The following is a 57671-nucleotide window of genomic DNA, read 5'->3' on the forward strand; positions in this document are numbered from 1 at the left end:
TTAGCATCGGCTAAACGCTTCAAAGCTTCGTAACGATCACGTGCATTTACTAAGTAAAATTCGTGAGAAACTGTTGCAGAACCTGAGTTCTTAGCTCCAACAGTAATTTCAACTGGTTCGCTCATGAATTGTTTTGCAATTCTTGCAACCTCTTGTGGCATAGTTGCAGAGAACAACCATGTACTTTTTTGATCTGGAGTATCTGATAAAATAGATACGATGTCTTCATAGAATCCCATGTTCAACATCTCATCAGCTTCATCAAGAATACAGTAATCTATATTTTTAATGTTAACTAAACCTCTGTTGATCATGTCTTGCATTCTCCCCGGAGTTGCCACAATAATTTGTGCACCTCTTTTAATTTCTCTGGCTTGCTCTGTAATACTAGCCCCGCCGTAAACTGCTACCACATTAATACCTTTTTCGTATTTTGAGTAGTTTTTAAGTTCGTTGGTAATCTGTAAACAAAGTTCTCGTGTTGGCGATAAAACTAATGCTTGTGTGTTTCTATTGTCAGCATCAATTTTTTGAATTAGCGGAAAACCGAAAGCTGCCGTTTTCCCTGTCCCTGTCTGAGCCAACGCAACCATATCTGTGTCTTTTTCCAATAATAGGGGAATCGCCTTTTCCTGTACCTCTGACGGATTTTCAAATCCTAGATCTAAAATCGCCTTCAGTAACGATTCATTCAATCCTAATTGTTCAAATTTATTCATATGTGTTTTTAAAATAGGGTGCAAAATTACTGTTAATTATTCAGATAAACTAATGCTATTTTAAGAATTATGTATTTGTTATGATTTGATTATCAAAAAGTTATGTTTAATGTAAAATGATTTTTACAAGATATTGGAGAAATTTCCAAAAAAAAACGTCGTGAAATATAAAATTCCGACTCTAAAATGTTGTATTTTAAACAATTATTTTGTTGAGTTCAGAAAATCAATCAGTTGCTGAGTTGCTTTTCCACGATGACCAATTTTATTTTTGATTTCTAAAGGCAATTCGGCAAAAGTTTCAGTGTAATTTTCCGGTTGAAAAATTGGATCATACCCAAAACCTTGATTTCCTGTTTTTTCCAAAGTAATATTTCCTTTAACAATTCCGGTAAATAAATGTTGTTCTCCTTTTATATTTAATGTAATAACGGTCTTGAACTGTGCGCTGCGATCTGATTTGTCTTTCAAAGCATCCAAAAGTTTGTTCATATTATCATCGGCATTGCGTTGTTTGCCGGCATATCTGGCCGAATATACGCCTGGTTCTCCATTCAAAGCTGTAACTTCCAAACCTGAATCATCAGCAAAACAATCGTAACCATATTTTTCAGTTACATAATTGGCTTTCAAAATCGCATTTCCTTCAATAGTATCAGCAGTTTCTTCTATTTCTTCAAAACAGCCAATATCTTCAAGACTTAATAACTGTATAGATCCGTTTAGAATACTTTGAATTTCTTTAATTTTATTTTGATTGTTTGATGCAAAAACGAGTTTCATAATATTGAATTTAAAGGTACGACAATTTTTGAAACACAAATTTAGAATTCTTATATTTGATAGTTGCCCAAAAAATAAAAATAAATGGAGATATCCGCACTATATAAAAAAATTACGCCTTTCGTCAGACCCTATCGAAAAATGGTAATTGCAACGCTGCTGCTAACTTTTTTGGGCTCATTTGCAGCACAGGTAAATGCATTGATATTAAAATATACCGTTGATACGATTAGTAATTTAATGGTGGCGCATGAACCATTATCTAAAGGATTTCATTTATTAGGTATAATAAGTATTGTTTTGCTTTCTAAAGAATTGATTTATTCAGTAGTACAATTTGGACAGAAATTCTATGGAGAAAAACTACGAATCTTTATAACCCGAGATATTTCGCAAACCATTGTAGAGAAAATTCTAAGCTATAGAATGGAATTTTATACGTCAGGCGAAAATGAAAGCGGAAAACTTCAAACCCGAATTGATTTAGGAATCAGTAGTTTGACAAAATTGGTTCAGAATTTCTTCATTGATATTATGCCATTGTTTGCCAATGCGTTTGTGGCTTTGATCTTGATGTTTTATGCCAATTTTTATGTCGGTTTGGTGAGTTTATTTATTATCCCAATTTATTTTTATGTTAGCCAATTACAAGCCAGTAAATTAAGTGGCTTTAGAAGAAGAATGCGTAATTATCGCGAAACAAAGAATAACGGAATCATTAGTTTAATTGAATCCATAACGGTAATTAAATCCTTTGTGCGAGAACCAATGGAAGCAGATCGCCATCAGAAAATTCAATTTGAGATGACCGAAAATCAATTGGCGACAAGAAAAACCAGTTTTATTTTTGAAAGCATTAAAGGTTTTATTGAACAAATAGGCGTTGTAATTATCATCATACTTACTGCTTATTTTGTTTTGAATAATAAAATGACAATTGGCGCGATCATGTTTCATATTATGCTGTTTAATAATGTTTCGTCACCAATCAGGCAATTGCATCGTATTTATGATGAAGTAAATGACGCCTTGATTTATTCAGAAGGTTTCTTCGATATTTTAGAATCAGAAAATGAAAAAGAAACCAGCGGAACTTATATTCCTGAAAAAATTATTGGATTGATCGAAGTCAAAAATGTTGATTTTGCTTATCCAAATGGAACCAAAGCACTTTCGGATATTAATTTCACTATAAAACCCAATGAAACAACCGCTTTGGTTGGTTTAAGCGGCGCCGGAAAAAGTACCGTTATTAATTTATTGGATAAGTTTTATTTGCCGTCTTCAGGGAAAATTTATTTAGATGGAGTTGACTTAAACGATTATGATACTGATTTTCTGCGAAAAAATATTGGATTAGTTTTGCAGAAAAATCACATTTTTAAAGGCACAGTAGCAGAAAATATTCTCTACGGAAATCCTGAAGCCACAGAAACTGAGATTATAGACGCGGCAAAACAAGCTTACATTCATGAACAAGTAATGCAGTTGCCAAAAGGTTATGATTCTGATGCGCATTTGCTTTCCGGCGGACAACAACAACGAATCGCGATTGCAAGATTGTTTCTAAAGAATCCGCCAATTATTTTTTTAGATGAGCCTACAGCAAGTTTAGATGCAATTGCAACAGAGCAAATTAAGAAATCATTAGACGCAATAAAAAAAGACAGAACGGTAATTATTATTTCGCATAGTATTTCTCAAATTATCGATGCTTCACATATTATAGTTCTAGAAAAAGGAAAATGTATCGAACAAGGTGCGCATGATGAACTTTACGATAACAAATCTGTGTATTATGACATCTTTACTGCAATGGCAAATAGTTTGAATATTGATAAAATAACGCAGACACTTGATTAATTTGTCTTATGGTAATTGTAATCGCCAATCTTTGTCATTCTGAGGAACGAAGAATCTCCGTAAGTAGCTCGACAAAGATTGGTCTTTGCGAGGAACGAAGCAATCTCACTTGCTTAATCTCTCAATAACTCTTCTTAGTGTGGTTGCTTCGTTCCTCGCAATGACAAGATTGTTGATTATGATTGCGAGGTTTGCGCTAAACCCGACAGGTTTTTAAAACCTGTCAGATTTACAAGAGCGTAAAGAGTTTGATAAAGTTAATGCTTTATAAAGCTTTGTATTTTAAAACAATTCTTTCAATACTAGAAACAACAACAATTCCAAACGTATAAGCCAGAATATCACTCCACAGAAAGCCTTGTCCAAGAACATATCTTCCAAAAAGGGTTTTTCTAAGTCCTATCATCCAGTTTCCTTGATAGAGTTGTAGAAACTCGATGCTGTAACATATTAATAAAGGAGTAATTATAATGTATAAGATTTTCTTCTCCGGAAATAGGATTCTTATTAAGAAGTAAATCATAACAGCATATAGAAAATCGCCAATAATTAAAGGTACTTGAGGAATTTTTCTTGACATGATTCCAAGAAAAATCGTCATTAGAAATAAAATGGAATAATAGATTCTGGATTTTTTCAAGTTTCAGTTTTAGTTGGTATCGTTTGTACTTTTTTGGGTAAACAAAAATACAAAGATTCGGATTGGTTCGACTTATTTTATAAATTTATCAATTCTATAAACTACTATCAAAAAATAACCACATGAATACAAGATTTACAGCGCTGATTTTGACTTTATTTCTTTTGGGAAATATAAGTTATTCTCAAAAAGATAATTCCTTTAATATTAAAAAGCAGTTTGAATATTGCGCAACTCAGGCTTCTGAGACTTTAAAAGTGATTCCGAATGATGGAACTTCTCCCAGAAGTATTCCAACAGGAAGCAAAGAATGGAAATTTGTTGATTATAAAGATTGGACGAGTGGTTTTTGGCCGGGAGAATTGTGGTATTTATATGAAGCAACTGGAGATAAAAAATGGGAAAAAGAAGCCGATAAATTCAGTGAGTTTTTAAAACCATTGTCTGTAAGCAAAGCAAATGATCATGATTTGGGTTTTCAGATTTTTAATAGTTTTGGAAATGGATATCGTTTGACTAAAAATCCCGCTTATAAAGATGTTATCCTAAAAACTGCCGATACTTTGGCAACACTTTTTAATCCAAAAGTTGGAACTATTTTATCATGGCCGCATAATAAATATGGTGGACATAATACGATTATAGACAATATGATGAATTTAGAATTGCTTTTTTGGGCTTCTAAAAACGGAGGAAATAAAGAGTTGTATGATATTGCTGTCAAACACGCCGAAACTACCATGAATAACCATTTTAGACCTGATAATTCGGCGTATCATGTATTGATTTATGACTATGAAACCGGTAAGAAAATAAAAGGAATTACAGCCCAGGGTTACAGCGACGATAGTATGTGGGCGAGAGGTCAGGCGTGGGCGATTTATGGCTTTACGATGGTTTACAGAGAGACAAAAGATCCTAAATTTTTAGATTTTGCTCATAAATTAGCACGCGTATATCTGGATAGATTGAAAACGGATGATTTAATTCCGTATTGGGATTTTAATGCACCGGGAATTCCAAATGAGCCAAGAGATGCTTCGGCGGCGGCTATTGTATCTTCGGCACTTATTGAATTGAGTTCTTATACAAAAGATAAAACTTTGAAAAGTGAATATTTAACGAAGTCTAAAAAAATGATTATTTCACTTTCAGATCATTATCAAAGTCATGATGTAAACTCAGCTTTTTTGCTTCATTCGACAGGACATAAACCAGCCGGAAGTGAAATTGATTGTTCTATAAATTATGCAGATTATTATTATCTTGAAGCACTTTTAAGACTTCAGAAACTAAAATAAAATATTATGATTAGAAAAATAAGCCAAATCTCGTTTGCTATTATGGTGGTTTTGATGCTGATTAGCTGCAAGAACACAAAACAAAAACTTCAGGAATATGTTGTTTCTTATAATGCTGCTGCCAAAAGTTTTAAGGCTGATCATGTGACGCTTACAACTGCGAGAGGATATATAAATGACAATAAAATTGAATTGCGTTTTGAAACTGATTTAAAACAAGAAGAACCTAATAAAATAGCGTCGAATATTGTGTTTCCTAAATTGTTAAGTGATATGATAAAGAAGGATCAGATTCCTAAAGAATTAATTGAGGAAGGAGTGCAATTTGATGTGTATTTTTTGGCCGATGATAATACAGTTTTGGCAAAAAAGATAATTAATAAGGAAGAATTGGCTGAATTAATGAAATAACAAGTCGATTTATGTTTATTAAAAAGTCTCTTTAATTTTTTAAAGGGACTTTTTTTTGTTTTTAATACTACTTTTGAATTTTGGTTCTAATTAAGTTGTAGTCAAATAATTATATTTTTTATTTTTTATAACGAATGTTGTTTTTGTGTTATAAGTTTGTTATGTTTGAGTTAAAAAATAACCTAAAAACCAAAAAATTATGAAAAAAATTACCCAAATCGCATTTCTTTTTGCATTTGTATTGTTGCTTGTAAGTTGTAAAAACACGAAGCAAAAAATTCAGGAACATGTGAGCAATTATAATACTACATCTTCTATAAAAGGTGGAAATGTAGTTAGTACAAGTGCCAAAGCATTTTTGAATGACAATAAGATTGAAATAAGAATTGAAACTAATTTAGAAGGTACACCTGCAAACAAACTGGCTTATCAGGAGACTTTTCCGGGTTTGCTGAAAGAAATGATTAAAAATGATCAGATTTCTCCGGAATTAATCGAAGAAGGAGTAAAGTTTGATGTGTACTTTTTATCTTATAATAATATTATCCTTGCACAGCAATTGGTAGATAAAGAAGAATTGGCTGTTTTAGAAGGTAAAGCTGCTGCAACAACTGGTAAAGAAACGGCGAAACTTTAATTTGAAATAAAGTTGTAATACATAATTCTAAACAAAAAAGCCTCTTTGTTAAATTTCAAAGAGGCTTTTTTTATGTTTAATGTTTCGTAACATTTGTTAGAATATCAGGAAAATAAAGGTCTGATAGATGCGCAAATTCGTCTCCACGCATGAAAATACTAGGGTCAACATCTGAGAAGCTCTTTTTGCCGGCTGCAGCCAAAAGTTCGTTTGCAGAATGTAGTGTGTTTTTATGAAAATGATAAACACGATCTGATTTATCGGTGACAACCAAACCTTTCATCAGCATTTTATTTTGAGTGGCAACTCCCGTTGGACATTCATTATTGTGACAACGTAATGCCTGAATACAGCCTAGCGAAAACATAAAACCACGTGCACTATTACACATATCTGCTCCTAAAGCGATTGCATGCAAAATAGAATAACCCGAAATGATTTTTCCACTACCAATAATGCGTATTTTATCACGGATATTTAAGCGAATCAGAGTTTTGTTTACAAATATTAAAGCAGGCTCAAAAGGCATTCCAACACCATCTGCAAATTCTAGCGGAGCAGCTCCGGTTCCTCCTTCGGCACCATCAATAGTTATGAAATCAGGGAAGATATCTTCGGCAATCATTTCGTGGCAAATCGCTTCAAATTCGACTGTGTTTCCAATACAAAGTTTGAATCCAATTGGTTTTCCATTTGATAATTCACGCAATTGAGCAATAAAACGAATAAGTCCTTTTATGTCTGAAAAAGCATGATGACCTGGAGGCGAAAGAATCATGGTGTGAGGTTCAACGCCTCTTATTTTTGCAATTTGTTCTGTATTTTTAGCTGCCGGAAGTACACCACCGTGACCAGGTTTTGCACCTTGCGAAAGCTTAATTTCAATCATTTTAACATTAGGAAGATTGGCTTTTTCTGAAAAATTTTCAGGACTAAAATTTCCTTGAGCATCACGACAACCAAAATATCCTGTACCAATTTGCCAGGTAATATCGCCACCGCCGGCAAGATGAAATTCGGTTAAACCACCTTCTCCTGTATTTTGATAGAAGTTTCCTTTTTTAGCACCAATATTAATGGCACGAACTGCATTTTCGCTAAGCGAACCAAAACTCATCGCTGATACATTAAATAAAGAAGCCAAATATGGTTGTTTACAATCTTTTCCTCCAACTAATACACGAGGTAATTCTTCGTTTACTTTTGCCGGAAAAATAGAATGTTTTATACCTTCATAACTGTCATGATTTAGATTTTGCTGTGTTCCAAATGGCGTACTTGAATCTATATTTTTGGCTCTTTGATATACTAAAGAACGTTGATTTCTGGAGAAAGGTTTTCCGTCAGTAGATCTTTCGATAAAATATTGCTGAATTTCTGGTGCAATCATTTCAAACAAATATCTGAAATATCCTAAAACAGGAAAATTTCTTAAAATGGCATGCTTTTTCTGAAGTGCATTATAAACACCAATAACCAAAAGTATTGGTATGATAATAACCAGTAAAAAACCGCGATCAGTATAATAATACGTTGCTGCAACAATTAGAAACAATAAGAATCCGTAGATAAAGAATTTTTTTCTCATGTTTTCAAAATTTTAATAGGTAATAATATTAGTAATTAATTGAATCGTAATCTAACGTAAACATGTTTAATGCCTTTCTTATCAGATTCTCTTTCGTCGATTTCAAGAATATCGGTCAACGATTTTAGCATTGGCGTAAGCTTAGAAAAACCATAATTTCTTGGGTCAAATTCTGGTTTTTTCTTTACGATTAAGTTCCCAACATCGCCTAAGAATGCCCAGCCATCATCGTCTTCAATATCTTCGATTGTGGCTTCAATAAGTTCAATAGTTTGTTTATCGATTTTATGCAACGCTTTTTCGGCAGGTTTCTCAACCGGTTTTTTAGCATCTGTTGTAGTAGTCGTTACTTTTGGTTTTTTCTTCTGAATTGCTCCATCCAAAACCTCAATGTATATAAACCTGTCACAGGCAACTATAAAGGAGTTTGGAGTTTTCTTTTCTCCAATACCAATAACTTTCATACCGGATTCTCTCAATCGAATCGCTAAACGGGTGAAATCACTGTCGCTTGAAACAATACAAAAACCATCCAGTTTACCGGAATAAAGCAAATCCATTGCATCAATAATCAGAGCAGAATCTGAGGAATTTTTCCCAACAGTATAACTATATTGTTGAATAGGAGTAATGGCATGTTCTAGTAAAACACCTTTCCAACCGTTAGAATTCGGTTTAGTCCAGTCTGCATAAATACGTTTTGTGGTTGGTGTTCCAAACTTTGTTATTTCTTCCATCATACCTTTTACGTTGCTGTATGGAACGTTGTCGGCATCAATAAGAACGGCTAATTTTAAATCTTTGGAGTTGCTTAAAGCCATTATTTATGTATTAAAAAATTAGATACTTCCAAAGGTAAAACTAAAATTGGTTTTATGGGAATTTGATCTTAAATAAGTCTTTTTACGGATATTAATTATTTTGATTATAAATAAGATATTTTTTATAAAAACTAATTAAAGATAAATTTGTCTTTTAATAAAGGTTTAAATATATTTGTAATGAATTTAATCCTTTTTATATGTTTTCAAAAGCGTGTGAGTACGGCATTCGGGCTTCTATATTTATTGCAACCAAATCTTCAGAAGGGATTCGAGTTGGAATAAAAGATGTGGCAAAAGAAATTGATTCTCCGGAACCTTTTACGGCCAAAATAATGCAGATTCTTACCAAGAATAATATCATTGTTTCGGCAAAAGGAGTAGGCGGTGGTTTTGAAGTTTCGAATGAAGCTGTAAAAACGATAAAGTTAATTCAGATTGTCGACGCCATTGATGGAGACACTATATATAAAGGTTGCGGTATTGGACTAAAAGAATGCTCAGAAACGCATCCTTGTCCGGTTCATAATGACTTTAAAAAAATCCGCGAATTGTTATTGGCAATGCTCACCAATACAACATTAGAACAGTTGGCTTCGGGAGTAAATTCAGGAGATTTTTATTTAAAAATATTGAATAAAAGCGAATAAAAGATTATAATTTAAATACTTATATAATGAATAAAAAAGTCAAAATTTCGATGGTAATGCTAATGGGAGCTTTAGCAATAACTTCTTGCGGAAAAAAAGAAACAACGCCAACAGATGATCAAACAGAAGTTTGTGAACCAACTGGCGAAGGAGAAACTCCGGCTGTAAGCAATGTTATTGTTATAGAAGGAAATGACCAAATGCAGTTTGATAAAACAGAATTGCACGCTGTTGCCGGAAAACCAATTACGTTAACGCTAAAACACGTTGGACAAACGCCAAAAGTAGCGATGGGACATAATGTAGTGATTTTGCAAGAAGGTACAGATGAAGCTGCTTTTGCTGCAAAAGCAATTACTGCAAAAGACACGGATTATATTCCTGCTTCAGAAAAAGCCTCAATTGTTGCTCATACTAAATTACTTGGCGGAGGTGAAGAGGATACAATCGAGTTTACCATTGATAAAAAAGGAACTTATAACTTTTTATGTACTTTTCCAGGGCATTTTGCTATGATGAAAGGCGTTTTAATAGTAGAATAAAGTATAAACTCTAATGCTTTTGAGTGCTAGAGTTTTTTAATATTGCAATAAAAGATAAAATTGTCTTTTATTGTATTTTCAAGTAAATAATAATTAAATAAAAAGTAGAATGGAAAATTTAAAAAATAAAACAGTTGGTTCATTTGTAGCACAGGATTTTAGAACAGCTGCAGTATTTACAAAATATCAAATCGATTTTTGCTGTAAAGGCAACAGAACGATTGATGAGGTTTGCGAAAAACAAAAAATAGACGCAGATGTATTATTGCAAAATGTCTACGATGTTCTTCAATCTGAAAGTGGTAATACAATAGATTTTAATTCATGGCCTTTAGATTTGTTAGTAGATTATATCGAGAAAACCCATCATCGTTATGTCGAAGATAAAACGGGTGTTCTTGTTAAGTTTTTGGATAAATTATGTAGTGTTCATGGTTCAGGTCATCCGGAATTGTTTAAGATCAATGAATTGTTTACGGCAGGAGCAGGCGAGCTTTCACAACATATGAAAAAAGAAGAATTGATGCTATTTCCTTTTATCAAAAGAATGGTAAAAACCAAAGAATCTAACGGAGTTTTATCTCAACCCTCTTTTGGAACTGTGTCAAATCCAATTGCGATGATGATGCAGGAACATGATAATGAAGGAGAACGTTTTAGAGAAATTGCACTTTTGACCAATAATTATACTCCGCCAAGCGACGGATGTACAACTTATAAAGTAACTTTTGCAATGCTAAAAGAGTTTGAAGAAGATTTGCATAAACATATTCATCTTGAGAACAATATTTTGTTTCCAAAAGCTGTAATTTTAGAAGCAGAGTTCGCGTAAAAATAAAAAATTGTAATTAAGAAAATGCACTAATTGAATCATATTAAAATTGATTGCTTTTGGTGCATTTTTATTTAAAAGAAATAAAACTAAATCGATATGAGTTCTCAAAGAAGTTGGATTATTTGCTGCTTTTTTAATTTTCTGATAGCGTCAGTTATCGGATTGTTGATGCGTTTTTCATATTTATTCCCGTTAGAAAGTATAAATTATATTTATCTGCTTCATGCACATTCTCATGTTGCAATGTTGGGTTGGGTTTATTTGATGATTTACGTTTTGGTTGTTCATTTTTTTATTCCGAAAAATAAAAGTCAGAAACCAATTTACAGTCAATTATTCTGGATTACTGAATTTAGCGTTATCGGAATGATGATTTCTTTTCCAATTCAGGGATATGCTTTGTTTTCGATTGTATTTTCGACGTTGCATATTTTATTGAGTTATGTTTTTTGCTGGTTGGTTTGGCAAGATTGTTCTATTGGTAGAACGTGCGATAAAAAACTTTTGCAGACGGCAATTTTGTTCATGGTTTTTTCCACTTTTGGAGTTTGGTGTTTAGGGCCAGCAATAAATATGATGGGAAAACAAAGTTCTTTTTATCAAATTGCAATTCAGTTTTTTCTGCATTTTCAATTTAATGGTTGGTTTTTATTTGCAGTTTTGGCTTTGTTTCTAAAACAATTTAAAAGTAAAATAGCTGTAAATGAGTTTAAAACATTTTGGGTATTACTTATTCTCGCTACTTTTTTTACCGTTGCATTTCCTATAAGTTGGTACGTTAAAAGTAATATTTTAAAAGCAATTAATACATTTGGAGTTCTGTTGCAATTGCTGTCTTTTGTTTATTTCTACAATATGCTTAAACCTCAAATAAATGAGTTTAAAACAAGTTTAGATTCGACAGCGAAATGGGTTTACGGTTTAGCATTATGGTCTCTATTTCTAAAAATCGGAATACAATTAATGTTGGTATTTCCAGATCTTGCTGAGGTTTCGCATCAAATAAGAAATTGGGTTATTGGATTTATTCATTTAACAACTTTGGGAATCATAACAGGATTTTTATTGGGAATACTGATTCAGAATAAACTTTTATCAGCTCAATCTTATTGGTTTAAAATTGGAATAAAATCTTTCTTTTTAGGATATGTACTAACCGAAATAATATTGTTTCTGCAAGGTTTGTTTTTTTATAAAAATAGAGGATTGCTTTTTGGATATTATGAAAGTATTTTTGGAACTAGTGTTTTTATAGTCAGTGGTTTAATGTTGATTATTAGTTCAATAATGAGCAAAAAAAAGCAAGAGTCAATTAATTAAAATCTTCTCTTGCTCTTTTACGAATCAACCTTTAACCTATATTTTTTGAGCTTCTTGATTTATTCTTTCTATTGTTTCATTATTATTTACGCCCAAACCTTCTTGCTGAAATATCAATTCGCCATCAGGATTAAAAACGCTTATAATGTTCGAATGTGAAAATTCCATAGGAGATATTTGTTTGTAATTTACGGCCAGAACCGCAGCAAATTCTCTTGTATTATCTTCTGTAGAACGAAGAAAGATCCAAGGGTTTTGATTCATATTATTGGCTATTGCAAACGCTTTTAATTTTTGTGGAGTATCTGTTTTCGGATCAATGCTTACCAGAATAAGTTTGACATTTTTTTTAGTTTTCAGATCCAGTTTTTTTTCAATATCTCTCATGTCTGCGACTAATCTTGGGCAAGCAGCTTTGCAGGAAGTGTAGATCATAACCATAACAAGGACATTTCCTTTAAGACTTTTGAGTTCAATGTTTTTTCCGTCTTGAGTAGTCCATTGTGAAGGCAAATTGTAAATAGATAAATCTGTGATCTCTTTGGTTTTTGCTACAGGTTTAGTTGCTTCTTTTTTAGAATCTTTACAGCTTTGTAAAGTAACGAGAAGAATAAAAAACGTAATTATTGATTTCTTCATTTTAGAATGATTTTGTTATTATAGTTTTGTTGTACTGGCGCATCGAAATCCTAGATTTCGCGTTGAATATTGCGCTTTAAGACTTCCTCTAAAGGCATATCGCATAAAAGCAGCATAATCCATTAAATCTGTTGCGTTGACAGAAGCGGCACCGCAAAAAAGGTTTTTGTCTTGGCTTTTGTCTTTTCTGGATTCTCCAGATAAAAAAATGCTGTTAAAATCAGCGGTCCATTCCCATACTAATCCGTGCATGTCATAAACGCCCCAATAATTTTGAAAGGTTTTACCTATTGGATTTTCGTATGTTTTTGATTTTTCATACCAGGATAAAATGTATTTGTTGAATTCTGCTTTGGTTCTGGCATCAATTTTTTTTTCATCGGCCATAGCCACATATTCCCATTCATCCATTGTTGGTAAGCGTTTTCCTTGACATTCGCAATATTTTTTGGCAGCAAACCATGAAACATTTGCAACAGGAGATTTAGGATTTGCATTTCCAAAATCAAAATCAGACTTCCAATAAGATAAATAACTTTTATCGGCAAAAATTCCTTTTATTTTGGATTTACTAAAGCTTGGATTCTTTTTAATAAAGCTCAAATACTCGCTATTCGTTATAGGATAGACATCAATATAGAACGATCTAACGTTTACCGGTTTTTTTGCTGTAGCTCCGTAAAGAGGGACAAAAGTGCCCTCTTTTATCGGAACCATTCTCGATTCCTGCCCATTTATAGATGGAATTTGAGCAAGGAAAAGAATAATAATTAAAATGCTTTTTCGCATATTATTGCTGCTATTATCGTTGGGATTTTACCATTTCAGGAGTTACTTCAGTTTTATTATTTCCCCAACTGTTATAGATGTAAGTCATAACATTGGCAATTTCATCATCAGATAAGTTTTGCGCTGGCATAATGCTGTTAAATTTTTCCCCGTTTACGGTTACTTCCCCACTTAAACCATGTAAAATTGTTTTAATAGCACGTTTAGAATCAGCGTTTAGATAATCTGATTTTGCAAGTGGAGGGAAAGCATGCGGAATTCCTTGTCCTTCAGATTGATGGCAGGCAAAACAGGTTGTCCCGAATATTTCTTTTCCAATTTTAATTTTCTCAGCGATTGTTCTCTTAGGAATTGCTGTTTTTGCTGTTTTGACTACAGGCATATTCTGGATTGTTCCGCCTTCAGGCAAATAGATTCCTTCTTGGATTGTTCCTGAATAAATCTTTTTATTTTCGTTACCTTCAACTTTCAGAATTCCTAAAGCACCTTTATTAAATGCTCTAAATATGGAGTGATCTACTATGATAAAATTTCCCGGAGTCTCGACTTTAAAATCAACAATAGCTGAACCACCGGCTGGAATTAAAGTAGTTTGAACATTTTTGTTGATTAATGCGCCACCTTCTACATGAACATTATCGAATATTTCGCCAATAACGTGAAAAGAGGAAACTAAGTTTGGACCGCCATTTCCAACAAATAATCGTACTGTTTCGCCTACTTTTGCGGTAAGCTCATTTCCATTAGTAAGCGAACCTACTTTTCCGTTAAAAACTACATAATCAGGAGTTTCTTTAACTGCTTTGTTCATATCAAAAGGCTGAAGTCCTTTTGCTCCATATTCGCCTTGCGTATAAAAATCACCTTGCATCACATAATATTCTTTGTCAACTGGAGGAAGTCCGCCTTCTGGTTCGACCAAAATTAAACCATACATTCCGTTCGCAATGTGCATTCCTACAGGTGCAGTCGCGCAATGATATACATATAAGCCAGGATTTATTACTTTAAAACTAAATACCTTTTCATGACCCGGAGCGACCAATGAAGAACTTGCACCACCGCCAGGACCAGTAACGGCATGTAAGTCAATATTATGAGGTAATTTATTATCAGGATGATTCTTTAAATGAAACTCAACTTCGTCTCCAACACGGGTTCTAATGAAGCTTCCGGGTACAGAACCACCAAATGTCCAGTAGGTATATTTTACACCATCGGTCATGATACCTTCCTGTTCTTTTATTTCCATATTAACCTTTAGTTTCATGGCAGATCTATTGCCAATAGGTTTAGGAACTTTAGGTGGTGCCGTAAGTTCGGCTTCCATTTGTCCGTCTGTAATGATTTTAGTGTAATCGCTTGGAGTTGTTTCTTTTTTACAGGATGATACAATCATTATTGTACAAATGGTAAAAAAAAAGATTCTGATTTGACTTGAAATTTTGTACTTCTTTTTCATGATAATTTGGTTTTATTTTAGTTTAAATCTGAAGTAAATATAAAAGACAATTTTGTCTTTTATTATGATAAAAGTCATGTATTGCTTACTTTTTAAGTGCTCTTTTAAGTGTAATTATTCTTTTTTGAAAGTTTAATCTCATAAAAGAGATTTAGATTTAACTGGCTTTTTTTCTGGGAAGTCCCTGATGGCAATATTTTTTAATAAAAATAATTACCTGACTCTATTTTAGAATAATAATCATTATTTTTGCACCCTGTATAAATAAAAATTATTACTTCAAAATATATTTATGGTAAAAGATTTATTCGAAAGAATTCAGAACAATAAAGGGCCATTAGGAAAATGGGCTTCACAAGCTGAGGGGTATTTTGTATTCCCTAAATTAGAAGGAGAACTTGGTCCAAGAATGAAATTTGGTGGAAAAGATATTTTAAATTGGAGTTTGAATGACTATTTAGGTCTTGCAAATCATCCGGAGGTTCGTCAGGCGGATATTGATGCTGCAACACAATACGGTGCAGCTTACCCAATGGGAGCTCGTATGATGTCAGGACATACTAAATACCATGAACAATTAGAAAATGAATTGGCTGAGTTTGTAATGAAACCAGCTGCTTATTTATTGAATTTTGGTTATCAGGGAATGGTGTCTATTATTGATGCTTTAGTAACTAAAAATGATATTATTGTTTATGATGTAGATTCTCATGCTTGTATTATTGATGGTGTTCGTTTGCATATGGGTAAACGTTTTACATACAAACACAATGATCTTGAAAGTATGGAAAAAAACCTGCAACGTGCTACTAAAATGGCTACAGAAACAGGTGGTGGAATTCTTTTTATTACAGAAGGTGTTTTTGGAATGAGAGGACAACAAGGAAAATTAAAAGAAATTGTTGCTTTAAAAGAAAAATATAATTTCCGTTTATTAGTTGATGATGCACACGGTTTTGGTACTCTTGGTAAAACAGGAGCTGGAGCAGGTGAGGAGCAAGGAGTTCAGGATGGTATTGATGTTTATTTCTCTACGTTTGCAAAATCAATGGCTAATATTGGAGCTTTTGTAGCTGCAGATCAAGATATTATTGATTATTTAAAATATAATTTACGTTCTCAAATGTTTGCAAAAGCATTGCCAATGATTCAAACAATTGGTTCTTTGAAACGTTTAGAGTTATTGCGTAATCACCCGGAATTGAAAGATAAACTTTGGGAAAATGTAAATGCATTACAAAACGGATTACGTTCTAGAAACTTCAATATTGGAGATACAAATACTTGCGTAACACCAGTTTATTTACAAGGAAGTGTTCCTGAAGCAATGGTAATGGTAAACGATTTAAGAGAAAACTACGGTATTTTCTTGTCGATTGTAATTTATCCTGTAATTCCAAAAGGAATTATTTTGTTGAGAATGATTCCAACAACTTCACATACTTTAGCTGATATCGACGAAACGTTAACAGCATTTGAAGCTATTCGTGAAAAATTAGAAAACGGTACTTATAAAGAAATTGCAAGCAGAACTACAGTTGATTTAGATGCTTAATTTCTAGAAAATAAATTCCTAATATGGGAATTATGTAAAAAAATCCATTCGTTATGCGAATGGATTTTTTTTATTTAAAGTAAATTTATATTTGTAAACCACAGTAAAAAATAGCATTATGAAAAAAGTATTAGCAATAACAGTAATTATTTTAGTTGTTTTAGTTTCTTGCAAAAAGGCAGAGCCTGCACCTGAAATTATGCCAGATCCTCCAAAAGAAGCTGAGGTTGTAGAGCCAGCGGGAGATCAGTGTTTTGCATCGAGATTAAATGGTAATATCGTTGCATTGAGTTTTAATGTAAATTCACATCAGGAAGTAAATGGAAAATTAAGTTACAACTTAACCGGAAAAGATAAAAACGAAGGAACTTTAATAGGAAACATGAAAGGTGATACCTTGGTTGCAGATTATACTTTTGTATCTGAAGGAGTTTCATCTGTTCGAGAAGTAGTTTTTTTACAAAAAGACGGAACTCTAATTGAAGGATATGGAGATGTAGTAGATGCAAATAATAAAGTAACTTTTAAAGATAAAAAGAAATTAAAATTTGACGCAAAAAATACTTTGACAAAAGTTGATTGTCCTCAATAATAAAGAAATAAAGAAATAAAAAAATTGTAGCAAAAAGAAATCCCATTCAATACGTTGAATGGGATTTTTTGTATTTTTTAAATAATTATTTATAGATATTTTAAATATGTTTTTCTTCTGCAATGAACTTTTGGATCAAAGTTTTTCCATAATAAATGAATCGCTGTGTTTTCTGCTAATTCCGGTGTTCTGATGCAATTCTGGATTCCTTTTTCAGAGAAAGTTTTAAAATATTCATCAAAGATAATCGCTGTAACACCTTTGTTTTGGTAATCAGGATGAACTCCGATAAGGTAAAAAACAACATCTTTACTCTTTTTACGAGCTTTCAATAAATGAATAAATCCAAATGGGAATAACTTTCCTTTTGCTTTTTGTAAAGCTTCAGAAAAACTTGGCATTACAATGCTAAAAGCAACCAAGTTATCATCTTTATCAACCACAAATTTGATGTATTCCGGATTGATAAAACTGATGTATTTCTTTTTAAAATACTCTTTCTGAACATCTGAAATAGCCACAAACGAAGCTAAACTTGCATAAGATTCATTAAACAAATCAAACATTTTGTCCACATGTGGCATAATATCTTTTGTCTTAGTGAAAGTCAGAGCACGCAAACCGTATCTTTTCTTGATTAATTCTTGCGCTTTCAAGAAAAATTCAGGTTTAACGTTCGAAAAAGGAAATATACTTTCTATATATTCTTTTTCCATTTTGAAGCCTAATTCTTCAAAATGAGTTACATAATACGGATTATTGTACCATGTAATCATCGTTCCCATTTGGTCGTAACCTTCTGTAAGAACTCCAACTTTATCCAGATTTGAGAATCCCATTGGGCCTTCAACGTGTTCAAGATTGTGCTGTCTTCCTAATTCATAAACTTTGTCCAATAAAGCTTTTGTAACTTCGATATCGTCAATAACATCAAACCAGCCAAAACGAACTTTCCTTTTGTGTTGATTATTAACTTCAGACCAATTTATAATAGCCGTAATTCTACCAACGATTTCATTGTTTTTGTATGCCAGATAAAAATAAGCTTCGGCACTATCAAAAGCAGGGTTTTTTGTTTTGTCAAATGATTCTAATTCATCTGCAATTATAGGCGGAACCCAATATGGATTGTCTTTGTATAACGAAAACGGAAATTTTATATACTCGGTTATTTCTTTTTTAGACTTGGCTTCTTTTATTGTAATCATTCAAATGGTATTATAATGTGTTTCTTTTGGAGAAGTTTGATTATTAAATTCTTATTCGTATTTCGATTTACGTTTTCTTTCTTTTTCCTGATAATCGACTTCTTTTTTCTCTAAATCGTTATCCTTATTCTTTTTAGCTTTTTCATTGCTTTTATATTCTATTTCTTTCTCTTTGTAACGACCGTCATAACGCCATGAAATGCCAACGCCTCCATATAATATAGAAGGTGTATTTTTGAAGTTAGTACTTATAGAGGCATCAACCTGAAGATTCGGATTAATTAAATAAGCTGCTCCGCCACGAAGAATAGCATCGCTGTAAAAATCACTTTTATAACCTTGATTTTCGATAAAACCAGACCATTTATCATTAAATCCGTGAGTCAAAGTCAATACGTAACCATAACTAGGATAATCTGTTCCAATGTAATCCGCGATAATATTGGTTACAAAAACCCATTTTCCGCCTCCAAAAAGGTTTTGAGTGATCAATGCTACTTTTGGAGAAATAGCAGATTGAGGAGAGAAATAATAAGGATTATCAGCGCCAACAAAATTTGCTCCTGCAAACAATGAAACTGCCGGGATTAATGAATGCCAGTCAAAGCTGCGATTAGCTTTGTAGCTGTATATATTGTCGGTTCTTTTATAGTTTTTGTAAGGATCGTAAATCAAATATTTAGCTCCCAAAACAGTTTGTCTGAAGTTGTTTTTTTTATAAGAGGTATAAGGAGTATCAAAATTCTCCATTTGATATTGAAGATCAAGAATAAATTCCAGCTTTTCAAGAAATGCGCCATATCGCAGCGTTAAATCGGTGCCAAAACCGTTTGCGTTATAGTCTAGTAGATCGTGTTTTTCTTTAATTCCGTAAACGCCAAGTTCAGCTTGAAATACGGTTTTCCCAACTGCGTACGCAGACATTGTTTCGCCTGGACGATTAGAATTGATTACATCGGTATATTGTGCGAAAAAAAGTTGCGGTACAAGAAAAAGTGCTGTAATAAATAAGTTTTTAGTTTTTAACATAAATGTATTTTTTGATTAAAAAGTAATAACGCATTTCAAATGTACTATATTTTATTATTTATTTAAGATTGATATTTTAATTTTAAACAATGGATTTATTAATTTTGGAAAAAATTATACGATTATGCAAGAAGCATCTTTTACAGGTTTAATAAAAGCCATATGTTATATGGTGGCATTTTATTATATTTTTAAGTTTTTGGCTAGAATATTTTTACCGGTATTGGTAAAGAAAGCCGTGGAGAAAGCAGGAGAGAATTTTCAGAGACAACAACAATATAGTCAGGATAATACATGGCAAAAAACGCGTACAAACAATGATGAGATAATCATCAATACTGCCAATGCAAAAAATCCTCGTGAAACCAAAAAGGTTGGCGATTATGTTGATTACGAAGAAATAGATTAAGTTTGTGTCCTAAAAATAGAGGATTCATCATTTAACCAAACCTGCCAAAATTGAAAATAGTAAATAAGTTCTATCCGCATGCCCTTGTTATATTAGGGTTTATTCTCGTTTCTTTAATTTATTTTTATCCTGTTTTACAAGGAAAACAAATTTTCCAATCGGATATTGCTCAATATACCGGAATGGCAAAAGAGCAAAATGACTTTAGAGCAGCAGAACATTCTGAACCTTATTGGACAAATTCAGCATTTGGTGGGATGCCAACATATCAGTTAGGAGCAAATTATCCTAATGATTTAGTAGGACATGTAGATGATATTTTACGTTTTTTACCTCGTCCGGCAGATTATCTGTTTTTATATTTCTTAGGTTTTTATGGTTTATTATTAGTCTTAAAAACAGATCCTCTAAAAGCTTTTATTGGGGCAATTGCCTTTGGTTTTTCTACCTATTTAATCATTATACTAGGAGTTGGTCATAATGCAAAAGCGCATGCAATTGCTTATATGCCATTGGTTATTGCCGGATTTATAATGGTTTTCCAGAAAAAATATATTTGGGGCGGTTTGCTCACTATGTTTGCGGTTGCACTTGAAGTGAATGCGAATCACTTTCAAATGACTTATTATTTATTGATCTTCTTATTGATACTTTCAGGATATTTTGCTTTTCAATTTATTAAGGAAAGAGAATACAAGCCACTTTTGATTGCAATAGGAACTTTGGCTGTAGCCGGAATTTTTGCAATTGGAGCCAATGCTACCAATTTAATGGCTACAAGCGAATATGCTAAATATAGTATTCGTGATAAAAGCGAATTGACTTTTAATCCTGATGGGTCAAAAAATCAAACAACAGCATCTATGACAACTGACTATATTACAGAATATAGTTATGGAATTGCAGAAAGTCTGAACTTAATTGCACCAAGAATTTTTGGAGGTTCAAGTCACGAAAACGTAGGTATAGATAGCCGTATGTACTCTTTTATGATAGAACAAGGAGTACCGTCAGAACAAGCTCAGGATTTTGTGTCAGGAATGCCAACTTATTGGGGAGATCAGCCTATCGTTTCTGCACCGGCATATATAGGAGTTGTAGTTTTCTTTTTAGCAGTATTGGCTTTATTTATTGATGAAAGAAAAATAAAATATGTATTTCTTACAGGAGCTTTGTTTACATTGATACTTTCCTGGGGAAAAAATTTCTCTGCTTTAACAAACTTTTTTATCGAATACGTTCCAATGTATGATAAATTTAGAGCAGTATCTTCTATTCAGGTTATATTAGAATTGTGTTTTCCTGTGCTTGCTGTTATGGGATTACAATCGTTTTTTAAAGCAAAAGACGAACCAAAATTGCAGCAAAAAGCTTTAGTACAAACAGGTGTTTTTGGTCTTGGTGTTTTATTGATTTTAGTATTTGCTAAAAGTATGTTCCACTTTACAGGAATGAGTGATAGTTATTTCATGCAAACCTATGGACCAGCTTTTGTGGATGCTTTAAAAGAAGACAGAATGAGTCTTTACTCAGCAGATTTATTGCGTTCTGGCTTTTTTATTGTAGTGACTTCTGGAATCTTATGGTTGTTTGTAAAAAATAAATTAGCTCAAAATACCACTTTAATTATTGTTGGTCTTTTAATGATTTTTGATTTGTTTTTTGTAGACAAAAGATATGTTTCAGCAAAAGATTTTGTGAGTCCGGTGCAAATTGCAGCTCCATTTCAGGAAACACAAGCAGATAGTGAAATTTTAAAAGATACGTCAATCTATCGTGTATTTGATCCGCAAGGACAATTGCAGGGAAGATCTTCTTATTTTCATAAAACAATTGGTGGTTACAGCGCTGTAAGACCAAGAAGAATGCAGCAGTTATTTGATTATCAAATTGTAAAAAATAATATAGAAGTACTTAATATGTTGAATGTTAAGTACGTGATTCAAGTTGATAAAGAAGGAAAAGAATATCCTGTTGTAAATCCTGATGCAAACGGAAACGCTTGGTTTGTAACTACCGTAAAATTGGTCAATAAGCCAGATGATGTCATGAAAGCTTTAGATCATATTGATACTAAAACAGTGGCTGTTTTTAACGTTCGTGAGCATGAAGGTAAATTTAGAAATGCCCGAATGAAAAAACAATGGGACACAACTGGAACAATTAAAGTAGTAGAATATAAACCAAACTACATTAAATACCAATCTGATAACGGAAAAGACGGTTTAGCAGTATTCTCTGAAATGTACTATAAAAATGGATGGAATGCTTATATAGATGGTCAGTTAACAGATCATTTTCCGGTTGATTACGTTTTAAGAGCAATGGAAGTTCCAGGAGGAAAACATACAATAGAGTTTAAATTTGAGCCAGAGGTTGTAAAAACCGGAGGAACAATTACTTTAGTAAGTTGCATTGGAATGCTTTTACTTTTGATTGGTGGAGTTTATTTTGAAAGAAAAAAATCTGGTGCTAAAAGCTAGAACTTTGATTTTCTTTCTTATTTGGGATTGTCTATCATTTATTATCTTTGCTATGTATTTTAAAAGACTGAACAATGAAAAAGAATGTGTTAAGTTTTGGTACTCCACAAGAGCTGGAAGCTAATAGAATAGCTGAAATAAAATCGCTTTCCTATTTAGAAAGATTAGAAAGATTGATGACTCTTATTGAACTTTCTTATATGTTGAAAACAGCTAAAGTAATCCAATCTAAAAAACGATGAATGAGCAAATAATTGCTATTTGGAATAGTTTTTTTGAAAACAAAGTTAAATATATAACTATTGGTGGATTTGCTGTAAATATTTATGGCTATAATAGAAGTACAGGCGATATAGATATTTACTTAGAGGATACAATTGAAAATCGAATTAATTTAAGAAAAGCTTTAAAATCAATTAATTTGGGAGATTTTGAAACTATTGAAACAATGCAATTTATCCCAGGTTGGACTGATTTTAGTTTAAGCTACGGTCTGAGACTAGATGTTATGACTGCTGTAAAGGGGTTAGAAGATAAATCTTTTTCGTCATTGTTAGAAGATGCTACAATAGTAATGATCGGTGAAACTCCTGTTTATTTTATTGACTACGATAGTTTAATAATCGCTAAAAAAGCAGCAAATAGACCTAAGGATATTTTAGATATTGAAGAACTTAGAAAAGCAAATAACGATTCAGAATAAAATTCTTAATCTGTATAAAACTGATATTTCAGAAAATTAATAAATTGGAACAAAAAAAACTCTTAATCATTACCTATTATTTTCCACCAGCTGGAGGACCTGGCGTGCAACGTTGGTTAAAATTCGTAAAATATTTACCTGAATTTGGTGTTCAGCCTATTGTTTATGTTCCGGAGAATCCAACTTATCCAATTATTGATCAAGGTTTGGTTAGTGAAATTTCTGATCAGGTAATTGTTCTGAAAAATAAAATTTGGGAACCTTATCAATTGGCTTCAATTTTTTCGAAAAATAAAACTAAAAAGATTAGTTCCGGAATTTTTCCGCATAAAAAGAAGCAGACTTTTTTAGATAAAACCTTTCTTTGGGTTCGAGGAAATCTTTTTATTCCGGATGCCCGTGTTTTTTGGGTAAAACCTTCTGTTTCTTATCTTGAAAAATATATCAAAGAGAATAATATTGATACCATTGTAACTTCCGGGCCACCGCATAGTTTGCATTTAATAGGTTTAGAATTAAAAGAAAAATTAAACGTAAAATGGTTTGCTGATTTCCGTGATCCTTGGACTACAATTGGATATCATAAAGCACTGCGTTTATCATCATACGCAGATAAAAAACACAAACAATTAGAGCATAAAGTTCTTAATACTGCAGATACTATTATTGTAACGAGTAAAACTACAAAAGCCGAATTTCAAGCCATTACAAACAAGCCAATTTCGGTTATTACAAACGGTTATGATATCGAAAATGTTGAAAAACAAACTTTAGATACCAAATTTACTTTGGCACATATTGGATCATTTTTATCAGATAGAAACCCAAGATTTTTATGGGAATGTCTGGTTGAATTGTTACAGGAAATACCGGATTTTAAATCACATTTAGAAATTAAACTAATTGGAGCTGTTAGTCAGGAAGTTCTGGATGCTATAAAAGAGTTTAATTTGAATGATTATTTGAATCTTCTGGGATATGTTTCGCATCATGAAGCAATTGCTCATCAAAAAAAATCACAGGTTTTACTTTTAATAGAGATTAATTCAGAAGATACCAAAAGTATTATTCCGGGTAAATTATTCGAATATATGGTTTCAAATCGCCCAATAATTGCGATTGGACCAGAAGGTTCTGATTTTGCTGATATTATAACAGAGACAAATACTGGAGTATTTTTTGATTATTCTGAGAAAGCGAAGTTAAAAAGTGTAATTTTGGACTTTTATAATCAGTTTTTGGAAGGGAAATTACAATCTTATGGAGTTGGTTTACAACAATATTCAAGAAAAAATCTTACCAAGCAATTAGCACAATTGATTAAAGAATAAAAAGCAATAACAATTTAAAAAATCTATAGAGAGTAGAAAATCAGAAATCTAAACTCTACAATCTAAACTCTGCAAGCAAAACATGGGTATTGTTTTAAACCAGTCTTTCAAAAATACAATCATAACTTACATAGGCTTTGCAATAGGAGCTATTAATACGCTTTATCTATATCCAATTTATTTGGGGGCTACTTATTATGCGCTAACAAATTATATTACTTCGGCTGCCAACGTAATTATGCCATTGTTTGCAATTGGAATGCAAAACACATTAGTCAAGTTTTATTCACAGTATGAAACCGAAGATGAAAGAGAACAGTTTCTTTCTTTTACGGCATTATTTCCAATATTAATGTGTATTCCGTTGGGTATTATTGGAATCTTTTTCTTTGATGATATTACGGCATTTGTAGCAAAGAAAAACCCTGTTGTAAAAGAGTTTATGCTTTTGATTCCGTTCATTGGGATTTGTATGGCATATTTCGAAATATTTTATGCTTGGGCGAGAGTTCATATGCATTCTGTTTTTGGAAATTTCATTAAAGAAGTTGGATTAAGATTGTTTTCAACTTTTGCATTGGTAGGTTTGTATTTTAACTGGATGACACTAATTCAGTTTGTTTATGTAACGGCAGCAATTTATTTTGTGGCGTTCATAGTTACAATGTTCTACGCTTTCTATATTAAAAAACCTAAATTTCAAATCAATATTCCCAAGAACGTAAGAGATGTAATGGAATATACATTCTTCATTATTTTGTCAGGAAGTGTTGCCAATTTACTTTTGGATGGAGATAAACTGATGTTGAATCAGTACATGAAAATTGAGAATATTGCGTACTATTCAGTAGCGACTTATATTGCTTTGGTAATTTCAGTTCCAAGTCGTGCGATGCATCAAATTGTATATCCAATTACAGCTAAATTAATGCATGAAAATAAACACGATGAATTGAATTTATTGTACAAAAAAACTTCAATTAATCTTCAAATGGTTGGTGGTTTTGTGATGTTGTGCATTTTTGTCAATATTAATCAATTGTACGAATTAGTTCCAAAAGAGTATAGCGGAGGTATTACCGTTGTATTTATGATTGGATTATCAAAATATTTTGATTTGATTTTAGGAAACAATAATGCAATCATTTTTAACACTAAATATTATAGAATGGTATTGTATTTAGGATTGCTGTTAGTGTTTTTAACCATTGTCTTAAATATGATTTTTATTCCTATTGCTGGGATTTTAGGATCAGCATTCGCTACTTTATTATCTGTTACTTTGTACAGTTTGGCAAAGCTGCTTTTTGTCGTAAAGAAGTTGGATTTGTATCCGTTTACAAAACAAACGATATATTCAATGTTGCTGACGTTTGCTTTGTTTTTACTGTTTTATTTCTGGGAATTTCCTTTTTATCAATTAATAAGTATTGCTTTAAAGTCTGTTCTGGTTACTATTTTGTATGTATATCTGAATTATAAGTTTAAGATTTCTTCAGATATTAATAAAGTAATTGATGGTATTTTGAAAAAGATAGGAGTTAAAAATTAATACGATTTTATTGAGAAATCCACAAGGAATTTAAATTCTAAGCTATTTTGTTTTTATATTTGTTAGAAAGGATAACCAATTTATTTCTAATAGAATATGAAAAAGAAACTACTTTGCTTTTTAGGGTTCTTCGTTGTATTGTTTTCTTCATTGACTTTTGCTCAAGCTGATAGCTTAAAAAGCTCAAAGATAGTTACTGTTGAATTAAAACCAAAAGGATATCCTGTAACTCCTTTTAAAGACACGCTTTTTTATGTCTACAATAAAGTAGGTTCGTTTTCTGCAGAAAGCAGAGCAAATGCAATTACAGAGAAAATCAGAAAACTTTATGAAGATTCTTTTTTCGAAAAAGATTCTATTTCAGTTGTTCCTTCTGATATTTCACAGGATATCATCTATAAGAATGATTTTGTGATCATGTCGATTTTGGATATTGATGCAAAAGCCGAAAATCAGTCTGCTCATTTTATTGCCACGCGGAATTTGAATTTGATAAAAAGAGCTATTATTTATCAAAATGAAAATTATTCAATGCTTCCAAAAAGGCTTGGATATACGGCATTGCTTATTCTTATTATTGGAATTGTTTTATATTTTGTAGGGAAGATTTTTAACCGAATAAAATTATACATCTTAAAAAACAGCGACAGATATTTTAAAGGATTTAATTATAATAATATAAATATTCTTTCGCCACAGAAACAGCAATCTCTATTGATGAAATTGTATAGTCTGATTAAAGGCATTACATTGGTTCTTATCGTTTATCTTTCCCTTCCTTTATTATTTAGTATTTTCCCCGCAACAGAAGCTTATACGACAACTTTATTGCGTTGGATACTGACACCTGCAAAATTGGCCATTATGGGTTTTATTCACTTCCTGCCCAGTTTTGTCACCATCATTGTTATTTTCTTCATTTTTAAATATGCAATTAAGATCATCAAATTCTTTTTTGATGAGATCAAAAAAGAAAATATCAAAATTGATGGTTTTTATAGTGATTGGGCAATGCCAACATTTAATATTATCAGGTTTTTGCTGCTGGCTTTTATGGTAGTAATTATTTTTCCTTATTTGCCCGGATCAGATTCACCTATTTTCAAAGGAGTTTCGGTATTTGTTGGGATTCTATTTTCATTAGGTTCATCAAATGCTATTGCCAATATGGTTGCAGGATTAGTAATTACTTATATGCGTCCGTTTAAAATTGGCGATTTTATAAAGATTGGCGATGTAAGCGGAGAAGTGATCGAAAAAACAGCTTTGGTAACGCGTATCAGAACTCCCAAATTTGAAGACATTACAATCCCAAATTCGACTGTTCTATCGAGTACTTCAACCAATTATTCTTCAAACACAAAACAAGTTAACAATGGCTTGTTGATTCACACCACAGTTACAATTGGGTATGATGTTCCTTGGAAGGATATTCATAAAGCCTTAATAGATGCAGCATTAAAAACAGATATGATTGAGCAAACGCCGCCACCATTTGTTTTGCAAACTGGTTTAGAGGATTTTTACGTTGCTTATCAAATTAATGTCTACACGAAGCATCCTACAAAGCAACCTCTTATTTATTCGTCGTTGCATCAAAATATTCAGGATTCATTTAGTGCTGCGGGAATCGAAATTATGTCACCTCATTATAATGCATTACGAGACGGGAATACAACCACAATTCCTGAGAATTATTTGAATAAAGATTATGAACCGCCAACTTTTAATGTTAAAAATAAAAGTTAAGTTATTGATACTTAGTTAAAATTTTTAACAATTTAACAGTACTTTACTTTGTAGTTTAATTTTTTAAAATTAAATTTATGTTTCAGAATGGAATATTGCTTTTTAGAAAGTTGAATTTAACACGTTTTAAAATCACTAAAAAGTAAATATTGTAGTTTTTTAGATTGATAATTTTGCAGAAATTGTGAAATGAAAATGGATAAAATCGATGTGGTAGAATTTGGATTAATTTTAGTTAACTAATTATGAAGAACAATCGGCTCAGTCAGGAACAAAGCATACAGGTATTTTCTAATATGATATCGAATAAAGTTCATAACGGATTTACTCTTGAAGAAAGAAATGATGAGTTTCTTTTTGCGGTTCTTTCAAAAGGTGGAAAAGTTGTCAATCACGGTCTAAACTTTACGATTTTTTGTTTAACCTTAGGATTATGGTCATTTGCATGGTTGTATCTTACATTTGAGGCGTCAAAACAAAAAAAGATTTTAGTAGCAATTGATGAAGATGGTTTTCCGTTTGAAGAAAAATGCTTAGTTGCTTAGTAGAATTATTAAATGAAAAATAGTAAAGCCCTAAATTCAAAACCTACAATTGAATTTAGGGCTTTATTATTATAGACCTTTCCGTTTTGTTATCTGTTATGTTAGACGCACGGCAGTGCGTCTCTACGGTAAAAAAAACAGATTCAACCGCCAATATATGCATCCAGAGAGAAAAAACCTCAGAGCCTCAGTATCTAAGAACCTCAGAACCTTTTCTCTAAAGTTTATCCTTCAAATAAACTCCTGTAACTGATTTCTTTTCTTTTGCAACTTCTTCCGGAGTTCCAACTGCTAATAAATGTCCTCCGTTTTCTCCTCCTTCAGGGCCTAAATCAATTATCCAGTCGGCACATTTTATTAAGTCAAGATTGTGTTCGATTACAATTATCGAATGTCCTTTATCGATTAAAGCATCAAATGAAGCTAATAGTTTTTTAATATCATGAAAATGTAATCCGGTTGTAGGTTCATCAAAAACAAATAAAGCTTTGTCTTTTGTTGCGCCTTTTACCAAAAATGAAGCAAGTTTAATACGTTGCGCTTCACCACCGGAAAGTGTAGATGAAGATTGTCCTAATTGCACATATCCTAAACCTACATCCTGAAGCGGTTGTAATTTTTGAGTAATTTTACTTTGTTTGTTTTTTTCGAAAAAAGCAATTGCATCATCAATTGTCATTGTCAGAATATCGTTGATGTTTTGATTGTCGAAAGTAATTTCCAAAACTTCTTTTTTAAATCGTTTTCCGCCACAAGTTTCGCAAGGTAAAGAAACGTCTGCCATGAAAACCATTTCGACATTTATAGAACCTTCACCTTTACAAGTTTCGCAACGTCCGCCATCAACATTAAAAGAAAAATGTTTTGCCTGATAACCTCTTATTTTTGATAGTTTTTCTTTGGCATACAAATCACGAATGTCATCATAAGCTTTGATATAAGTTACAGGATTTGATCGTGAACTTCTACCAATTGGGTTTTGATCAACATATTCGATATGTTTGATTTGCGAAAAAGAACCTTTTATTTCACTAAACTGACCAGCTTTTTCACCGGCATTTTCCAGTTTTTTCTGCATTGCAGGAAATAATATTTTCTTGATCAATGTACTTTTTCCACTTCCTGAAACTCCCGTAATTACGGTTAAAACATCAAGAGGAAAAGTAACATTTATATTTTTTAAGTTGTTTTCTCTGGCGCCAACAATATCAATATGATTCTTGAATTTTCGTCTTTTCTTTGGTACAGAAATTTCTAAATCACCATTTAAGTATTTTGCCGTAAGCGAATCGGATTTTAAGATTTCTTCATAAGTTCCCTGAGCCACTAAATGACCACCAAAAGTTCCGGCTTCAGGACCAATATCAATAATCATATCGGCAGCTTTCATGATATCTTCATCATGCTCAACTACAATTACTGTATTGCCCAGATCACGAAGCGAAAGCAAAACCTTAATCAAGCGTTCAGAATCTTTTGGGTGTAGACCAATACTTGGTTCATCGAGAATATACATAGAACCAACCAAACTACTTCCCAATGAAGTCGCAAGATTAATACGCTGCGATTCTCCTCCTGAAAGTGTTGCCGAATTTCTATTTAAGGTAAGATAATCCAAGCCAACTTCTGTCAAAAATGACAAACGATTGTTGATTTCGACCATTAAACGTTTTGCAATTTGCTGTTCGTAAACATTCAAATCGATATTTTTGAAAAAAGTAACCAAATGTTTAATTGGTAAATCAACTAAATCAGAAACTGTTTTACCGTTAATTTTTACGTAAGATGCTTCTTCGCGTAAGCGTTTTCCGCGACAAGCGTGACATTTTGTTTTTCCGCGGTAACGAGATAACATTACGCGATTCTGAATCTTATAATTTTTTTCTTCCAGTTCTTTAAAGAAATCATTTAAACCTTGAAAATATTGATTTCCTTTCCAGATTAAATCTTTTTGCTCTTCTGAAAGTTCAAAATAAGGCTTGTGAATCGGGAAATCGAACTTATAAGCGTGTTTTACCAATTCGTCTTTGTACCAACTCATGCTATCGCCACGCCAAGGATAAATAGCGCTTTCAAAAACAGATAAAGAGGTATTTGGAACCACCAAATCAGCATCAATGCCAATAATGTTTCCATAACCTTCACAAACCGGACAAGCTCCGTAAGGATTATTAAAGCTGAATAAATGTACGTTTGGCTCTAAAAATGTAATTCCGTCAAGCTCAAAATTATTCGAATAAGTAAATCTTTTATCAGAATTTAATTCTTGTAAATAACAGATTCCTTTTCCTTCAAAGAAAGCAGTTTGTACAGCATCTGCAAGACGATTATAGAATTCTTCTTCGTCTTTGACAACGATTCTGTCAATAATCAGTAGAATATCTTTATTATCTAATTTATGAAGTTCTGTAGGCGTAAATTCATCGAGACGCATGGTTTCGTTATCGACAAGAACACGAGAAAAACCTTGTTGCAAAAGCACTTTTAGTTTATCTTCTAATTGTCTTCCTTCTTCAAGATGAATAGGAGAAAGCAAAAGCCATTTACTGTCTAATTCCAGATTTTTTACATCAGATACAACATCTGTAACGGTATTTTTTTTAACCTCCAAACCTGAAATTGGCGAATAAGTTCGTCCAATTCTGGCAAACAAAAGTTTTATATAATCGTAGATTTCAGTAGAAGTTCCAACTGTCGAACGTGCATTCGTTGTATTTACCTTTTGCTCAATCGCAATTGCAGGTGCAATACCTTTTATATATTCAACTTTTGGTTTGTCTAAACGCCCCAAAAACTGACGCGCATATGAAGACAAACTTTCTACATAACGACGTTGTCCTTCGGCATATAAAGTGTCAAATGCTAAACTTGATTTTCCTGATCCCGAAAGTCCTGTAATTACAACAAGTTTGTTTCTGGGAATCACCACATCTACATTTTTTAAATTATGTACTTGTGCTCCTTTAATTATAATATTATGTTTTGGGTCGAGTGTCGAAAGATCGATTTGCATAAAAAAAGTCAATTTCTACAAAAGTAATCAATTTAGATTGGAGTTTTGTTAATCAGATTGTTCCAAATCTTAACTAATTTGTGTGCTATAATAATTGGAATTGGAGAAAGAGATATTTTTACGATCAATATTCTATGGTTTCCCAAGGTTGAAACCTTGGGCTATGCTTGAATTTTCATAATAGAAACATAGCCAATGGTTTCAACCATTGGAGACGTAATATATTTTCACGATGAACATTGTATGGTTTCCCAAGGTTTGAAACGTTGAGACATAATATATTTTCACGATTAATATTCTATGGTTTCCCAAGGTTGAAACCTTGGGCTATGTTTAGTATTATTTGGTAGAAATGCTGTTAATTGTTTCAGCCAATGGAACGAGTAAATTATGGTATTCCAAATTTAGAGATTGAATCTTCGATTTAATTGAGATAGTTTGAAATTAAATTTAATGTGCTAAATCTTGTTTTATTTTACTAAAAACTTGTCATTACAATATAAAATAAGCTATTTTAGGACTGTTTTTACATTAAATTAATACAATATATCGATTTGAAAACTAAACTGTCTTTACTGCTTTTTTTGATGAGTTTCTTTCTGTTTGCGCAGGAGTTTCCGCCAATTGTCAAATATTCATCGTCTGTTTATGGAGCCGGAAATCAAAGCTGGATGATTTCGCAAGACGATCAGAACTATTTGTATTTTGCTAATAATGATGGACTTTTGGAATATAATGGAACAAACTGGCAATTGTATCCTGCTCCAAATGAAACTATTATTCGATCTGTAAAAGTGATCGGAAATAAGATATATACGGGTTGCTACATGAATTTTGGCTACTGGACAAGACAAGCTAATGGCAAATTAAAATATACTTCGCTTAGCGATACCATCAAAAATAAAATATTAGACGACGAACAGTTTTGGAATATTTTGAAGTACGATCAATGGATTTTATTTCAGTCTTTGAACCGAATCTATATATATGATACCAAAACCGGAACATTCAAGATTATTGCACCTAAAAATGGTGTTGTAAAGTCGTTTGCTCCAAAAAACGCTATTTATTTTCAAACCATAAAAGAAGGACTTTTTGAAATCGAAAGCGGAAAAGCAAAATTGGTTTCTGATCATCCTATTCTTAAAAAGTTCACGATTGTGAATGTTTTTGCAATGGACGACGGTTTGCTGATTCAGACGCAATTGGATGGTATTTATAAATTGAATGGAAATACTCTGACGCGTTTTTCTACGGATGTTGATGCCGAATTAAAATCGAGTTTTGTCTATAGCAGCCAACATCTTCAGGACGGAAGTTTTGCTTTGGGAACGGTTTCTAACGGAATTTTTATTTTATCGGATACAGGAAAATTGAAGTATCATATTTCGCAAAGCAAAGGTTTGAGCAATAATACAGCTTTGTCACTTTTTGAAGATAAAGATCAAAATTTATGGACGGGACTTGATAACGGAATTAATTGTATCAATATTCAGTCGCCTGTACACAGTTTTACGGACGATACGGGAGTTTTGGGAACAGTTTATGCATCGGCAACTTTTAATGGTTTGTTGTATGTGGGAACAAATCAGGGATTGTTTTGCAAGAATATGCAGAGTAATGCAGAATTTAAATTTATAAACGGCACAAAAGGTCAGGTTTGGTCGCTTTTTGTATATGATAATACGCTTTTTTGCGGTCATGATTCTGGTACTTTTATTATTACCAATGATTCGGCGAGAAGTATATTTTCGGGATCAGGAACGTGGAAATTTGAGCCTGTTCCGAATTCTAAAAATCAATTGCTTCAGGGAAATTATTACGGAATTTCGGTTTTGGAGAAAGTAAACAATCAATGGATTTTCAGAAATAAAGTTCAGGGTTTTGATTATTCGTCCCGATATTTTGAGGTTTCAAACAATCTTGACGTTTATGTAAGTCATGAATACAAAGGGATTTTTAGGCTTAAACTGGACAAAACACTTTCAAAAACGCATGGATTTTATACGTATAAATCTCCTAAAAAGGGAAAAAATGCAAGTTTGACCAAATTCAATAATCAGATTTATTATGCTTACAAAGGCGGAATTTTTAAACTAAATCCTGCTACAAAACTTTTCGAAAAAGACAATTTACTGAGTTCTATTTTTGAGAAAGATGAATATACTTCGGGTAAATTGATTGTCGATAATTCGAATAAAATCTGGTTGTTTTCTAAAAACTACATTCATTATTTCTCGGCAAGTAAACTCAGCAATCAATTAAAACAGAATGTAATTCCGATTCCGTCTTCATTGACGAATTCGATGTTAGGTTTTGAGAATATTACTCAAATTTCGAAATCAACTTATTTAATTGGCACAACAGATGGATATTATACATTGAATATTGATGATTTAAGTTTTAAAAACTACACCGTTTTTATCACGGATATTTCAATAAACAAGCAGAATGAAACTTTAAAAAATGTTGCAATTCAAAGTGAAGGGAACTTTCGCTCGAGCGAAAATAATATCACATTAAATTATACGGTTCCGGAATACAACAAATACATCAATTCAGAATATCAATATTTATTAGAAGGTTTCCAGAACGAATGGAGCGAATGGAGTACAAAAGCTACGGTTAACTTTAAAAATCTTTCGCCTGGAAAATATACGTTTAAAGTAAGGGCAAAATATGCGAATACTATTTTAGAAAATACGGCGACTTATACATTCGTAGTTTTAAAACCTTGGTATTTGACCAATTTAGCATGGTTTATTTATTTTCTGTTGATGTGTGTTCTGGCTTATTTTGTGAATAAAGCGTATCGAAATTATTATAGAAAACAAGAAGAGAAACTAATTGAAGAGAATAATCTTTTGCTGGAAATAAAAGAATTAGAAAACGAGCAGCAATTAATGAAACTCAGAAACGAGCAATTGTCGCAGGATGTTGATAATAAAAATCGGGAATTGGCTGTTTCGACAATGAGTTTGAATAGTAAAAATGAATTGCTGGCTTTTATCAAAGAAGATTTGAAGAAGACGACTCAAAATGACAGTAATAATATAAAATCAGTTATTAGTACAATCAATAAAAATATCACGGAAGATGATTCGTGGAATGTCTTTAAAGAAGCGTTTGATAATGCCGATAAAGATTTCCTAAAAAGAATAAAACAACTACATCCGTTATTGACACCAAATGATTTACGTCTGTGCGCGTATCTGCGATTAAATCTTTCTTCAAAAGAAATTGCTCCTTTATTTAATATTTCGGTTCGAAGCGTCGAAATTAAAAGATATCGTTTGCGTAAAAAAATGGATTTGCAGCATGAAGTTGGTTTAGTAGAATATATTCTGGCTGTATAGGAACTAAAAAAACGGCGATAAAAAACTATACATTACCTCAACATTTGACATTTGTCGTGTTTTTGTTAAGGTAATGTTAAGGAAATTTAGATTCTGAAATTATATATAAATCAGTGTATTTTTTATGATATATTGATTTTTGGCGTATTTTTTTTGATATGTATGTTTTTTGTTGAGGTTAATTTTAACGTATTCTTAAGAGGATACGATAATTTTAACTTTCAATAAAAACTAACTAATTATGAAATCTAAATTATTACTAACCGTACTATTACTGTTTACATCGTTTGCGTTTTCGCAGTCTTTTGATGTAAGCGGAACCGTACTAGATGGCACAGGTTTATCATTGCCTGGCGTGAATGTAAAAGTTAAAACTTCGTCACAAAGTACAACCACAGACTTTGACGGATCTTTTAAATTATTAGGAGTTCCAAAAGGAACGACAATTGTTTTCAGTTATATAGGTTTTCGAACACAAGAAGTTGTGGTTTCGGCACCTAAGATTACTGTGAAATTGAGTGATGATACCAGATCACTTGATGAAGTTGTTGTGATTGGATACGGATCTCAAAAGAAAAGAGAAGTAACAGGAGCTGTTTCTGTAATCGACAGCAAAACGCTTGACATCTTAAAACCAATAAAGGTAGAACAAGCGTTGCAAGGAACTGTTTCCGGAGTAAATGTTACCACACAATCTGGTGCGCCGGGAGCAAAATTAGATATCCGTATTCGTGGTATTGCTACAAATGGTGAAAACGGACCTCAGGCAATTATTGACGGTTATGTTGGAGATTTAAGTTTGCTTAATCCAAATGATATTGAGACAATTACTGTTTTAAAAGATGCTCAGGCAGCTATCTACGGAACAATTGCAGCAAACGGAATCATCTTAATTACCACTAAAATGGGTAAAAAGAATTCTAAAACTAAAGTATCTTTTAATAGTTATACCGGATTTCAGGAAGCATCCAGAAAATTACCAATGCTTAATGCTACCGAATACGCTTTATTATTGAATGAAAGTTATGCTAATGGCGGAAAAGCGCTTCCTTATCCAAATGCAAGTGGTTTAGGAAGTGGAACAGATTGGCAAAAACAAGTTCTGGGGAAAAGCGTTCCTATATTAAATAGTGATATAACAATCTCTGGAGGTTCTGATAAAATTACCTATTCTATTAGTGGTTCGCACTTGGATCAGGAAGGAATTGTAGGTTCAGATAAATCAGGATTTTTAAGAAATACGGCAAGATTAGCTTTAGGAGCTGATTTAAGCGATAAATTCAAAGTAAAAACAAACGTAATCTATACATATTTCGATAGAAAAACCATTAACGAAAACGGATTAGGTTCTGTATTGTTTAATGCACTTAACGTTCCTGCAACTTTATCTCCATATGCTGCAAACGGTGATTTTGCTTTAGTGCCAAACACAACTGGTTTAGGTAACGAAATTATAAATCCGTTGGCGCAAATTGCGAATACTTATAATGATTATAATTATAAAAAACTGAACGGAAACTTTGGTTTGGATTATAAAATCTTCAAAGGATTTACACTTTCGAGTTCTATAGGATTTAATACTTCAAATAGTGAAGGCAAAACTTTTGGAAAGAAAATAAGTTATGGCGGAAAAGTTTTTGATGTTCAAAGAAGTTTTGTAACTCAAACTGCTACAAACGATAATGATTACTCGTTTGACCTTTATGCAACGTATGTTACAAAAATAGGAGAGAACCATAATATCACGGCAACATTAGGAAATACCATTTATAAACAATGGGGAAATTCGGCTAATGGAACTGGTTTTGATGTTCCTAATAATTCATGGGATTATGCTGATCTTTCTTTGACAAAAGGAGTTCCATCAGCTTTGAATACTGGAGGTTATGTTTATGATCAAAGAAGACTTTCTTATTTTGGAAGAGCACAATATGATTATAAAGGAAAATACTTATTGTCTGCAATGATCAGACGTGACGCATCAACAAAATTTGGTCCGGATAATAAAGTGGGTTATTTTCCATCATTTACCGGAGGTTGGGTAATTTCTGACGAAGGTTTCTTTGGAGAATCAAAAACATTTAATTTCTTAAAATTAAGAGCCAGTTATGGTACATTAGGAAATGATCAAATCCCGAATAATGGTTTCTTAAGCCTTTTAAACGGAGAAGCTACTTATGTGTTTGATGGTAATTTAGTAAGCGGAGTTGCAACAGGACAAATTCCTAATCCAAAGTTGAAATGGGAACAAGCAAAGAAGTTTGATGTTGGTTTAGACCTTAGATTATTAAGCGATAAAGTTTCTATCGTAGCGGATTATTTTATTGATACCAGAAAAGATTTATTGATACCGGATATTCCAGTTTCGGGAATTACAGGAGTTGGTGCTCCGGGCGCTAGTGCTCCAACTTTGAATGCTGGTACAGTTAGAAATTCAGGAGTTGAATTTGCAATAGATTACAAAGAGAAATTTGGGGATAATTTTAGCTTGAGCGTAGGTTATAATGTGACTTTTATCAAGAACGAAGTATTGGAAGTAAACAACGGAACCGGAATTATCGAGCTAGGTAGTTTTGGCGTAGGGCAATTACCGGCATCACGCATGCAAGCCGGAAATCCAATTGGATATTTCTACGGTTATAAAACGGATGGATTATTTCAAAATCAGGCCGAAGTTGATGCGCATCCATCGCAATTGGCTTTAGGAGCAAATGCTTCACCGGGAGATATTCGTTTTGTTGATGTAAATGGTGATGGCGTAATTGATACTAAGGATAAAACCAATATTGGAGATCCAATTCCTGATGCTACAATGGGTTTCAATATACAAATGAGTTATAAAAGCCTTGATTTTGCACTTTACAGCTTTGCTTCAATAGGCAATGATATGGTTCGTAACTACGAGCGTGTACTTTCTGATGCTAATAGATTAGATTATGTTTTGGACAGATGGACAGGTCCGGGAACAAGTAATTCTGTGCCAAGAGTAACTACTGGAGCAACTGCAAACAATGTACTTTCTGAGTATTTTGTTGAAGACGCTTCTTATTTCAGAATTCAAAACATACAATTAGGATATACACTTGATCCAAAAGTAACTCAAAAAGCAGGAATTACTAAACTAAGACTTTATACGGGAGTAAATAATTTATACACTTTTACAAAGTATAAAGGTTTTGATCCAGGCGCTTCATTTGGACCAACAAATAAAGATGGAGTTTCTCAATCACCAATTGGTGCCGGAATTGATTACGGGTTTTACCCGGTTCCAAGAACCTATTTATTGGGTTTAAACATTAATTTTTAATTTCAATAAAAATGAAAAAGTATTTAATTACATCCATTATAACACTTACGCTATTCTCGACAATAAGTATTTCTTGTTCAGATGAATTTGTAAGTCCAAAACCTCAATATTCTATTGATTCTGAAAATTATTTCAATTCAAAAGAAGATTATAACGACGCTTTAGTTGCCGCTTACGATTTGCTGCAAGCTACTTATGCAAATGCTTTATTAGGAGAAATTGCTTCTGATAATACATTGGCAGGAGGAGAAAGCCCTACAGACGTAATTGGTTGGCAACAAGTAGACGACATGATTCATACGCCGGTAAACAGCAATTTAAGAGATATCTGGAATTGGATGTTTGCAGGAGTTCAAAGAGCCAATTATATTCTTGAATTTCAAAATAAAACCGATTTTGAGGGAAAAACCCAGCTACTCGCAGAAACACATTTTCTACGAGCTTATTACCAGTTTGAGTTAGTTAAATGGTTTGGGGGAATCCCGATGAAAGGAGATGCGAGATTTAAAGTTGGAGATGAAAAAACAGTACCACGCTCATCAGTTGCGGAAGTGTATGCTTCTATAGAAGCTGATTTGATTTATGCTACTGCTAATTTATCTCCAATTGCATCTCAAAAAGGACGCGTAACGAAAGGTGCTGCTGAAGCATTATTAGGAAAAGCTTATTTATATCAAAATAAATATGCTCAAGCTGCTGCTTCTCTTAATAACGTAATCACTTCCGGAAAATACAGTTTAGTATCGGATTATGATGCGATTTTTGAAATGGCGGGAGAAAACGGATCAGAATCTGTTTTTGAAGTACAATATACAGATGTTGAAGGAGCAGGTTTTACTTGTTTACAATGTAGTGAAGGAAACGTTGCAGTTGGTTTTAGCGGAGTAAGAAATTATTCTGGGCCACTTTTTTCTTCTGGATTTAGTTTTAATGTTCCAACTGCAGAAGCTGCAAACTCTTTTGAAGCAGGAGATAAACGTAAAAATACTGCTATTCTTGATATCGCAGCTTGGGCTGAAGCCAATAAAAGTTATGATAATGGAAAAGGAGTTACGTTTGGAAAAGGAAACGAAGACACAGGTTATTTCAATAGAAAATATTTGCCAAGAAAAAGAAGCGATAATGCTCAGGGAGATTTGAATTTAACAAACCCTAATAATTACAGAGCAATTCGTTATGCAGATGTTTTATTAATGGCTGCAGAAGCTTATAACCGTGGCGGAATTGACGATGCAAAAGCAAGAACCTATTTAAACCAAGTTAGAAGACGTGCTTTTGGAGATAATAATCATGATATATCAGTTTCAGGAGCTGCACTTACAGATTTTATCTGGGCAGAAAGAAGATCGGAGCTTTTTGGAGAAGGACAGCGTTTCTTTGATTTAGTAAGAACTGGAAAAGCAGTTGGAAAAATACCAGGTTTTACAGCAAATAAAAATGAGTTATTCCCGCTGCCAATTGAAGAAATTCAATTCGCAAATGGAAATTGGAAGCAAAACCCTGGATATTAAAAAAACATTATTATGAAAAAATTACATTTTATTATAAGTCTTTTCGTTTTGACAATACTTCTGGGTTGTTCAAATGACGATAATAGCAATATTGATTTAGATGCATTAGGTGCACCATCAAAAATATCTGCTTTGACCACTGTAACGCAGGATAATACCGGTAAAGTTACTTTCTTGCCTAAAGGCGAAGGTGTTACACAATACAAAATAAATTATGGAGACGGAACTCCGGAATCAGATTATTTTGGGTCTGGCGGAACCGTAACACATACATATCCTGAGGGAGTTTACCATGCTAAAATTAAAGCAATGGGAATCAACGGAAAAATAACTGAAGTAGATCAGGTAGTAACCGTTTCGTTTTTGGCTCCAACAAATTTAAAAGTAACGTTGGCGCATGTAATCGGAGATAATTTATCAGCTTCGGTTACTGCAAAAGCAGATTTAGAAACATATTTTCAGGTATATTTTGGAGAAACTGAGGACGAAGTTCCTGTAGATTTCATGGAAGGTGAAACCATTAAACATACTTATGCAAATGTTGGAACGTATAACGTAAAAGTAATAGCGCTGAGCGGAGGTGTAGCAACTACAACTTATGAAGAATCAATTACAATCTCTAATCCAGTATTATTACCGGTAGATTTTGAATCTGCAACACTTAATTATGCCTTTAATAATTTTGGCGGAGCAACTACAACTGTAGCAAATAATCCAAGTGTAAACGAAGATAATCCAAGTGCAAAAGTTGCTAAGCTTAATAAAAGTGCAGGTTCTGAAGTTTGGGCAGGTTCGTTTTTAGAATTAGGAACACCAATTGATTTTTCGACTTTGAAAAAAATCAAAATTAAAGCGTGGTCTCCAAAAGCAGGAATTGTGGTTAAAATGAAATTAGAAAACTTAGCAGATTCTAATATTAATACAGAAGTTGATGTAACCAATACAGTTGCTAACGGTTGGGAAGAATTGACTTTTGATTTCTCTGCTGTAGATAATACTAAGAATTATCAAAGAGTGGTATTGTTTTTTGATTTTGGAAATAATGGTACAGGAGTAGATTATTACTTTGATGATATTGAATTGACTGCAGGCGTAGAAACTGTAAAATTGCCATTGAGTTTTGAATCTTCAGTGTTGACTTATTCCTTTACCAATTTTGGAGGAGCAAATTCAGTATTAGCAGATAATCCGGATAAAACAGGAATCAATACTTCGGCAAAAGTAGGTGCTTTGACAAAAGGAAGCGGTTCTGAAGTTTGGGCAGGATCTTTCATCGAATTAGCAAGTCCGCTTAATTTTTCTACTTTCAAAAAAATCAAAATGAAAGTATGGTCGCCACAAGCAGGAATTATTGTAAAAGTCAAGTTTGAAAACATGTCAGATAGTACAATAAATAAAGAGGTAGATGCAACCACAACCGTTGCAAATGGATGGGAAGAGCTCACTTTTGATTTCACTGGAGCCACAACAGCCAATCAATTTCAGCGATTAGTAGTGTTCTTTGACTTTGGAGTTAACGGCACAGGGAAAACCTATTATTTTGATGACATTAAACAATCCAATTAAAAAAACGTAATCATGAGTAAAAAGATAATTATAAATATAATAGCATTACTGTCACTATTCTTGACAGTAAGTTGCCAGAAAGATGATTATGCATTTGGCGATTTGTCAGCACCATCAAATCTTAAAGTAACCGCTGAAATTATAGGAAAAACTGCCGATGCTCCGAACGGAGACGGTTCAGGAATGGTAAAGTTAATAGCAACGGCAGATAATGCTGTATCTTACAAATATATATTTAGCGATGGAACTTCGCAAAATTCTCCAAGCGGTGTATTTACCAAACGTTTTACTAAAACAAATGTAAACACGTATACTATTACAATAATTGCATACGGAAAAGGTGGAATTGCTACAAATAGTACCGCAGATGTTACTGTCCTAAGTAATTTTAGCGACGACGAAGCGGTTCATTTTCTGACCAACGGAAGTTCTCAAAAATGGTATTGGTCAGCATCAGAACCCGGACATTTAGGAGTGGGACAAAATGATTCAGATGCTACTAAAAATCACATTCCAAACTATTATTCTGCAACACCTTTTGAAAAAGCAGGATCACCAACAAGTAGCTGTTTATACGAAAACGTATTGACATTCTCACTTGTAGGAGGACAATTGAAATTTGAATTAGACAATGGAGGAGCAACATTCTTTAATGCATCATTCAAAAATGTAGCAGGAGGAAGCGGAGCAGGAGATGCTTGTTTAACGTATGATGCGACAGGAGTTAAAACAGTTTCATTAAGTCCATCAGAATCTGTTGTAACCAAAAATCCTGATCATCAAACACAAACCAGAGGTACAATGTTAAACTTCTCTGACGGAGGATTTATGGGGTATTATATTGGTCAAAGTTCATATGAGATATTGTCGATTACAGCAAACAGAATGGTTGTTAGAGCCATTATGGGCGGAGATCCTTCTTTGGCTTGGTATCATACTTTTACAACAACGCCACCAAATCAGACTCCTGATCCTGACTTTACAAATCTGGTTTTTTCTGATGAATTCAATACAGACGGAGCTCCCGACGCAACAAAATGGGTTTATGATTTAGGAACAGGAACAAATGGTTGGGGAAATAATGAAAAACAGAATTATACCAACTCCGCTACGAATGTAATAGTTCAGGGAGGAAATCTTAAAATCACGGCTAAAAAAGAAGCTTCAGGCGGAGCAGATTATTCTTCGGCGCGATTAAAAACAGATGGTAAGTTCTCCTTTACTTATGGAAAATTGGAGATAAAAGCCAAACTTCCAACAGGAGCAGGAACATGGCCGGCATTATGGATGTTAGGTCAAAATTATGCAACTAAACCATGGCCAGCTTGCGGCGAAATAGATATGATGGAACACGTGGGGAACAATCAAAATGTTATTTTGAGCACCCTTCATTATCCCGGACATTCTGGAGGACAAGGAAATACAGGCTCAAAAACAATAGCAAATGTTTCAACAGAGTTTCATGTTTACAAAACAATCTGGACAGCATCATCAGTCAAAACTTTTGTAGATGACACAATGATTCATTCAGTTCCTAATGACGGTTCTCTTCCCTTTAATAGTGACTTTTTCTTAATTTTAAATGTTGCAATGGGAGGTAATCTGGGCGGTAATATTGATGCAGCTTTTACACAATCTTCCATGGAGGTTGATTATGTGCGAGTATATCAATAGAATACAAATTAATTAGTAAGAATGAAGTAAGAAGGTCAGTTTAAGGCTGGCCTTCTTAATTTTTAGCAATTTAAAAACGACATTATGCAAAAAGTAATTGTATTATTATTGATTACCAGTCTTGGTTTTGCCCAGGAAGTAAAACGGAAACTAGTCTGGGAAGAAAATTTTAATAAAAAGGAAGTAAACGAATCTTTTTGGAATTTTGAAATCGGAGATGGTTGTCCAGATCTTTGTGGTTTCGGAAACAATGAAAGACAGATTTACACCAAAACAAATCACGAATTTAAAGATGGAAATTTAGTTATCGAAGCCAGAAAAGAAGGCGATAAATATACATCAACAAAAATAACCACAAAGGGGAAAAAAGAATTTCTATACGGCCGAATAGAAGCCAGAGCAAAATTGCCAATCGGTCACGGTTTGTGGCCCGCATTCTGGATGTTAGGCGCCAATATTGATGCCATAAAATGGCCAAAAGCCGGAGAAATAGATATTCTGGAATATATTGGACGAGATCCGCATATGGTTTATACAACCTTGCACACACAAGATAGTCACGGAAACACAATTAATACAAAAAGAACCCCTTTTCCTACCATAGAAGAAGGATATCATGTATATGCAATTGAGTGGACAAAAGAAAAAATTGATTTCTTTGTAGATAAAACTTTAGTTTATACCTTCAATCCACAAGTTAAAAACGAAGACACCTGGCCATTTGATAAACCATTCTATATTATCCTAAATTTGGCCATAGGGGGAAATTTTGGAGGTCCTGAAGTAGATGATAAAGTGCTTCCACAGAAATATTATATCGATTATGTACGTGTTTATCAATAAAAAAAGAATAGTTTAGAATGTTGTAATTTAAAACAGATGTAGAATACTTAAGTCTTTAATTGTAAGTTATTTACATCTGTTTTTTACTGTTAAAAATACACTTGATTTTGAGCATTTTTAGCCATTTATAAGTAAAGTTTAAGTTTATTTTAGAAATGTTAACGTTTTATTGTTAATTATTGTTTCTTTTATTTGCTTTTTAAAACATTTATTTGTTAAATTTGGTCACGATATTAACATAACTTAAAAAAGGATACGCCTATACAATAAAACTACTTTTTAGAAAAAATTACTTATAAATTTTATACAGAAACTAAAAAGGTAGTATTATGGCTGATCTGCATATTCCAGACGCTCTATTAGTGAAAAATTATGTCGAAGGCAACGAATCTGCTCTTGGGACATTAATAAAGAGACACGAATCTAAGATATATGGTTTTATATATTCTAAGATTGCTGATAGAGATATTTCAAACGATATTTTTCAAGATACTTTTATTAAGGTAATCAAAACCTTAAAAAGTAATTCCTATAACGAAGAAGGTAAATTTTTGCCTTGGGTAATGCGTATTTCTCACAATCTAATTGTGGATCACTTTCGCAAGACCAAAAAAATGCCAATGTACAGAGAGACAGAAGAGTTTTCGATCTTTTCTATAATGTCTGATGATTCATTGACAATAGAAGGTAAAATGATTGTTGATCAGGTCGAAATTGACTTGAAAAAGCTAATCGAAGAATTACCGGAAGATCAAAAAGAAGTATTAGTAATGCGTATGTATCAGGATATGAGTTTCAAGGAAATATCTGAATTAACAGACGTTAGCATTAATACAGCATTAGGAAGAATGCGTTATGCGCTAATGAATTTGAGAAAAATAATCGACAAACATCAAATTATTTTGACCAACTAATACTATTTTGAGTAATAGCTCGTTATACTATTATAAAACATTTTCATAGTATGGCGAAAATTTACTCGAAAAAGGCATTAGCTTCTACAGATTTAAAACCTAAAAAGGAAGTTGTTTCTTTCTTACTTAGTTATTCACAAGCATTAACAATTGTGAAAATCGAAGATAAAAGTTTTGAAATTATAGCTAATTAAACAGCCCACTACTTTGGTCGGATGTTTATTTCGAAAGAAAAACCAAATGGTCGTTTTGGTTGAAAGCTCACTATTTGTATGCAAATACAGGTAGTGAGTTTTTTTTATGTAGTAATCTTATGTTTTTTGTTTTTCTTTTAATTCAGCGGTAATGAATTAGATGCAAAAGTTGGAGATTTATCAAAAGATTAGATAATCTGAATAAGTAAGATACCTATATTTTTCAGATCTTCTGCTCTTACAAACACAACAAATTCATGTTTCAATTATAGCCCAAGGTTTCAACCTTGGGAGAGATAGATTATGATAAATGGATTATGTCCCCATGTTTGAAACCACTGGTAATCTTTAAAAATAAAATCTATTCTATTGATCTGAGTACTTGATTATTAAATTCTTTTTTTATGGCGCATATGTTAAAATTTAATATTTTGTTTGCATTTTGTTTATTTATTCAATAATTAGTTTTATTTTGGTTAAAAAATAATTTTTTATTCAAGTAAATTGCTTAATTGAGGAGTTTTTCGTATTAAAAAGTTTGAATTTGTAATAAAAGACCAATAATAAAGCCAAAAACCAAAATTTTAACCAATAACCAGATGATCTATGAAGAAAAATTACACTACTTTATTTTGTTTTATTTGTTGAGCGTGACCACGTTGCCTAAAAAAGTATAAAGACTAATAGCGTTTTTGTACTAAATATTTATTGCAGACAAAAAGAGAGATTTTGTTCTGCATCTTAAATATTATTTGTTCCAAAACTATCTAATCACTCGACAAAACCTAAAAAACATGAAAAATAACCTTATAATGTTATCATGCCTACTATTGATAAACATTGGAGCATTTGCTCAAAAAGACCAGATTAAAGAGGCACAAACTTTATTTGATAAAGGAAAAAGCGAAGAATCTTTAGTAATTTTAAATAAAACAGAATATCTTATCCTTAATGCGCCTGATGAAGATAAATCTGATTTTTATTTCTTAAAAGGAAATGTATTAAAAGATTTAGCCGTAAAAAATATCGATGCTGCAAACAATTTTACGTTGGCATCGCAGTCTTATCAGGACGTATTTTTGTATGAAAATGAATCCGGAAAATTCAAATTTACTGTCAAGGCAAATATGGCTTTAAAAGAAATGAAATCGAGTCTTGTTAATGGGGCAATGTCTGATTTTAATGCCGGTAAGTTCAAAGAAAGTGCAGAAAAAAGTTATAAAGTTTATTTATTCGATAAAAAAGATACATTAAACCTTTATAATGCTGCAGCCTCTTCTGTAAATGCTAAAGATTATGACTCAGCTATTAAGTATTATGAAGCCTTAAAAAAGATCAATTTCTCAGGAAAAGGAGTTCTGTATCTTGCTACAAACAAAAAAACAAAAGAAGAAGACCTTTTTGTTTCGCCAAAAGCAAGAGAATCAGCTATTTTACAAGGAGCGTATGAAAAGCCAAGAACAGAGTCAGTTCCTTCTAAGAAAATTGAAGTTAACAGCAATTTGGCATATTCTTATATGGAAAAGAAAGATTACGCAAAAGCAGAGTCAACCTATAATTATGTTTTAGAATTAGATCCTAATTATGTTGATGCTTACATCAATATGGCTTATCTAAAGTTGCAAATGAAAAAAGATTTATCTGATGAAATAGCAACATTGGGAACTTCTGCTGCCGAAATGCAGAAATACGATAAGTTAAATGCCAGAAAAGATGATGTTGCCCGTAGTGCGATTCCGTATCTTAAAAAAGTGCTTACAATTGAGCCTAAAAATGCAGATGCAACAAAAACACTATTAGGAGTCTACAGATCTTTAGACATGACAAATGAATACAATACGCTAAAAAGTAGTATGTAAAAATAAAAAGAAGCTGCTAGAGATTACTTTTTAGCAGCTTCTTCAATTATAGATTTCTTCCCAATAGTTTTAGTGATAATATCCTTGTCCAGACTCCAACCTCTGGCAGGCGAATATTCACGTCCGTACCAAATAATCTGAAGATGCAAATCGTTCCACAATTCCCTTGGGAATAGTCTTTTAGCATCTTTTTCAGTTTGCGTGACATTCTTTCCATTTGACAAATTCCATCTGTACATCAATCTGTGAATATGAGTGTCAACTGGAAAAGCAGGAACGCCAAAAGCCTGAGACATCACCACACTTGCAGTTTTATGTCCAACAGCTGGTAATTCTTCAAGAGCTTCAAAACTCTGCGGAACTTCACCATTATGTTTGTCGATCAAAATATGTGACAAACCATGAATTCCCTTCGATTTCATAGGCGATAAACCACAAGGACGAATAATTTCTTTAATTTCTTCCACAGACATTTTAATCATATCATACGGATTATCAGCCTTAGCAAAAAGTAAAGGCGTAATCTGATTCACACGAACATCTGTACATTGCGCCGAAAGTAAAACGGCAATCAACAGCGTATAAGGATCTTTATGGTCTAATGGAACGGGTATAGTTGGGTAGAGTTCTTTTAACGTATTTATAACAAATGTTACGCGAGCTTCTTTATTCATTTCCGTATTTTTAATCCTGTAAAAATAGCATAATTTTAATGATGTGCCTAATCCAGCTTTCCGTTACAACTCCGGGGTTTTCATTTCAAACATTTATGCTCATCGAACACCAATTAAAATAAATATTAAGTGAGATAATCTGGGGCGTGAAAACACCTGTTTTTATTAATATAATTTGTTTTAAACGATGAAATTTTTAGTTACCGTTATTTTTATAATTATTTCGCAATTTAGTTTTGCACAAAATTGTAGTTGTAGAGAAAAACCGCGATTAAATGAAATTATATCTTGTGAAAAAGCAATCCTTAAAAACGGAGCAAAAATTTACTATCAGTTTAATTGTGATTCATCCTGGCTAGTTTTTGAAAGTAAAGCAAAAAAGAAGAAGATACTTTTTTCTTTAGATAAAGAGTTGATCGAGTTAACAGGTAAATTAGGTTATGCAGGCTGGACTGAATATGAGAATACATTCATGGTCGAAAATCGTTTAATTTCTGGATGCTGTGATCCTTCAGAATTTGTGTTATTTGATAAGAATAACGGAAAAAAAAATGCAAATCTTGGTCGGGAAATTTATCATAGTAATATTAAGCAATATCCTTATTTTATTACAATTGACTCAAAAGAGACTAATTTTTTAAGTTTTTTAAATTTAAGAACGAACAAAATTTTTAAAATTAATTTACCAAAAGGAAGGATAGAGAAAACGTTGAAAATTACTACCGAGATTTTTTTCGAGAATTTATTCGAAGAAGGAAAAATTAAAAACGGTATTTTTGAGATTGAATATAGATATAAAACAAAAGATAAAGGAAAATGGTTGATTGGAGCGATTAAAGTAGATTTAAATAAGCAAAAGTTAATCTAAAATCGACAATCTAAAATCTAAAATTAAAAATATGACAACATTAAAAGCAGGTGATAAAGCACCAAATTTTTCGGGAATAGATCAAGATGGCAAATCGCATAAATTAGCAGATTACGCTGGAAAAAAACTGGTAGTTTTCTTTTATCCAAAAGCAAGCACACCAGGTTGTACAGCAGAAGCTTGTGATTTAAGAGATAATTTTGAGCGTTTCAAAGCCAATAATTATGAACTTCTTGGCGTAAGTGCAGATAGTCAAAAAGCACAAGAAAAATTCAAAGACAAATACGAACTTCCGTTCCCATTATTAGCAGACGAAGACAAATCAGTAATCAATGCATTTGGCGTTTGGGGACCTAAAAAATTTATGGGAAAAGAATACGACGGAATCCACAGAACAACATTCGTAATCAACGAAAGCGGAATCATCGATGAGGTTATCGAAAAAGTAAAAACAAAAGAACACGCAGCACAGATCTTGAAATAGTTTTTTGTTTCAGGTTTTCTTTGTTTCAGGTTTCAGGTTGCAATCTGAGCGCATAATTTTACCGCAAAGTGCGCAAAGTTTTTTTTGTTTTGGATTCTGATTAATAAACACAAAGTTCGCAAAGCTTAATCAATACAAGCTTTGCGAACTTTTCGATTTTATAAAATCACGCATAGAAAAAAAACTTAGCGTGCTTTGCGGTAAAATTTTTATTCAAATCGTAACCTGAAATCTAAATTGCTTAAATAGAAAAATCCGTGTAAATCTGCGTTTTCGCAAAGCGAATCTGTTTTATCCGCGTACTATTTACCACGCCAGAAACTCCTCAAAACTCAATCAATACAAAGCTTTGCGAACTTTATATTTGCAAACTACAATCAACAATAATAAAACTTTTCGCACTTTGCGGTAAAAATTTTATTCGACCTGAAACAAAAAAAAAGTCCCAATTAAGGGACTTTTTTAATTCTAAGTATTTTGTTCTAATTCCTTCTGCGGATGATATCCGAAAAGGTGATGTTCTTTTATAATTTCGGCAATACCAGAAGGAAGCATATGTTCCCAACCCGTTTTTCCCTGATTGATCATTTTCAAAACCTCGCGAGAGAAAACCTCAAGATTATGCGGATCGTAATCGGCAATATCAACTACTTTTCCATTGAATTTAAAGAATTTGTATAACTCTTTCATTCTTGGATGTACTTTTAGGTTAGTTGAATTCATTAAAACTCCATTTTCATCTAACATTGGATACAAGAAAACTTTCATATCTCTGTAGAATAATTTTCCAAAAGCTTCCAGAATTCCACCACTTAAATGACGGTAGTATTTCTCATCAAAAATATCAACTAAATTGTTTACACCCATTGCCAATCCCATTCTGGCCTTAGTATAATTAGCAAAATATTCAACAACTTTATAATACTCCTGGAAATTCGAGATCATAACAGTTTGACCTAACGAACATAGTAATTCGGCTCTGTCCATGAAATCACGCTCATCAATTTCACCATCAGAACGTAAATTCGAAAGTGTAATTTCAAAAACAACTAAAGTATTATCTTTTTCAACCTTATTTTCTTCGAGGAACATTTTAAGCGATTTCTCGTACATGTCCATATTTACCTTCGTAACCGGACGAAAACTTCCTCTTAAAGCAAGAAGATTCTTTTTGTATAAAATGGCAGCCGGTAAAATGTTTTTCCCTTCAGGATTAAACATTACAGCATCTGTCATTCCGTTTTTAACCAATTGTAAACTCATTAAACGGTTATCAACATCGGCAAAACGAGGCCCTGAGAAGTTAATAGTATCAATTTCTAATTGGTCTTTGTCTAAGTGATCGTACAAATAACGAAGTAATCGTTTAGGATCGTTATATTTGTAAAAAGCGCCGTAAATTAAGTTTACACCTAAAATTCCAAGCGTTTCCTGTTGTAATCTTGCATCAGTTTCTTTAAAACGAATGTGCAGAATAATTTCATTATATGCTTCGTCAGGTTCAATTTGGTATCGAATTCCAACCCAACCGTGACCTTTAAATTGTTTTGCAAAATCTATAGTTGCAACCGTATTGGCATAACTAAAGAAAAGTTTAGTAGGATGTTTTTCTCTGCTTAAACGCTCTTCGATGATTTGGCCTTCAAGAGTCAGCATTTTTTTTAAACGCTCTTCGGTTACATAACGGCCGTCAGTTTCAATTCCGTAAATCGCATCACTAAAATCTTTGTCATAGGCAGACATCGCTTTTGCAATTGTTCCAGAAGAACCTCCGGATCTGAAAAAGTGTCTCACCGTTTCTTGTCCAGCGCCAATTTCAGCAAATGTTCCGTAGATATTTTCGTTTAAATTTATGCGTAAAGCTTTGTCTTTTATAGAAGGAATCTGTTCGATGACCTTGTCACCTTTGAGTTTTATTTCTGTACCCATTTTATTTTAAATAGATTTGTTACAAAGTTAGCAAATTAGGCTTCTAATGAAAGAGAAATAATCCTATTTTTGTAAAAAAAATAAGTTCAATTGAAGGTATATTTTTTAGGTACTGGCACATCACAAGGTATTCCGATTATCGGAGTCGATCATCCCGTTTGTAAAAGCACTGATGCTAAGGATAAAAGGCTCAGAGTAGCCATTTGGATTACATGGAACGAGCATTCATACGTGATCGATTGCGGTCCTGATTTCAGACAGCAAATGCTCTCATGCGGCTGCCGACATCTCGATGCAATATTATTTACGCACGAACACGCAGATCATACTGCAGGTTTAGATGATATTCGTCCGTTTAATTTTCGTCAGGGCGAAATTCCCGTTTATGCACATCAAAGAGTAATTGATAATTTGAAACGTCGTTTTGATTATGTTTTCGAAACCGTAAACAAATATCCGGGCGCTCCAAGTGTTAAAACCATTGAAGTAATCAACAACGAACCATTTGCTGTTGGCGATAAAATGGCGATTCCTATAAATGTAATGCATGGAGACTTGCAGGTTTTTGGATATCGCATAGATGATTTTGCGTACTTAACCGATGTTAAAACCATTGCAGAAGATGAAGTTGAGAAATTAAAAGGTCTTAAGGTTTTGGTTGTAAATGCCTTACGCGTAGAACCGCACGATACACATTTTAATTTGCAGGAAGCACTTGATTTTATAAATTTGGTGCAGCCGGAAATTGCTTATTTAACACATATCAGTCACGTTTTAGGTTTTCACGAAGAAGTACAGAAACAACTTCCTAAAAACGTTTTCCTTGCTTACGACAATTTAGAAATTACAATTTAATTATACCACAGAAATGAAAAAATCCTTAATGCTTTACCTTTTTATCCTTGCGATATTAATGAACGTTTTTACTTATATGTTTTATAGCCGAGAAATAAAATTTGAGCAAGAAAGATATGATAAAACGACTAAAAAGCTGAGAGACAGTATCAATTTAGTGTCGACGAAACTGGCAGATGCAGATTATTTTTCGTTAGAACACAATGAAAATGCACAAAATTACTTTGATAATAGTGCTTCAGGCGGAAAAGTAATTTTATTCGAAAAATTGATTCCGGTTGTAACCGAAAAATTATTGGATCTTAATTCAAATCCAAACGGAAATCCTTATACAGGACAAGATAAAATAGGTCCAAACAAATTTATCATAAACAAAATAAAAATCTTAAACCACAGATGGATCATTGCAGATTATAGTAATGGTGAATTATGGGGAGAAGTCTTGTTAAAATATTTTGTTGATCAGGATGAAAAGATTACTTTTGAAGTAAATCAGACTTGGTTATACCAAAAATAGGATCAAATAAGTTCTATTTTTAAGATAATCAACTAAAAAATAGAACTTATGAAAAAGATATTTTTGTTTTCCATTCTTATAGGTCTTTCATTTTCTTGCGGGAAAAAAGTTTCAGAAGAAAATAAAACTCCGGATAAAAAAGTAGAAGCAAAACCAGTTGTTGTTGGAGGAGATTCTGACGCACATGGATGTAAAGCTTCTGCAGGTTATACGTGGTCGACACTTAAAAAAGAATGTATCCGTGTTTTTGAAGGTACAAAACTATCTCACGCCGAAGAAAACGGGAAAACCTACACAACAGCTGCCTTCGTAATTTTTGACGGAAATAAAGCAGAACTTTTTCTGGATACTCAAAAAGAATCCATCATCTTAGAAAGAAAATCCGAAGGTGATTCCTGGACTAAAGACGATTATCAATTAATTCCCTGGAAAGGGTATGTCCTGAAAAAAGGAGATAAAATTATTTATACAGGAGAATAGAGTTTAAAATTCTATAATTTTTAAATAAAAAAAGACCTAAAGGTGTAAGAAATACTTCTCTCATCTTTAGGTCTTTTTTTGTGATCTTCCGAAATAAATTAGAAGATTTATATTTTATTGATTAAACGATTTTTTTGATAAAATCAGAAGTAACAACCTGAGCAAATTCATCATTTAAACTTGCTAAAGCAGTTTGGTGAATTATTTCAGCAGAAAAAATTTCTCCATTTATACCTTTTTTATTAAAAGTTGCCGTTGCATCAGAAATTAAATAAGTAGTATAACCATAATTCGCTGCCATTCTCGTGGTCGTAGAAACGCAATGATCAGTTGTTAATCCTACAATGACAACAGTTGTGATTTTTGCATCATCAAGTTGTTCTTTTAGATTTGTTCCAATAAAAGCGCTATTTACATTCTTTTTGATGATGGTTTCAAATTCAAGTGGTTTTACGATATCCTGAAATTCATTTCCCGGATTTGTTTCGTTTAAAATTGAATTTGGATTAGAAGAACAATGTTGAATATGAAAAACAGGTAATTTTTTAGTTCTCCAAATTTCAAGAAGTTCTCCTGCCTTTTGTTCTGCATTTATATTATTTCGCTCTTCGCCCCAATATAAAATATCATTAAATCCTTTTTGAATATCAATTAATATTAATGCTGGATTATCAAGTTTAGATACATTCATAATTTTAAAGGTTTTGAATTTTAGAAAAATAAATTATAACAGAAAACTGAAAACTACTCAGCCAGCCAATTCTTAAAATCAAAGAAATTTTGCGGAGCCACACCGTGACCAACAGGATATTCTTTATAAGTAACAGGGATATTTAATTTTTCAAGAATTGAAGGCGTTTTTCGGGCCCAATCAACTGGGATTACCTGATCTACAGTTCCGTGTGATGCGAAGAATTTCAGGTTTTTGAAATCGTTTTTCTCAAAACCTTCTTTGATGATTTCTTCATTAAAATAACCGCTCATAGCTACAACTCTCTGAACTTTTTCAGGATAAGAAAGCGCCACAGAATAACTTAAAATAGAACCTTGGCTAAAGCCGACTAAAGTTACATTATTAGCATCAATAGGATAATTAGCAACCAATTCATCAATAAATTTAGTAATTAAATCACGCGAAGTTTTTGCTTGTTCATTATCTGAAAATTTATTCTGATCAGCATCAAAATTTATCGCATACCACGCATAAGCTCCATATTGTAAATCATAAGGTGCTCTTGCCGAAATTATATAGTAATTATCAGGAAGTTCAGTAGCAAACGAAAACAAATCGGCTTCGTTGCTGCCATATCCGTGTAATAAAAGTAAAACAGGATTTTTGTCTAAAATAACTTTTGGTTCTTGTATTTTATATTCTAAAGATAGATTCATTTTTTTTAATTGTGAATTGTAAGTTGTGAATTGTAAATTTTCAGCTTTGACAAAGCTTGTTGAGATTATAATAAAATCTGTTTTTATCCGCTTTTTTGCTTACAAATCCGCGTCATCCGTGTTCAAAATTTATACGCTGATAAAACAGATTCGCTAAAGCGAAAACGCGGATTTCAACGGATTTTTTTTGAATTTAAAAACAGGAAGTTTTACTATCCGATACTTTTAAACCATTTTTGAAAAAGATTTCCAACTAAAGGGATTGGTCTCATTTGCCCTTGAATAGCGCTAAAAATACCATAAGTCCATAAAATAGAAATACAAATCCACATTGGAAAAGTAATCATAAAGCTGTCAAAGTTGCTTATAATAGCTCCAAAAGAAATAAAAGTAAGTGACAATCCTAAAGCCTGACGAATATGAAAAGAAGCAAAACTATTTTTGTTTTCAGAGTTCATAGACATCGCGATCAAAACACCAATAATCAAAATATAACTGGTAATTGCGATTGATTTTCCCTCTTCTATTGAATTATTCATTTTAATTATTTAGATATAACAAGTTGATTTTGGTTTAAAATTCCGTATACAGAACCTTTTATTTCGGTTCCTAAAAAGGCAGAATTTTTAGATTTTGAAAGGATATTTTCTTTTGTAAAAGTTGATTTTCCTTCCGGAGTAAAGAAAGTAAAGTTAGCTTTAGAACCTTCGGCAATTGAGTTGTTTTCGATTCCAAAAACTGCTTTTCCTAAAGTTAGCTTTTCGATTATAGTTTCAAGAGGTAAAACAGTAAGTAAAGCTCCAAAAGCACTTTCAAGCCCAATAGTTCCGTTTTTAGCGGTATCAAATTCCATTTTTTTGAATTCAATATCAATCGGGTTATGATCAGAAGTAATCATGTCAATTGTTCCGTCTGTAACTGCTTTTAATAAAGCTTGTCTGTCGCTTTCGGTTCTTAGCGGAGGCGTAACCTTGAAACGAGTGTCAAAACCTTCTAATTTTTCATCGGTTAAAACCAAATGATGAACAGATACACTTGTTGTTACATTTAATCCTTTTGCTTTAGCTTCTTTAATTAATTCAACTGATTTTGCTGTTGATATTGTCGGAATGTGAAGTTTTCCTCCAGTATATTCTAATAGAAATAAGTTTCTCGCTACTTGTAATTCTTCTGCTAAAGTTGGGATTCCTTTAAGACCTAGTTTGGTAGAAACGATTCCTTCGTTAGCAACACCATTTCCTTTTAGATTCGCATCTTGCGCATATGTAATTACTAAACCATCAAAATCCTGAACATATTGTAAAGCGATTTTTAAAAGATTAGCGTTGTCAATACTTTTATTATAATCTCCAAAAGCAATCGCTCCGGCTTTTTTCATATCAAATAATTCCGCCATGTCTTTTCCTTCGCTGGCTTTTGTTAAAGCTCCAATTGGGAAAAGTTCTGTAGCAAAACCATTCGCTTTATTTTTTACAAAATTTACCTGCGATTGATTGTCGATAATAGGGAAGGAGTTGGGTTGTAGAGCAATTGCAGTAAAACCACTTTTTGCCGCAACATTTAATCCGTTTGCGATTGTTTCTCTGTCCTCATAACCTGGTTCTCCAAGAGAAACACTGCTGTCGAACCAACCTTGCGAAAGATGTAAATTGTCAAATTTCACCTCAGTTGCTTCTTTGTTTTCAGGAAGTGAAGTTCCTATTTTTTCTATTAAACCATCTGCAATTAAAAGATCAACAGTCTGGTTATGAAACGGACTTTTTGAATCGATAATTTTGGCGCTTCTGATGATTATTTTCATATGTAGATAAATTTATTTTGTACTGAAATCGTAAAATGATTTTTGTAAAAAGTAAAATGGTTAAAAGTAAACTCGAAAATTACTTTACAAATTTGATGATCGCCATTTCTAATGCTAAAAATAACAGTGCAAAGATAATAAACCATTTCCAAATTTGGCTGTCTGTTCGCTCAGTTTGTAGTGTATTAAAAATGGTCGAAATAGTATCAGCGGTTTTAAAATCTGAAACTACATTTGTATTGATCTGACTTAAATCACTTTCGCTTCTTTTGTAGTTGAAACTCAGGTTTTCAACCCATTCTTTTTTATCAAAAATACTATAATTTCCAGCTGTTTCAGGGAAATCATTGAACGTTAATTTCACTTTATTATTCAATATTTGCTGAATCGGAATAAAAGAATCTTCGTTTCCTTTTACTTCCAGAATAGCATCTTTTGTCAATAAAACATCTACAAAATAAGGCTGATTGTTACCAATTGTCAATGCATTTACACCAGTTTTTTGGTTGTTTTGTCCCATTTTATAAAACAAAGGAACTATTAAAGGTGATTGCTGAAAATTTGAATTCGTAGTATTTATTGGTGCCGAAAAAACGGTAATTCCAGAAACCGGATTTTGAATCGCAGTTACAAATACACTTTGATCTTCATAAGATAAAACAGCCGGATATGGGCTTGAAATGACAAATGAGTTTGATGTTTTTGGATATTGAAAATTGGTGATTTTATTCTCAAAAACACCTGAAAACAATGGATGATCGAAGTTTATTTTGGTAATTAATTTGCTTTTATTTTCGAGAGATCCAAATTGAAATTTTCCAAAATTGCCTAAAAAAGAATTCAAATTTGAAATTGAACTTTTCTCAGATGGAATTACAACCAGATTTCCGCCTTTGTTTACAAATGCTTTTAAAGTAGTTTGTAATGCTTGAGGAATTTCGACCAATTCATTTAGGATAATCGTATTTTGTTTGTCCAGACTATTATAATCTAAATTACTTATTGAATAATTATTGTAATTAAACTCTGCAGAAGTATAAATTCGGGATAAGAAATTGCTTTTTTCAGGTTCTCCGATACTAATAACATTCGTTTTTTTAGTTTTCGAAATACTGAAAAACAATTTATTATCATAAGTCAAACTATTGTCTTCAATAGTTACATATCCGTGAAAAGCTTCTTTTGGAATTGTAAAATTGATTTTCTTTTTCTTCGTGTCGAATTTTATAATCGTTTTTGCAATTAATTTATTCTGATTGTACAAAGCCATCGAAACAGGTTTGAAATCTTCTCCATAAGCAGATAAATTAACTGCGATTTCATAGAAATTTTCTAAAGTCTGATTGATATAAACACTGTCAATTGCAATATTATTTTTTTGCTCAGCTTCCGGAATAATAAAATAAGGTTTCTCTTCGCTATCAATGTTTTTTACATCTTTTTCGGACAAACCAATAGCATCTGTAATAATAACGATATCTTTTTTATGTGCTGATTTATGCGCTTTTATCTTCGCCATAATTGACGGAAGTTCAAATGGAGTTGCGCTGTAATTTAGATTTTGCAAAGCACTTTTAGAAGATTTTATATCGGTATTCCAGTAATTTTCAGTGTTTGTTAATAAGGAGAATTGAGTAGTTTCAGGCGTGTTTTCTAATAATTCCTGAACAGCACGTTTTAGTAATTCCCCTTTTTTTCCTTTGGCTTGCATACTAAATGAATTGTCCAGAATAATATACATTTCGTTTGAAGTATTTTTACTGTCTTTGGCTTCAAAAAAAGGTTGGGCAAAAGCCAAAATAATACACGTTAACAATAATAAACGAGTTGCTAATAAAAGTCTTTTTTTGATTTTTGAACTTTTTCGAGTTTGTACAGCAAGTTCTTTTAAGAAGCGTACATTCGTGAAATAAGAGATTTTAAAACGACGTAATTGAAATAAATGTACCAAAATTGGAACAATCAATAAAAACAGAAAGTATAGAATTTCGGGGTGTTTAAAATGCATTCCGGCTTAGATTTACTTCACTACATTTTGTAGATGCTGGTCAAAAATACAAATTTTTCATCAAACCTTACAGGTAATATTAGTTAAACCATATAAGTTATATAAGAGATTTTAAGTTGAGTTTGATTTGCACAAAAGTTAAATGGACTTATATAACTTATATGGTTTAAATTTTTGAGCTCACTAGTTTAAAAAATGTAACTTTTGGGAATTCTTTTGTAATAAATAATGAGTTTGCGAAAGATATTATTGAGTATTTTAGCGTATTCAAAA

General features: G+C 32.5%; 50 protein-coding genes (1 of these 50 only partly in view). 32 read left to right on the forward strand and 18 right to left on the reverse strand.

Features of this window, described 5'->3' with window-relative positions; translation table 11 throughout:
• A protein-coding gene (locus tag CLU81_RS20620; protein WP_099711521.1) for a DEAD/DEAH box helicase crosses the window boundary here: on the reverse strand, positions 1 to 719 show its 5' end (the start). 1201 nt of this gene lie to the left of the window's left edge; only the first 719 of its 1920 coding nucleotides appear in the window; it begins with the start codon at positions 717 to 719; its stop codon lies beyond the left edge, outside the window.
• 204 nt (positions 720 to 923) lie between these two features.
• Positions 924 to 1502: a non-canonical purine NTP diphosphatase gene (locus tag CLU81_RS20625; protein WP_099711522.1), complete on the reverse strand. Its 579-nt coding sequence runs from the start codon at positions 1500 to 1502 to the stop codon at positions 924 to 926.
• Between the two features lie 84 nt (positions 1503 to 1586).
• Here CLU81_RS20625 and CLU81_RS20630 point away from each other — a divergent pair, with 84 nt between their 5' ends.
• On the forward strand, positions 1587 to 3365 hold the full coding sequence (locus tag CLU81_RS20630) for an ABC transporter ATP-binding protein (RefSeq protein WP_099711523.1): 1779 nt from the start codon (positions 1587 to 1589) through the stop codon (positions 3363 to 3365).
• A gap of 265 nt (positions 3366 to 3630) precedes the next feature.
• Here CLU81_RS20630 and CLU81_RS20635 read toward each other — a convergent pair whose 3' ends face one another.
• A complete protein-coding gene (locus CLU81_RS20635) occupies positions 3631 to 4005 on the reverse strand; it encodes a DUF2809 domain-containing protein (RefSeq protein WP_233209740.1) in 375 nt (124 codons plus the stop codon).
• Positions 4006 to 4127: 122 nt separating this feature from the next.
• On the opposite strand from CLU81_RS20635, the gene CLU81_RS20640 reads away from it, so the two are divergent.
• The 3 genes from CLU81_RS20640 to CLU81_RS20650 all read left to right on the forward strand — a co-directional run bounded on the left by CLU81_RS20640 (position 4128) and on the right by CLU81_RS20650 (position 6354).
• A complete protein-coding gene (locus tag CLU81_RS20640; protein WP_099711525.1) occupies positions 4128 to 5306 on the forward strand; it encodes a glycoside hydrolase family 88 protein in 1179 nt (392 codons plus the stop codon).
• 6 nt (positions 5307 to 5312) lie between these two features.
• Positions 5313 to 5717, forward strand: a complete 405-nt coding sequence (locus CLU81_RS20645) for a hypothetical protein (RefSeq protein ID WP_099711526.1) — start codon at positions 5313 to 5315, stop codon at positions 5715 to 5717.
• A gap of 199 nt (positions 5718 to 5916) precedes the next feature.
• Positions 5917 to 6354: a hypothetical protein gene (locus CLU81_RS20650; protein WP_099711527.1), complete on the forward strand. Its 438-nt coding sequence runs from the start codon at positions 5917 to 5919 to the stop codon at positions 6352 to 6354.
• Between the two features lie 76 nt (positions 6355 to 6430).
• On the opposite strand, the gene CLU81_RS20655 is transcribed toward CLU81_RS20650, so the two are convergent.
• On the reverse strand, positions 6431 to 7942 hold the full coding sequence (locus CLU81_RS20655) for an FMN-binding glutamate synthase family protein (RefSeq protein ID WP_099711528.1): 1512 nt from the start codon (positions 7940 to 7942) through the stop codon (positions 6431 to 6433).
• 35 nt (positions 7943 to 7977) lie between these two features.
• Entirely contained in the window at positions 7978 to 8763 is a 786-nt protein-coding gene (locus CLU81_RS20660; protein WP_099711529.1) for an NYN domain-containing protein, read from the reverse strand.
• 200 nt (positions 8764 to 8963) lie between these two features.
• Here CLU81_RS20660 and CLU81_RS20665 point away from each other — a divergent pair, with 200 nt between their 5' ends.
• From CLU81_RS20665 to CLU81_RS20680, 4 genes are all read left to right on the forward strand, one after another.
• Entirely contained in the window at positions 8964 to 9413 is a 450-nt protein-coding gene (locus CLU81_RS20665) for an Rrf2 family transcriptional regulator (RefSeq protein ID WP_099711530.1), read from the forward strand.
• Between the two features lie 26 nt (positions 9414 to 9439).
• The gene (azu, locus tag CLU81_RS20670; protein WP_099711531.1) at positions 9440 to 9955 is read left to right on the forward strand and encodes an azurin; all 516 of its coding nucleotides are present in this window, start codon (positions 9440 to 9442) and stop codon (positions 9953 to 9955) included.
• Positions 9956 to 10064: 109 nt separating this feature from the next.
• Positions 10065 to 10787 carry an iron-sulfur cluster repair di-iron protein gene (gene ric / locus CLU81_RS20675; RefSeq protein ID WP_099711532.1) on the forward strand — a complete coding sequence of 241 codons (723 nt, stop codon included), beginning with the start codon at positions 10065 to 10067 and terminating at the stop codon, positions 10785 to 10787.
• A gap of 99 nt (positions 10788 to 10886) precedes the next feature.
• Positions 10887 to 12110, forward strand: a complete 1224-nt coding sequence (locus CLU81_RS20680; RefSeq protein WP_099711533.1) for a hypothetical protein — start codon at positions 10887 to 10889, stop codon at positions 12108 to 12110.
• A gap of 36 nt (positions 12111 to 12146) precedes the next feature.
• Here CLU81_RS20680 and CLU81_RS20685 read toward each other — a convergent pair whose 3' ends face one another.
• Genes CLU81_RS20685 through nirK form a run of 3 tightly spaced genes read right to left on the reverse strand, consistent with a single transcriptional unit; the run spans position 12147 to position 15000 of the window.
• Entirely contained in the window at positions 12147 to 12749 is a 603-nt protein-coding gene (locus CLU81_RS20685) for an SCO family protein (RefSeq protein ID WP_099711534.1), read from the reverse strand.
• A gap of 18 nt (positions 12750 to 12767) precedes the next feature.
• Positions 12768 to 13538 (reverse strand): formylglycine-generating enzyme family protein, encoded by a 771-nt coding sequence (locus CLU81_RS20690; protein ID WP_099711535.1) that lies wholly within the window; start codon positions 13536 to 13538, stop codon positions 12768 to 12770.
• A 13-nt stretch (positions 13539 to 13551) separates the two neighbouring features.
• Entirely contained in the window at positions 13552 to 15000 is a 1449-nt protein-coding gene (gene nirK / locus CLU81_RS20695) for a copper-containing nitrite reductase (protein ID WP_099711536.1), read from the reverse strand.
• Positions 15001 to 15292: 292 nt separating this feature from the next.
• Between nirK and CLU81_RS20700 the strand changes: the two genes are divergently transcribed.
• Together CLU81_RS20700 and CLU81_RS20705 are read left to right on the forward strand one after the other, a co-directional pair.
• On the forward strand, positions 15293 to 16555 hold the full coding sequence (locus CLU81_RS20700; RefSeq protein ID WP_099711537.1) for a pyridoxal phosphate-dependent aminotransferase family protein: 1263 nt from the start codon (positions 15293 to 15295) through the stop codon (positions 16553 to 16555).
• Positions 16556 to 16673: 118 nt separating this feature from the next.
• Positions 16674 to 17147, forward strand: coding sequence for a hypothetical protein (locus CLU81_RS20705; RefSeq protein ID WP_099711538.1), 474 nt, complete (start codon positions 16674 to 16676; stop codon positions 17145 to 17147).
• Positions 17148 to 17236: 89 nt separating this feature from the next.
• Here CLU81_RS20705 and CLU81_RS20710 read toward each other — a convergent pair whose 3' ends face one another.
• A complete protein-coding gene (locus CLU81_RS20710) occupies positions 17237 to 18355 on the reverse strand; it encodes a GNAT family N-acetyltransferase (protein WP_099711539.1) in 1119 nt (372 codons plus the stop codon).
• A 51-nt stretch (positions 18356 to 18406) separates the two neighbouring features.
• Positions 18407 to 19384 (reverse strand): transporter, encoded by a 978-nt coding sequence (locus CLU81_RS20715; RefSeq protein WP_099711540.1) that lies wholly within the window; start codon positions 19382 to 19384, stop codon positions 18407 to 18409.
• Positions 19385 to 19508: 124 nt separating this feature from the next.
• Between CLU81_RS20715 and CLU81_RS20720 the strand changes: the two genes are divergently transcribed.
• The 8 genes from CLU81_RS20720 to CLU81_RS20750 all read left to right on the forward strand — a co-directional run bounded on the left by CLU81_RS20720 (position 19509) and on the right by CLU81_RS20750 (position 28156).
• Complete coding sequence (locus CLU81_RS20720; RefSeq protein WP_089352697.1) at positions 19509 to 19793, forward strand: DUF4834 family protein; 285 nt, start codon at positions 19509 to 19511, stop codon at positions 19791 to 19793.
• 50 nt (positions 19794 to 19843) lie between these two features.
• Positions 19844 to 22276, forward strand: a complete 2433-nt coding sequence (locus CLU81_RS20725) for a YfhO family protein (protein WP_099711541.1) — start codon at positions 19844 to 19846, stop codon at positions 22274 to 22276.
• A gap of 74 nt (positions 22277 to 22350) precedes the next feature.
• Positions 22351 to 22518, forward strand: coding sequence for a hypothetical protein (locus CLU81_RS26995; RefSeq protein WP_199174583.1), 168 nt, complete (start codon positions 22351 to 22353; stop codon positions 22516 to 22518).
• Positions 22515 to 22979, forward strand: a complete 465-nt coding sequence (locus CLU81_RS20730; RefSeq protein ID WP_099711542.1) for a DUF6036 family nucleotidyltransferase — start codon at positions 22515 to 22517, stop codon at positions 22977 to 22979. Before CLU81_RS26995 ends, CLU81_RS20730 begins: the two co-directional genes overlap by 4 nt.
• Before the next feature lie 44 nt (positions 22980 to 23023).
• Positions 23024 to 24310 (forward strand): glycosyltransferase family 4 protein, encoded by a 1287-nt coding sequence (locus CLU81_RS20735; RefSeq protein WP_099711543.1) that lies wholly within the window; start codon positions 23024 to 23026, stop codon positions 24308 to 24310.
• Between the two features lie 82 nt (positions 24311 to 24392).
• On the forward strand, positions 24393 to 25862 hold the full coding sequence (locus CLU81_RS20740) for a lipopolysaccharide biosynthesis protein (RefSeq protein ID WP_099711544.1): 1470 nt from the start codon (positions 24393 to 24395) through the stop codon (positions 25860 to 25862).
• Between the two features lie 96 nt (positions 25863 to 25958).
• The gene (locus tag CLU81_RS20745; protein WP_099711545.1) at positions 25959 to 27611 is read left to right on the forward strand and encodes a mechanosensitive ion channel family protein; all 1653 of its coding nucleotides are present in this window, start codon (positions 25959 to 25961) and stop codon (positions 27609 to 27611) included.
• Between the two features lie 245 nt (positions 27612 to 27856).
• Positions 27857 to 28156 (forward strand): hypothetical protein, encoded by a 300-nt coding sequence (locus tag CLU81_RS20750; protein WP_099711546.1) that lies wholly within the window; start codon positions 27857 to 27859, stop codon positions 28154 to 28156.
• 217 nt (positions 28157 to 28373) lie between these two features.
• Here CLU81_RS20750 and uvrA read toward each other — a convergent pair whose 3' ends face one another.
• Positions 28374 to 31169: an excinuclease ABC subunit UvrA gene (uvrA, locus tag CLU81_RS20755; RefSeq protein WP_099711547.1), complete on the reverse strand. Its 2796-nt coding sequence runs from the start codon at positions 31167 to 31169 to the stop codon at positions 28374 to 28376.
• A 587-nt stretch (positions 31170 to 31756) separates the two neighbouring features.
• Between uvrA and CLU81_RS20760 the strand changes: the two genes are divergently transcribed.
• From CLU81_RS20760 to CLU81_RS20795, 9 genes are all read left to right on the forward strand, one after another.
• Positions 31757 to 34525, forward strand: a complete 2769-nt coding sequence (locus CLU81_RS20760) for a triple tyrosine motif-containing protein (RefSeq protein ID WP_099711548.1) — start codon at positions 31757 to 31759, stop codon at positions 34523 to 34525.
• A gap of 241 nt (positions 34526 to 34766) precedes the next feature.
• The gene (locus CLU81_RS20765; protein WP_099711549.1) at positions 34767 to 37832 is read left to right on the forward strand and encodes a TonB-dependent receptor; all 3066 of its coding nucleotides are present in this window, start codon (positions 34767 to 34769) and stop codon (positions 37830 to 37832) included.
• A gap of 11 nt (positions 37833 to 37843) precedes the next feature.
• On the forward strand, positions 37844 to 39343 hold the full coding sequence (locus CLU81_RS20770) for a RagB/SusD family nutrient uptake outer membrane protein (protein WP_099711550.1): 1500 nt from the start codon (positions 37844 to 37846) through the stop codon (positions 39341 to 39343).
• A gap of 12 nt (positions 39344 to 39355) precedes the next feature.
• On the forward strand, positions 39356 to 40909 hold the full coding sequence (locus CLU81_RS20775; RefSeq protein WP_099711551.1) for a hypothetical protein: 1554 nt from the start codon (positions 39356 to 39358) through the stop codon (positions 40907 to 40909).
• 12 nt (positions 40910 to 40921) lie between these two features.
• A complete protein-coding gene (locus tag CLU81_RS20780) occupies positions 40922 to 42583 on the forward strand; it encodes a family 16 glycosylhydrolase (RefSeq protein ID WP_099711552.1) in 1662 nt (553 codons plus the stop codon).
• An 84-nt stretch (positions 42584 to 42667) separates the two neighbouring features.
• Positions 42668 to 43426, forward strand: coding sequence for a family 16 glycosylhydrolase (locus CLU81_RS20785; RefSeq protein WP_099711553.1), 759 nt, complete (start codon positions 42668 to 42670; stop codon positions 43424 to 43426).
• Positions 43427 to 43755: 329 nt separating this feature from the next.
• Positions 43756 to 44340 (forward strand): RNA polymerase sigma factor, encoded by a 585-nt coding sequence (locus CLU81_RS20790; RefSeq protein ID WP_099711554.1) that lies wholly within the window; start codon positions 43756 to 43758, stop codon positions 44338 to 44340.
• A 50-nt stretch (positions 44341 to 44390) separates the two neighbouring features.
• Positions 44391 to 44534, forward strand: coding sequence for a hypothetical protein (locus CLU81_RS27000; protein WP_199174584.1), 144 nt, complete (start codon positions 44391 to 44393; stop codon positions 44532 to 44534).
• A 794-nt stretch (positions 44535 to 45328) separates the two neighbouring features.
• Complete coding sequence (locus CLU81_RS20795; RefSeq protein WP_099711555.1) at positions 45329 to 46393, forward strand: tetratricopeptide repeat protein; 1065 nt, start codon at positions 45329 to 45331, stop codon at positions 46391 to 46393.
• A 23-nt stretch (positions 46394 to 46416) separates the two neighbouring features.
• Here the strand turns inward: CLU81_RS20795 and nth are convergent, their stop codons facing one another.
• Positions 46417 to 47067: an endonuclease III gene (gene nth / locus CLU81_RS20800; RefSeq protein ID WP_099711556.1), complete on the reverse strand. Its 651-nt coding sequence runs from the start codon at positions 47065 to 47067 to the stop codon at positions 46417 to 46419.
• Positions 47068 to 47254: 187 nt separating this feature from the next.
• On the opposite strand from nth, the gene CLU81_RS20805 reads away from it, so the two are divergent.
• Together CLU81_RS20805 and bcp are read left to right on the forward strand one after the other, a co-directional pair.
• Positions 47255 to 47935 carry a hypothetical protein gene (locus tag CLU81_RS20805; RefSeq protein ID WP_099711557.1) on the forward strand — a complete coding sequence of 227 codons (681 nt, stop codon included), beginning with the start codon at positions 47255 to 47257 and terminating at the stop codon, positions 47933 to 47935.
• Positions 47936 to 47966: 31 nt separating this feature from the next.
• On the forward strand, positions 47967 to 48419 hold the full coding sequence (gene bcp, locus CLU81_RS20810; RefSeq protein ID WP_099711558.1) for a thioredoxin-dependent thiol peroxidase: 453 nt from the start codon (positions 47967 to 47969) through the stop codon (positions 48417 to 48419).
• A gap of 468 nt (positions 48420 to 48887) precedes the next feature.
• Here the strand turns inward: bcp and CLU81_RS20815 are convergent, their stop codons facing one another.
• Positions 48888 to 50348, reverse strand: coding sequence for a TonB-dependent receptor (locus CLU81_RS20815; protein WP_099711559.1), 1461 nt, complete (start codon positions 50346 to 50348; stop codon positions 48888 to 48890).
• Between the two features lie 90 nt (positions 50349 to 50438).
• On the opposite strand from CLU81_RS20815, the gene CLU81_RS20820 reads away from it, so the two are divergent.
• From CLU81_RS20820 to CLU81_RS20830, 3 genes are read left to right on the forward strand one after another with little or no spacing between them, the layout of a single operon-like run.
• Positions 50439 to 51203 (forward strand): MBL fold metallo-hydrolase, encoded by a 765-nt coding sequence (locus CLU81_RS20820; protein WP_099711560.1) that lies wholly within the window; start codon positions 50439 to 50441, stop codon positions 51201 to 51203.
• Positions 51204 to 51216: 13 nt separating this feature from the next.
• A complete protein-coding gene (locus CLU81_RS20825) occupies positions 51217 to 51720 on the forward strand; it encodes a hypothetical protein (protein ID WP_099711561.1) in 504 nt (167 codons plus the stop codon).
• Between the two features lie 48 nt (positions 51721 to 51768).
• Complete coding sequence (locus CLU81_RS20830) at positions 51769 to 52200, forward strand: hypothetical protein (RefSeq protein WP_099711562.1); 432 nt, start codon at positions 51769 to 51771, stop codon at positions 52198 to 52200.
• 121 nt (positions 52201 to 52321) lie between these two features.
• Here CLU81_RS20830 and CLU81_RS20835 read toward each other — a convergent pair whose 3' ends face one another.
• The 5 genes from CLU81_RS20835 to CLU81_RS20855 form a co-directional block, all read right to left on the reverse strand.
• A complete protein-coding gene (locus CLU81_RS20835; RefSeq protein WP_099711563.1) occupies positions 52322 to 52891 on the reverse strand; it encodes a cysteine hydrolase family protein in 570 nt (189 codons plus the stop codon).
• 53 nt (positions 52892 to 52944) lie between these two features.
• Positions 52945 to 53589, reverse strand: coding sequence for an alpha/beta hydrolase (locus CLU81_RS20840; protein WP_099711564.1), 645 nt, complete (start codon positions 53587 to 53589; stop codon positions 52945 to 52947).
• 212 nt (positions 53590 to 53801) lie between these two features.
• Entirely contained in the window at positions 53802 to 54128 is a 327-nt protein-coding gene (locus CLU81_RS20845) for a hypothetical protein (RefSeq protein ID WP_099711565.1), read from the reverse strand.
• A gap of 5 nt (positions 54129 to 54133) precedes the next feature.
• On the reverse strand, positions 54134 to 55390 hold the full coding sequence (locus CLU81_RS20850) for a dihydroorotase family protein (protein ID WP_099711566.1): 1257 nt from the start codon (positions 55388 to 55390) through the stop codon (positions 54134 to 54136).
• A gap of 79 nt (positions 55391 to 55469) precedes the next feature.
• Positions 55470 to 57398, reverse strand: a complete 1929-nt coding sequence (locus CLU81_RS20855) for a BatA domain-containing protein (RefSeq protein ID WP_099711567.1) — start codon at positions 57396 to 57398, stop codon at positions 55470 to 55472.
• Positions 57399 to 57671: the final 273 nt, after the last annotated feature.

The sequence above is a fragment of the Flavobacterium sp. 9 genome (genome assembly GCF_002754195.1).
Taxonomy (GTDB): Bacteria; Bacteroidota; Bacteroidia; order Flavobacteriales; family Flavobacteriaceae; genus Flavobacterium.

Bases quoted from the DNA above. Each gene is read 5' to 3' on its own strand.
- CLU81_RS20625 (WP_099711522.1), bottom strand. From the start codon at position 1,502: ATGAAACTCGTTTTTGCATCAAACAATCAAAATAAAATTAAAGAAATT.
- CLU81_RS20630 (WP_099711523.1), top strand. From the start codon at position 1,587: ATGGAGATATCCGCACTATATAAAAAAATTACGCCTTTCGTCAGACCC.
- CLU81_RS20640 (WP_099711525.1), top strand. From the start codon at position 4,128: ATGAATACAAGATTTACAGCGCTGATTTTGACTTTATTTCTTTTGGGA.
- CLU81_RS20645 (WP_099711526.1), top strand. From the start codon at position 5,313: ATGATTAGAAAAATAAGCCAAATCTCGTTTGCTATTATGGTGGTTTTG.
- CLU81_RS20650 (WP_099711527.1), top strand. From the start codon at position 5,917: ATGAAAAAAATTACCCAAATCGCATTTCTTTTTGCATTTGTATTGTTG.
- CLU81_RS20655 (WP_099711528.1), bottom strand. From the start codon at position 7,942: ATGAGAAAAAAATTCTTTATCTACGGATTCTTATTGTTTCTAATTGTT.
- CLU81_RS20660 (WP_099711529.1), bottom strand. From the start codon at position 8,763: ATGGCTTTAAGCAACTCCAAAGATTTAAAATTAGCCGTTCTTATTGAT.
- CLU81_RS20665 (WP_099711530.1), top strand. From the start codon at position 8,964: ATGTTTTCAAAAGCGTGTGAGTACGGCATTCGGGCTTCTATATTTATT.
- azu (WP_099711531.1), top strand. From the start codon at position 9,440: ATGAATAAAAAAGTCAAAATTTCGATGGTAATGCTAATGGGAGCTTTA.
- ric (WP_099711532.1), top strand. From the start codon at position 10,065: ATGGAAAATTTAAAAAATAAAACAGTTGGTTCATTTGTAGCACAGGAT.
- CLU81_RS20680 (WP_099711533.1), top strand. From the start codon at position 10,887: ATGAGTTCTCAAAGAAGTTGGATTATTTGCTGCTTTTTTAATTTTCTG.
- CLU81_RS20685 (WP_099711534.1), bottom strand. From the start codon at position 12,749: ATGAAGAAATCAATAATTACGTTTTTTATTCTTCTCGTTACTTTACAA.
- CLU81_RS20690 (WP_099711535.1), bottom strand. From the start codon at position 13,538: ATGCGAAAAAGCATTTTAATTATTATTCTTTTCCTTGCTCAAATTCCA.
- nirK (WP_099711536.1), bottom strand. From the start codon at position 15,000: ATGAAAAAGAAGTACAAAATTTCAAGTCAAATCAGAATCTTTTTTTTT.
- CLU81_RS20700 (WP_099711537.1), top strand. From the start codon at position 15,293: ATGGTAAAAGATTTATTCGAAAGAATTCAGAACAATAAAGGGCCATTA.
- CLU81_RS20705 (WP_099711538.1), top strand. From the start codon at position 16,674: ATGAAAAAAGTATTAGCAATAACAGTAATTATTTTAGTTGTTTTAGTT.
- CLU81_RS20710 (WP_099711539.1), bottom strand. From the start codon at position 18,355: ATGATTACAATAAAAGAAGCCAAGTCTAAAAAAGAAATAACCGAGTAT.
- CLU81_RS20715 (WP_099711540.1), bottom strand. From the start codon at position 19,384: ATGTTAAAAACTAAAAACTTATTTATTACAGCACTTTTTCTTGTACCG.
- CLU81_RS20720 (WP_089352697.1), top strand. From the start codon at position 19,509: ATGCAAGAAGCATCTTTTACAGGTTTAATAAAAGCCATATGTTATATG.
- CLU81_RS26995 (WP_199174583.1), top strand. From the start codon at position 22,351: ATGAAAAAGAATGTGTTAAGTTTTGGTACTCCACAAGAGCTGGAAGCT.
- CLU81_RS20730 (WP_099711542.1), top strand. From the start codon at position 22,515: ATGAATGAGCAAATAATTGCTATTTGGAATAGTTTTTTTGAAAACAAA.
- CLU81_RS20740 (WP_099711544.1), top strand. From the start codon at position 24,393: ATGGGTATTGTTTTAAACCAGTCTTTCAAAAATACAATCATAACTTAC.
- CLU81_RS20745 (WP_099711545.1), top strand. From the start codon at position 25,959: ATGAAAAAGAAACTACTTTGCTTTTTAGGGTTCTTCGTTGTATTGTTT.
- CLU81_RS20750 (WP_099711546.1), top strand. From the start codon at position 27,857: ATGAAGAACAATCGGCTCAGTCAGGAACAAAGCATACAGGTATTTTCT.
- uvrA (WP_099711547.1), bottom strand. From the start codon at position 31,169: ATGCAAATCGATCTTTCGACACTCGACCCAAAACATAATATTATAATT.
- CLU81_RS20760 (WP_099711548.1), top strand. From the start codon at position 31,757: ATGAGTTTCTTTCTGTTTGCGCAGGAGTTTCCGCCAATTGTCAAATAT.
- CLU81_RS20765 (WP_099711549.1), top strand. From the start codon at position 34,767: ATGAAATCTAAATTATTACTAACCGTACTATTACTGTTTACATCGTTT.
- CLU81_RS20770 (WP_099711550.1), top strand. From the start codon at position 37,844: ATGAAAAAGTATTTAATTACATCCATTATAACACTTACGCTATTCTCG.
- CLU81_RS20775 (WP_099711551.1), top strand. From the start codon at position 39,356: ATGAAAAAATTACATTTTATTATAAGTCTTTTCGTTTTGACAATACTT.
- CLU81_RS20780 (WP_099711552.1), top strand. From the start codon at position 40,922: ATGAGTAAAAAGATAATTATAAATATAATAGCATTACTGTCACTATTC.
- CLU81_RS20785 (WP_099711553.1), top strand. From the start codon at position 42,668: ATGCAAAAAGTAATTGTATTATTATTGATTACCAGTCTTGGTTTTGCC.
- CLU81_RS20790 (WP_099711554.1), top strand. From the start codon at position 43,756: ATGGCTGATCTGCATATTCCAGACGCTCTATTAGTGAAAAATTATGTC.
- CLU81_RS27000 (WP_199174584.1), top strand. From the start codon at position 44,391: ATGGCGAAAATTTACTCGAAAAAGGCATTAGCTTCTACAGATTTAAAA.
- CLU81_RS20795 (WP_099711555.1), top strand. From the start codon at position 45,329: ATGAAAAATAACCTTATAATGTTATCATGCCTACTATTGATAAACATT.
- nth (WP_099711556.1), bottom strand. From the start codon at position 47,067: ATGAATAAAGAAGCTCGCGTAACATTTGTTATAAATACGTTAAAAGAA.
- CLU81_RS20805 (WP_099711557.1), top strand. From the start codon at position 47,255: ATGAAATTTTTAGTTACCGTTATTTTTATAATTATTTCGCAATTTAGT.
- bcp (WP_099711558.1), top strand. From the start codon at position 47,967: ATGACAACATTAAAAGCAGGTGATAAAGCACCAAATTTTTCGGGAATA.
- CLU81_RS20815 (WP_099711559.1), bottom strand. From the start codon at position 50,348: ATGGGTACAGAAATAAAACTCAAAGGTGACAAGGTCATCGAACAGATT.
- CLU81_RS20825 (WP_099711561.1), top strand. From the start codon at position 51,217: ATGAAAAAATCCTTAATGCTTTACCTTTTTATCCTTGCGATATTAATG.
- CLU81_RS20830 (WP_099711562.1), top strand. From the start codon at position 51,769: ATGAAAAAGATATTTTTGTTTTCCATTCTTATAGGTCTTTCATTTTCT.
- CLU81_RS20835 (WP_099711563.1), bottom strand. From the start codon at position 52,891: ATGAATGTATCTAAACTTGATAATCCAGCATTAATATTAATTGATATT.
- CLU81_RS20840 (WP_099711564.1), bottom strand. From the start codon at position 53,589: ATGAATCTATCTTTAGAATATAAAATACAAGAACCAAAAGTTATTTTA.
- CLU81_RS20845 (WP_099711565.1), bottom strand. From the start codon at position 54,128: ATGAATAATTCAATAGAAGAGGGAAAATCAATCGCAATTACCAGTTAT.
- CLU81_RS20850 (WP_099711566.1), bottom strand. From the start codon at position 55,390: ATGAAAATAATCATCAGAAGCGCCAAAATTATCGATTCAAAAAGTCCG.
- CLU81_RS20855 (WP_099711567.1), bottom strand. From the start codon at position 57,398: ATGCATTTTAAACACCCCGAAATTCTATACTTTCTGTTTTTATTGATT.